Annotated in this window: 50 protein-coding genes; 22 read left to right on the plus strand and 28 right to left on the minus strand. The window is 41.8% G+C overall.

The features are described 5' to 3' along the window. The first annotated feature begins 105 nt into the window (after window positions 1-105). Together BMW53_RS01495 and BMW53_RS01500 are read left to right on the plus strand one after the other, a co-directional pair. On the plus strand, window positions 106-660 hold the full coding sequence (locus tag BMW53_RS01495) for a fasciclin domain-containing protein (RefSeq protein WP_051567741.1): 555 nt from the start codon (window positions 106-108) through the stop codon (window positions 658-660). A 329-nt stretch (window positions 661-989) separates the two neighbouring features. Continuing rightward, a complete protein-coding gene (locus BMW53_RS01500; protein ID WP_038557807.1) occupies window positions 990-2,465 on the plus strand; it encodes a glycoside 3-dehydrogenase in 1,476 nt (491 codons plus the stop codon). Window positions 2,466-3,097: 632 nt separating this feature from the next. On the opposite strand, the gene pyrF is transcribed toward BMW53_RS01500, so the two are convergent. The 4 genes from pyrF to BMW53_RS01520 form a co-directional block, all read right to left on the minus strand. Beyond that, window positions 3,098-3,931, minus strand: coding sequence for an orotidine-5'-phosphate decarboxylase (gene pyrF / locus BMW53_RS01505; RefSeq protein WP_038557805.1), 834 nt, complete (start codon window positions 3,929-3,931; stop codon window positions 3,098-3,100). A gap of 42 nt (window positions 3,932-3,973) precedes the next feature. After that, window positions 3,974-5,059, minus strand: a complete 1,086-nt coding sequence (gene prfA, locus BMW53_RS01510) for a peptide chain release factor 1 (protein ID WP_038557803.1) — start codon at window positions 5,057-5,059, stop codon at window positions 3,974-3,976. Window positions 5,060-5,067: 8 nt separating this feature from the next. After that, entirely contained in the window at window positions 5,068-6,237 is a 1,170-nt protein-coding gene (locus BMW53_RS01515; RefSeq protein ID WP_038557801.1) for an AIR synthase related protein, read from the minus strand. Between the two features lie 128 nt (window positions 6,238-6,365). Beyond that, window positions 6,366-8,030 carry an AMP-binding protein gene (locus tag BMW53_RS01520; protein ID WP_051567740.1) on the minus strand — a complete coding sequence of 555 codons (1,665 nt, stop codon included), beginning with the start codon at window positions 8,028-8,030 and terminating at the stop codon, window positions 6,366-6,368. Window positions 8,031-8,241: 211 nt separating this feature from the next. Between BMW53_RS01520 and BMW53_RS01525 the strand changes: the two genes are divergently transcribed. Then, complete coding sequence (locus BMW53_RS01525; protein ID WP_139177994.1) at window positions 8,242-8,898, plus strand: HD domain-containing protein; 657 nt, start codon at window positions 8,242-8,244, stop codon at window positions 8,896-8,898. A gap of 63 nt (window positions 8,899-8,961) precedes the next feature. Continuing rightward, window positions 8,962-9,351: a VOC family protein gene (locus BMW53_RS01530; protein ID WP_038557799.1), complete on the plus strand. Its 390-nt coding sequence runs from the start codon at window positions 8,962-8,964 to the stop codon at window positions 9,349-9,351. Between the two features lie 158 nt (window positions 9,352-9,509). Here BMW53_RS01530 and BMW53_RS01535 read toward each other — a convergent pair whose 3' ends face one another. The 9 genes from BMW53_RS01535 to gpmI form a co-directional block, all read right to left on the minus strand. Then, entirely contained in the window at window positions 9,510-9,845 is a 336-nt protein-coding gene (locus tag BMW53_RS01535; protein ID WP_038557797.1) for a hypothetical protein, read from the minus strand. Window positions 9,846-9,910: 65 nt separating this feature from the next. Then, window positions 9,911-10,435, minus strand: a complete 525-nt coding sequence (locus tag BMW53_RS01540) for a hypothetical protein (protein WP_038557795.1) — start codon at window positions 10,433-10,435, stop codon at window positions 9,911-9,913. Between the two features lie 2 nt (window positions 10,436-10,437). Then, complete coding sequence (locus BMW53_RS01545) at window positions 10,438-10,995, minus strand: hypothetical protein (RefSeq protein ID WP_139177995.1); 558 nt, start codon at window positions 10,993-10,995, stop codon at window positions 10,438-10,440. Between the two features lie 45 nt (window positions 10,996-11,040). Further along, window positions 11,041-14,016, minus strand: a complete 2,976-nt coding sequence (locus BMW53_RS01550) for a SpaA isopeptide-forming pilin-related protein (protein WP_038557791.1) — start codon at window positions 14,014-14,016, stop codon at window positions 11,041-11,043. 107 nt (window positions 14,017-14,123) lie between these two features. Beyond that, the gene (locus BMW53_RS01555) at window positions 14,124-14,927 is read right to left on the minus strand and encodes a hypothetical protein (protein WP_038557789.1); all 804 of its coding nucleotides are present in this window, start codon (window positions 14,925-14,927) and stop codon (window positions 14,124-14,126) included. Window positions 14,928-15,002: 75 nt separating this feature from the next. Then, window positions 15,003-15,566 carry a hypothetical protein gene (locus BMW53_RS01560; protein WP_051567739.1) on the minus strand — a complete coding sequence of 188 codons (564 nt, stop codon included), beginning with the start codon at window positions 15,564-15,566 and terminating at the stop codon, window positions 15,003-15,005. Window positions 15,567-15,855: 289 nt separating this feature from the next. After that, window positions 15,856-16,437 carry a hypothetical protein gene (locus BMW53_RS01565; protein WP_038557787.1) on the minus strand — a complete coding sequence of 194 codons (582 nt, stop codon included), beginning with the start codon at window positions 16,435-16,437 and terminating at the stop codon, window positions 15,856-15,858. A 251-nt stretch (window positions 16,438-16,688) separates the two neighbouring features. Then, on the minus strand, window positions 16,689-17,264 hold the full coding sequence (locus tag BMW53_RS01570) for a DUF3109 family protein (protein WP_038557785.1): 576 nt from the start codon (window positions 17,262-17,264) through the stop codon (window positions 16,689-16,691). Window positions 17,265-17,360: 96 nt separating this feature from the next. After that, window positions 17,361-18,893 (minus strand): 2,3-bisphosphoglycerate-independent phosphoglycerate mutase, encoded by a 1,533-nt coding sequence (gpmI, locus tag BMW53_RS01575; RefSeq protein WP_038557783.1) that lies wholly within the window; start codon window positions 18,891-18,893, stop codon window positions 17,361-17,363. Window positions 18,894-19,125: 232 nt separating this feature from the next. Between gpmI and BMW53_RS01580 the strand changes: the two genes are divergently transcribed. From BMW53_RS01580 to BMW53_RS01600, 5 genes are all read left to right on the plus strand, one after another. Continuing rightward, window positions 19,126-21,528, plus strand: a complete 2,403-nt coding sequence (locus BMW53_RS01580) for an ATP-binding protein (RefSeq protein ID WP_038557782.1) — start codon at window positions 19,126-19,128, stop codon at window positions 21,526-21,528. A 75-nt stretch (window positions 21,529-21,603) separates the two neighbouring features. Continuing rightward, window positions 21,604-22,881, plus strand: a complete 1,278-nt coding sequence (locus BMW53_RS01585) for an MFS transporter (protein ID WP_038557780.1) — start codon at window positions 21,604-21,606, stop codon at window positions 22,879-22,881. Between the two features lie 60 nt (window positions 22,882-22,941). Beyond that, on the plus strand, window positions 22,942-24,288 hold the full coding sequence (locus tag BMW53_RS01590; RefSeq protein WP_038557778.1) for a sigma-54-dependent transcriptional regulator: 1,347 nt from the start codon (window positions 22,942-22,944) through the stop codon (window positions 24,286-24,288). Window positions 24,289-24,470: 182 nt separating this feature from the next. After that, entirely contained in the window at window positions 24,471-25,379 is a 909-nt protein-coding gene (locus tag BMW53_RS01595; RefSeq protein ID WP_139177996.1) for a Cbp1 family collagen-binding glycoprotein adhesin, read from the plus strand. A gap of 135 nt (window positions 25,380-25,514) precedes the next feature. Beyond that, a complete protein-coding gene (locus BMW53_RS01600) occupies window positions 25,515-26,378 on the plus strand; it encodes a DUF4382 domain-containing protein (protein ID WP_051567738.1) in 864 nt (287 codons plus the stop codon). Between the two features lie 299 nt (window positions 26,379-26,677). On the opposite strand, the gene BMW53_RS01605 is transcribed toward BMW53_RS01600, so the two are convergent. The 4 genes from BMW53_RS01605 to BMW53_RS01620 all read right to left on the minus strand — a co-directional run bounded on the left by BMW53_RS01605 (window position 26,678) and on the right by BMW53_RS01620 (window position 31,507). Further along, window positions 26,678-27,457 (minus strand): radical SAM protein, encoded by a 780-nt coding sequence (locus BMW53_RS01605; RefSeq protein ID WP_038557774.1) that lies wholly within the window; start codon window positions 27,455-27,457, stop codon window positions 26,678-26,680. 98 nt (window positions 27,458-27,555) lie between these two features. Further along, a complete protein-coding gene (locus BMW53_RS01610) occupies window positions 27,556-28,458 on the minus strand; it encodes a DUF8429 coiled-coil domain-containing protein (protein WP_038557772.1) in 903 nt (300 codons plus the stop codon). A gap of 163 nt (window positions 28,459-28,621) precedes the next feature. Then, window positions 28,622-30,988, minus strand: coding sequence for a TonB-dependent receptor (locus tag BMW53_RS01615; protein ID WP_038557769.1), 2,367 nt, complete (start codon window positions 30,986-30,988; stop codon window positions 28,622-28,624). 165 nt (window positions 30,989-31,153) lie between these two features. After that, a complete protein-coding gene (locus tag BMW53_RS01620; protein WP_038557767.1) occupies window positions 31,154-31,507 on the minus strand; it encodes a DUF8478 family putative metalloprotein in 354 nt (117 codons plus the stop codon). 81 nt (window positions 31,508-31,588) lie between these two features. On the opposite strand from BMW53_RS01620, the gene BMW53_RS01625 reads away from it, so the two are divergent. After that, a complete protein-coding gene (locus tag BMW53_RS01625; RefSeq protein ID WP_038557765.1) occupies window positions 31,589-31,972 on the plus strand; it encodes a DUF3859 domain-containing protein in 384 nt (127 codons plus the stop codon). Here BMW53_RS01625 and BMW53_RS01630 read toward each other — a convergent pair whose 3' ends face one another. Together BMW53_RS01630 and BMW53_RS01635 are read right to left on the minus strand one after the other, a co-directional pair. Further along, the gene (locus BMW53_RS01630) at window positions 31,973-32,269 is read right to left on the minus strand and encodes a hypothetical protein (RefSeq protein ID WP_038557763.1); all 297 of its coding nucleotides are present in this window, start codon (window positions 32,267-32,269) and stop codon (window positions 31,973-31,975) included. Window positions 32,270-32,329: 60 nt separating this feature from the next. Next, entirely contained in the window at window positions 32,330-34,279 is a 1,950-nt protein-coding gene (locus BMW53_RS01635; protein ID WP_038557761.1) for an Ig-like domain-containing domain, read from the minus strand. A 215-nt stretch (window positions 34,280-34,494) separates the two neighbouring features. Here BMW53_RS01635 and rnr point away from each other — a divergent pair, with 215 nt between their 5' ends. From rnr to BMW53_RS01650, 3 genes are all read left to right on the plus strand, one after another. Beyond that, on the plus strand, window positions 34,495-36,657 hold the full coding sequence (gene rnr, locus BMW53_RS01640; RefSeq protein WP_038557759.1) for a ribonuclease R: 2,163 nt from the start codon (window positions 34,495-34,497) through the stop codon (window positions 36,655-36,657). Window positions 36,658-36,817: 160 nt separating this feature from the next. Next, the gene (locus tag BMW53_RS01645; protein WP_038557757.1) at window positions 36,818-37,420 is read left to right on the plus strand and encodes a TetR/AcrR family transcriptional regulator; all 603 of its coding nucleotides are present in this window, start codon (window positions 36,818-36,820) and stop codon (window positions 37,418-37,420) included. Window positions 37,421-38,405: 985 nt separating this feature from the next. After that, window positions 38,406-39,908 carry a glycoside hydrolase family 10-like protein gene (locus tag BMW53_RS01650; RefSeq protein ID WP_038557754.1) on the plus strand — a complete coding sequence of 501 codons (1,503 nt, stop codon included), beginning with the start codon at window positions 38,406-38,408 and terminating at the stop codon, window positions 39,906-39,908. On the opposite strand, the gene BMW53_RS01655 is transcribed toward BMW53_RS01650, so the two are convergent. The 4 genes from BMW53_RS01655 to dnaG all read right to left on the minus strand — a co-directional run bounded on the left by BMW53_RS01655 (window position 39,898) and on the right by dnaG (window position 44,787). Then, window positions 39,898-40,653 (minus strand): SOS response-associated peptidase, encoded by a 756-nt coding sequence (locus BMW53_RS01655; RefSeq protein ID WP_038557751.1) that lies wholly within the window; start codon window positions 40,651-40,653, stop codon window positions 39,898-39,900. The genes BMW53_RS01650 and BMW53_RS01655 overlap by 11 nt on opposite strands. Window positions 40,654-41,234: 581 nt before the next feature. Then, entirely contained in the window at window positions 41,235-42,257 is a 1,023-nt protein-coding gene (locus BMW53_RS01660; RefSeq protein ID WP_038557748.1) for an NAD-dependent epimerase/dehydratase family protein, read from the minus strand. Window positions 42,258-42,266: 9 nt separating this feature from the next. Next, a complete protein-coding gene (locus BMW53_RS01665) occupies window positions 42,267-42,749 on the minus strand; it encodes a pyridoxamine 5'-phosphate oxidase family protein (RefSeq protein WP_038557743.1) in 483 nt (160 codons plus the stop codon). A gap of 4 nt (window positions 42,750-42,753) precedes the next feature. Continuing rightward, a complete protein-coding gene (gene dnaG / locus BMW53_RS01670) occupies window positions 42,754-44,787 on the minus strand; it encodes a DNA primase (protein ID WP_245749005.1) in 2,034 nt (677 codons plus the stop codon). Between the two features lie 79 nt (window positions 44,788-44,866). On the opposite strand from dnaG, the gene BMW53_RS01675 reads away from it, so the two are divergent. Further along, window positions 44,867-45,553 carry an SIR2 family NAD-dependent protein deacylase gene (locus tag BMW53_RS01675; protein ID WP_038557739.1) on the plus strand — a complete coding sequence of 229 codons (687 nt, stop codon included), beginning with the start codon at window positions 44,867-44,869 and terminating at the stop codon, window positions 45,551-45,553. Next, window positions 45,554-46,162, plus strand: a complete 609-nt coding sequence (locus tag BMW53_RS01680) for a porin family protein (protein WP_038557736.1) — start codon at window positions 45,554-45,556, stop codon at window positions 46,160-46,162. It begins immediately after the preceding gene. A 786-nt stretch (window positions 46,163-46,948) separates the two neighbouring features. Here the strand turns inward: BMW53_RS01680 and BMW53_RS01685 are convergent. Further along, the gene (locus BMW53_RS01685) at window positions 46,949-47,377 is read right to left on the minus strand and encodes a globin domain-containing protein (RefSeq protein ID WP_038564371.1); all 429 of its coding nucleotides are present in this window, start codon (window positions 47,375-47,377) and stop codon (window positions 46,949-46,951) included. A gap of 186 nt (window positions 47,378-47,563) precedes the next feature. Here BMW53_RS01685 and BMW53_RS01690 point away from each other — a divergent pair, with 186 nt between their 5' ends. Genes BMW53_RS01690 through BMW53_RS01705 form a run of 4 tightly spaced genes read left to right on the plus strand, consistent with a single transcriptional unit; the run spans window position 47,564 to window position 49,782 of the window. After that, complete coding sequence (locus tag BMW53_RS01690; RefSeq protein ID WP_038557732.1) at window positions 47,564-48,073, plus strand: YeeE/YedE thiosulfate transporter family protein; 510 nt, start codon at window positions 47,564-47,566, stop codon at window positions 48,071-48,073. Window positions 48,074-48,109: 36 nt separating this feature from the next. Continuing rightward, window positions 48,110-48,712 carry a YeeE/YedE thiosulfate transporter family protein gene (locus BMW53_RS01695; protein WP_038557727.1) on the plus strand — a complete coding sequence of 201 codons (603 nt, stop codon included), beginning with the start codon at window positions 48,110-48,112 and terminating at the stop codon, window positions 48,710-48,712. Window positions 48,713-48,717: 5 nt separating this feature from the next. After that, the gene (locus tag BMW53_RS01700) at window positions 48,718-49,329 is read left to right on the plus strand and encodes a rhodanese-like domain-containing protein (protein ID WP_038557723.1); all 612 of its coding nucleotides are present in this window, start codon (window positions 48,718-48,720) and stop codon (window positions 49,327-49,329) included. A 12-nt stretch (window positions 49,330-49,341) separates the two neighbouring features. Then, window positions 49,342-49,782, plus strand: coding sequence for a hypothetical protein (locus BMW53_RS01705; protein ID WP_038557720.1), 441 nt, complete (start codon window positions 49,342-49,344; stop codon window positions 49,780-49,782). 26 nt (window positions 49,783-49,808) lie between these two features. Here the strand turns inward: BMW53_RS01705 and BMW53_RS01710 are convergent, their stop codons facing one another. The 3 genes from BMW53_RS01710 to BMW53_RS01720 form a co-directional block, all read right to left on the minus strand. Continuing rightward, window positions 49,809-50,852, minus strand: a complete 1,044-nt coding sequence (locus tag BMW53_RS01710) for a rhodanese-like domain-containing protein (protein ID WP_038557718.1) — start codon at window positions 50,850-50,852, stop codon at window positions 49,809-49,811. Window positions 50,853-50,871: 19 nt separating this feature from the next. After that, entirely contained in the window at window positions 50,872-51,918 is a 1,047-nt protein-coding gene (locus BMW53_RS01715; protein ID WP_038557716.1) for a hypothetical protein, read from the minus strand. Between the two features lie 125 nt (window positions 51,919-52,043). Then, window positions 52,044-52,745 (minus strand): ComF family protein, encoded by a 702-nt coding sequence (locus BMW53_RS01720; RefSeq protein ID WP_038557713.1) that lies wholly within the window; start codon window positions 52,743-52,745, stop codon window positions 52,044-52,046. A 366-nt stretch (window positions 52,746-53,111) separates the two neighbouring features. Between BMW53_RS01720 and BMW53_RS01725 the strand changes: the two genes are divergently transcribed. From BMW53_RS01725 to BMW53_RS01735, 3 genes are all read left to right on the plus strand, one after another. After that, a complete protein-coding gene (locus tag BMW53_RS01725; protein WP_038557711.1) occupies window positions 53,112-54,647 on the plus strand; it encodes an SUMF1/EgtB/PvdO family nonheme iron enzyme in 1,536 nt (511 codons plus the stop codon). 43 nt (window positions 54,648-54,690) lie between these two features. Next, window positions 54,691-56,046 (plus strand): Gfo/Idh/MocA family protein, encoded by a 1,356-nt coding sequence (locus tag BMW53_RS01730; protein WP_038557705.1) that lies wholly within the window; start codon window positions 54,691-54,693, stop codon window positions 56,044-56,046. Window positions 56,047-56,175: 129 nt separating this feature from the next. Continuing rightward, complete coding sequence (locus BMW53_RS01735) at window positions 56,176-56,790, plus strand: hypothetical protein (RefSeq protein WP_051567737.1); 615 nt, start codon at window positions 56,176-56,178, stop codon at window positions 56,788-56,790. An 83-nt stretch (window positions 56,791-56,873) separates the two neighbouring features. On the opposite strand, the gene BMW53_RS01740 is transcribed toward BMW53_RS01735, so the two are convergent. Beyond that, window positions 56,874-57,566, minus strand: a complete 693-nt coding sequence (locus BMW53_RS01740) for a Crp/Fnr family transcriptional regulator (protein ID WP_038557701.1) — start codon at window positions 57,564-57,566, stop codon at window positions 56,874-56,876. Window positions 57,567-57,671: the final 105 nt, after the last annotated feature.

The raw sequence follows: 57,671 nt of genomic DNA on the forward strand, positions 1-57,671 counted from the left end.
AATGTGCTGTGAAAGTAAATAGGTTCATCTATATCGTTTTAACTACCTTAAAGATAATGAAATAAATCAAATTATGAGTATTTACGGATATTCAATATTGTAAGTATGGCATTTGTAAGCTGTGAAAAAGAAAACGATGATTACATCCCTCAAAGTGAATTTAGTGATGACACAATGCTCAAAGCAGGAAAATCACTTCCTCCGGGTGATGCTTCCATTGCCGCTATTGCCATCGATGCCGGTTTCTCAGAATTAGTGGGAGCTCTTTTTTATGTTGATGAAGAGTTAGAAACAGGTTTGGTGGACATGTTCCTGAACGGTACTGATCAGTACACGGTTTTTGCACCTACCAACGACGCATTTATGGCTCTTTACGACGCCCTGGGTGTGGAAAGCATTAGTGACCTTCCGGCCGATTTAGTTTTGAATGTGTTATTGTATCATGTTACTGACGGAAGAAGAGCGGCCAACAGTGTGGTTCCCAAAAAGAATCCTAAAACGATTGAGACCTTACTCGAAGGAGCAACCTTCAACGTTGACAAAGATCTGAAAATTTGGGCAATTGGAAATACTGCAAATCTGGTTCCCGGTTTTGTTAACATCTCGGCATCAAATGGAATCATCCATGTTATCGATGCAGTTATTCTGCCAATTGAGTAATCTAAATAATTTCAACGCCATGAAACTTTAAAGAAGCGGCTTTAACAGTCGCTTCTTTTTTTTTGTTGACAGCAAATTAGTGTTAATCTTTCTTCAAAAACCTTAAACATACCAATTTTAATTCCAAATGAGCCTGGAAAATTTTTAGTGATTTTGGATTTAGACAAGGCAAAAAATGGAGTCATAGCCTAAGTTCTGGCGAGATTTTTTAACGCAGTAAAAATTCAAAAGAATAGAAATTTTAGGCTTATTTGGTGTTAATTTTGGTATAAGTAGGTTAAGCCTCAGATTTTTTCTATTTTTCCGGGTATTTTTTCGAAAACAAGAAAATGAGCAATTTATCACGCAGAAAATTTATAGGCACAACAGCAACAGGTATTGCTGCTGCCACCATTCTTCCATCAAATGTAATTGCAGGCTTGGGGCATAAACCTCCCAGCGACAAACTCAACATTGCCGGAATTGGCGTTGGCGGAAAAGGTTTCACCAACCTGAAATTTATGGAAACCGAAAACATTGTTGCGTTATGCGATGTGGATTGGGAATACGCCGGCAGGAATGCTTTTGAGCGTTGGTACCGGGCCAAACAATACAAAGATTTCAGGGTGATGCTGGAAGAGCAAAAAGATATTGATGCCGTGATGATTGCCACACCTGATCATACCCACGCCCTGCCGGCATTAATGGCCATGCGCGAAGGCAAACACGTGTTTCTGCAAAAGCCATTAACGCATTCGGTTTACGAATCGCGGATTATGACTGAAACAGCAGCGCGCTACGGTGTTGCCACACAAATGGGTAACCAGGGAAATTCGGCTGACGGTATCCGGCAGATTTGCGAATGGATCTGGGCCGGCAAAATTGGCGAAGTTACCCATGTTGATACCTGGACGAACCGCCCAATCTGGCCGCAAGGATTAACCCGCCCCGACAAAGGGAAACGCGTACCCAAAACGCTCGACTGGGATTTGTTTATAGGACCGGCAAAATTTACCGAATACAATCCGATTTACCACCCATGGAACTGGCGTGGCTGGTGGGATTTTGGCACCGGAGCACTCGGCGATATGGGATGCCACATTCTCGACCCTGTTTTTAAAGCACTGAACTTACAATATCCGAAAACGGTTGAAGGCAGCTCAACGCCATTTAACAACGACTCGGCACCAAACGCAGAGTTTGTTCGTTACGAGTTTGATCGGCGCGACAACCTGCCAAAAGTAGCCATGCCCGAAGTTACCGTGCATTGGTACGATGGCGGCTTTATGCCTCCCCGCCCCGATGAACTAAAAGATGGCGAACAAATGGGCGACGATGGCGGCGGCTGTATCTTTTACGGTACCCGCGGAAAAATTATGTGTGGCACTTACGCGGCCAATCCGACTTTATTACCAACTTCGGAGATGGCGCATTTCGAGGAACCGGAGAAGTCGATCCGACGTATTTCGAATGCCATGGAAGGCGGCCACGAACAAGACTGGATACGCGCCTGTAAAGAAAGTAAAGATGCCCGGGTTGAAGCTTCGTCGAACTTTTCTTATGCCGGACCATTGAACGAAATGGTTGTTATGGGCGTACTGGCTGTTCGACTGCAAAGCCTTCAGCGCAAACTGGAATGGGACGGGCCAAACATGCGCTTTACAAACATCAGCCCGTCGGATACCATTCGCGTATTGAAAAAAGACAATTTTGAAGTGATCAATGGCGATCCTACATTTGATAAACAATACGAAACTTTACCGGCTCAAAAAATGGCCGAAGAATGGATCAGACACACCTACCGAAAAGGCTGGGAACAGATTTAATAACAGTTTTATTCGACAGTTATCCGAGCGTACACCCAATTACCTGGGCATAATGAGGAAGATGATAAAGATGCTGAAACGAGTTCAGCATGACGTACCTTGTTATTTTTGCGATACGCGCTAAGAACGTCACCCTGAACTTGTTTCAGGGTCTTGCTCAAAACTTTGTCATTGGCAGCTCATTTCAGGATCTACTTGAAGAAGATTCTGAAACACCTGCCTGACGGCAGTCAGGAGTTCAGAATGACGTAAAAGAAAAAGGGATGCCGAATAAACGACATCCCTTTTTTATGCTTTTGATTCTAAGCGCTTAGCGGGTTTCAACCGCTTAGCGCTTAGGCAAACTGCCTCAGGTTTGGAACTCAGATATTTTTCTTTACCCCTCACCCGTCAGCTGACGGAAGCTCCTAAAAAGGGGAGCGATTGTTGATTGTTCTTTCTGCGCTATATCAATATCTCTGACTTCGATATGTAGATGTTTCCCCTCGCGAGGGGAAATGGCTACAGCCAAAGGGGTAAAGGCAACAATAGCATTCTCTTAATGCCCAAAAGTTTTAAAGCCCCTGTTCTCAAAAAAAAACGGGTAGTAAATTATCACTTACTACCCGTTTTTTATTTCGTTAACTTACAATCTAAATCAATCCGGCCTCTTTCAACAGCACTTCCATTTCTTGCTGAACTTCTTCGGCTGCAGCGCCGGCTTTCGTTGCAAAATCGGTTTCCGACGAAGCGTAGATAATTCCACGCGATGAATTCACCAACAAACCACACTTGCTGTTCATGCCGTTTTTGGCCACTTCCTGCAAACTTCCTCCCTGCGCTCCCACACCAGGTACCAACAAAAAGTGATCGGGAACGATCTCACGAATCTCTTTCAATTTTTCGGCTTTCGTAGCACCAACTACATACATCAGGTTTTCTGTAGTTCCCCAGTTTTGCGAAGTTTTTAAAACAGTCTCAAACAGCTTGTCGCCACTTTCTTTGTCTTCGATAAACTGAAAGTCGTAAGCTCCTTTATTTGATGTCAGCGCCAAAAGAATTACCCATTTTCCAAGGTAAGTCATAAAAGGTTTTACCGAATCCTCGCCCATATAGGGAGCAACTGTTACCGCATCAAAATCCTGATGATCGAAAAACGCCCGCGCATATAAATTCGATGTGTTACCAATGTCGCCACGTTTGGCATCTGCAATCACAAAAATTTCAGGATATTTCGATTTTACATACATCACCGTTTTTTCCAGGCTTTCCATTCCTTTCGATCCCAGACTTTCGTAAAACGCCAGGTTGGGTTTGTACGCCACCGAAAACTCGGCAGTGGCATCAATAATTTCTTTATTGAATGAGAATATCGGATCGGATGTATCTTTCAGGTGTTGCGGAATTTTTTGAATATCGGTATCCAAACCAACACACAGGAAACTGCGCTTTTTTTGGATCTGCTCAAATAGTTGCTGTTGATTCATGATAAAAAAGTCGGAAGCCGGAAGACCTCCATTTTATTGTTCTTAAATTTCTGCTTCTTTCAATTTTGCGGCGTTTTCTTCAATCATTAGCTTGTCGATAATCTCATCGATTTCGCCGCCAATAATTGCCTGCAGGTTGTAAAGCGTAAGGTTAATGCGGTGATCGGTCACCCTTCCTTGTGGCCAGTTATAGGTACGGATTTTTGCCGAACGGTCGCCGGTTGATACCATCGTTTTACGTTTCGATGAAATCTCGTCGATGTATTTCTGGTACTCCATGTTGTACAAACGTGTGCGCAATTCTGCCATCGCTTTGTCGAGGTTTTTCAGTTTCGATTTCTGATCCTGACAAGTTACCACAATTCCGGTTGGAATGTGTGTTAACCGAATGGCTGAGTAAGTCGTGTTCACCGACTGTCCACCCGGACCCGACGAACAGTATTCATCACGACGGATATCTTCGGTTCGCAATTCCACATCAAACTCATCGGCTTCAGGCAAAACAGCCACAGTTGCTGCCGAAGTATGCACTCGTCCCTGTGTTTCGGTTTGAGGTACACGTTGCACACGGTGCACACCCGATTCGTATTTCATAACGCCGTAAACACCTTCGCCGGTAATGTTGGCAACAATTTCTTTAAAACCGCCAGCAGTACCTTCGTTGGCGTTAGTAACTTCCAGGCGCCAACCTTTTTGCTCGCAAAACTTGCTGTACATGCGGAAAAGGTCGCCGGCAAAAATACTTGCCTCATCGCCACCGGTTCCGGCACGAATTTCAAGAATTGCATTTTTGGCATCTTCCGGATCAGCCGGAACAAGCAGTAGCTTAACCTCTTTCTCAATTTCAGGGATGCGTTTTTCCGACTCCTCGATTTCCTCACGCGCCATTTCGCGCATTTCTTCATCGCTTTCTTCGGCCAGCATTTCTTTTCCGGTCAATATATTATCGACCATGTTCTTGTACTCCTGAAATTTTGCCACTAACTTTTGCAGGTGTTTATATTCCTGGTTCAGTTTTACGTAGCGCTGCATATCAGCAATCACCTCAGGGTCGGTAATCTGCTTTTCCACTTCCGAGAAGCGGTGCTTTATCGATTCAAATTTTTCTAATAATGCGTATTCTGCCATGGTTTTCTTTAATAAATGAACTCGCCTTTCTCCGATTTAATTGTCAATTTCTTGCCATCGAAAGGTTCAACTTTTCCAATAATTTGTGCATCGATGTTAAACGATTTTGAGATTTTAATAATCTCGTCGGCCACATCGGCACTGCAGTATATCTCGTAACGGTGCCCCATGTTGAACACCTTGTACATTTCTTTCCAGTCGGTTCCCGATTGCTCCTGAATCAATTTGAAAAGCGGTGGCACCGGGAACATATTGTCTTTAATCACATGAACATTGTCGACAAAGTGCAGCACTTTTGTTTGAGCACCACCCGAACAATGAATCATTCCTGAAATTTGCGAGCGGTACTTGTCGAGCACTTTTTTTATAACCGGCGCATAAGTACGCGTTGGCGAAAGCACCAGTTTCCCGGCATCGATATCCAAGCCTTCAACAGCCTCGGTTAATTTCTTTCCACCCGAGTAAACCAAATCTGCAGGCACAGCCGGATCAAAACTCTCCGGATATTTTTCGGCCAGGTAATTGGCAAAAACATCGTGGCGGGCCGAAGTTAGTCCGTTGCTTCCCATTCCGCCGTTGTATTCTGTTTCGTATGTTGCCGTTCCTGATGATGACAAACCAACAATCACATCGCCGGCAGCAATTTTATCGGCCGAAACCACATCCGCCTTTTTCATGCGACAGGTAACCGTTGAATCAACAATGATGGTACGAACCAGGTCGCCAACATCGGCAGTTTCGCCACCGGTTGAATAAATGCTAACTCCCATGTCGCGAAGGTTGGCCAACAACTCTTCTGTACCGTTAATAATGGCGGCGATAACTTCGCCCGGAATATTGTTTTTGTTGCGGCCAATTGTCGATGATACCAAAATATTATCGGTAGCACCCACACAAAGCAGGTCGTCAACATTCATGATTAGTGCGTCCTGTGCAATTCCTTTCCACACCGAAACGTCGCCGGTTTCTTTCCAGTACATGTAGGCCAATGCCGATTTTGTTCCTGCCCCGTCGGCGTGCATTATGTTACACCATTCGTCGTCGCCCCCTAAAATATCGGGAACGATTTTACAGAATGCCTTTGGAAAAAGACCTTTATCCACATTCTTAATCGCCTCGTGCACATCTTCTTTCGAGGCTGAAACACCCCTGGCACTATATCTTGATTCCGTTACCATTTACTACGTGATTTTTGTTGTTACAAAAGTAACAAATTCTGATAGATTGTCAGTTATTATCCCAAAGTAGGCCAACAAAAAAGGAAAGACTTTACAAGACTTTCCCTTTTAATTAAATATCGTGATAGTTAAGCGTACAAAAAGCGCTTAATCTTTCGGGTTGGCGTACGTTCAAACGGAATTGGCTGCAGCACTACCTGATTGATTCGTGAAAATTTATTCACTTCCTGGTTTACTTTTTTCATGATCTCCTGGAGTATTTCATCCGATCGTTCTGAAATAAATTGCTGCGCTTCCTCTTTTAGATTTTTAAAGTGCTCATCAATTTCTTCGGCATTCAAGTGAATCATAGCCACTAATTTACCTTTTTTCTCAACCACCAGCGATTCCATAACAAAACGCATTTTGTTAATCACCGATTCAATTTCTTCAGGGTAAATATTTTCGCCACTGGCACCAACAATCATTGTTTTTATGCGGCCTTTTATGTGCAGGAGATTTTTCTTGTCGAACATTCCGCGGTCGCCGGTACGAAACCAGCCATCATCGGTAAACACATCTTTCGTAATATCGGGAGCTTTATAATAGCCTTTCATTACATTCTCTCCTTTAGCCTGAATTTCGCCTTCGCCGGTTGCCGGATCGGGATTGGCAATACGTAACGAAACGCCTTTCATGGCAATTCCAGCCGAACCAACTCGCCGGAACTTGCCAACCGCTCCCGACAACAAAGGCGCTGTTTCGGTAAGACCGTAGCCAATAGCATAGGGAAATCCGCCTTCAAACAGAAACTGCTCAACCGAGCGATCGAGTTTTGCTCCTCCGATTCCGAAAAAGTGTAAATGGCCACCCAAGGTTTTGTGTAATTTTTTAGCTGCCACTTTGTGCAGTAATTTACGGGTTGGAGCCCAACCAATAAGAAAGCGTGTCAGCCAGCTTTTCTGAAATTCGGGGAGTATTTTGCCACGGTAAATTTTTTCGATAATTAACGGAACGGTTAACATTATGGTTGGACGTACCATTTTTAAGGCCGGCATTAATACCGATGGCACAGGCGGTTTACGCAAATAATGAACCGATGCGCCATACATAAACGGCAATAAAAAACCAACGGTATTTTCCAATGTATGCGACAGTGGCAATATGGAAAGAAAGCGGTCATTCGGCGTTACTTTCTTCAGGGTGCGACTTTGTTGTGCCGTCCACGCCAGGTTTTTGTGTGTTAACATCACACCTTTCGAGTTACCTGTTGTTCCTGATGTGTAAATAATCGATGCCAGTTCTTCTTCCTCCACATTAACCGGCAAGAATTTCCGGGTTGTTTGTGGCACCGATGATTTTAACTTTTTTAAATGACCGGCCGGTGTTTCTTTTGGGATAACGGCAAAATTATCCACCAAGACCATGTGCTCAACCATAGCTATAACTCCCGGGCTCACCGACTTATATAAACCTTCGGAAACAAAAAGTAATTTAGTTTCCGAATGCTCTATAATCGTTTCAATTTCGTTCGAATGAAAATCGGGTAAAATCGGAACGGCAACCGCTCCAATTACCGAAAGCGCAAAAAAGGCTTTCCCCCAATTGGGCATGTTGGCGCTTAAAATGGCCACTTTATCGCCTTTTCCAATGCCTAGCTCTACTAGGAGCTCGGCCAAAAGCTCCACATCTTCCCCCATTTGTCGGTAGGTGAAATCATCGTCGCCAACAAATTTTACAGCCGTATTATCAGCAAATTTCTCCACCGAATTGTAAAACAATGCGGGCAAAGTCAATCTTGTTTTGTCAATCATATTTTTTCTGTCCCTTCTAAAGCAAGTCTGTCTGCTCAAATAAACGCGGCAAAAATAGCAAAAAAACAATTCTTCAATGTGACTTCTATAACTAAGCCCCCAAACATCAACAGCATAACCCACTGAAATACTGCCTTTTAAAAAATCAAAATTAAAATATTAACGTTTTTTATGGTTTAAAACATTAGATTTAACAGCTAAAATTTGAATTATGGGGTCTAATATTCAACAAAAAGAGCTGGTTTTAGCCACGGAAAGCTTTATAAGGCAACACTTTGCAGCCGATAGCTCGGGACATGACTGGTGGCACATTCACCGGGTACGAAATATGGCTGTTCATCTGGGCAAAAAGGAAGGAGGCGATCTTTTTCTGATTGAAATGGCAGCTTTGCTTCACGACCTCGACGACTGGAAACTGGGCAACGGAGAAAACACTTCGAAAACAAAAAGCTGGCTAAAGCAGATTTCCATCGACAAAAAAGATGCTGACAAAATTGAACAGATAATTGAGCAAGTATCGTTTAAGGGAGCCGGCGTTGAAACAAAAGCCGACAGCCTTGAAGCACAAATCGTTCAAGATGCCGACCGGCTAGATGCCATTGGTGCTATCGGCATTGCACGTACATTCGCATACGGAGGCAACAAAGGGCGCTTGCTCCATCATCCCGATATCGAACCACAACTTCACAACAGTTTTGAAGAATACAAGAAAACCACGGCTCCGACCATCAATCATTTCTACGAAAAATTGCTGCTGCTGAAAGACCGCATGAATACAAAAGCCGCTCAGGAAATTGCGGAAGAACGCCACCGTTTTATGGAAGATTTTCTGGCGCAGTTTTTTTTAGAGTGGGATTGCAAAAAATAAACGCAGCTATTGTTTTTTAAGCGTTTGCTTTTGTAAATTTAGGAAGCTTAAAAACAATTATGTATGAAAGTAGAACATCTGGCCATTTGGACATACAATCTTGAGGGAATGCGCAGTTTTTACATGCATTATTTCGACGCCTCTTCAAGCGATGTGTACCACAATCACAGCCGCGAATACCGTTCGTATTTTTTATCTTTTAACGGCGATTGCCGCATTGAACTGATGGAGATGCCGGGCATTCCGAAATCAAAAGACAATCCGTTAAAGCAGTTCACCGGTCTTATTCATTTTGCCATAAAAGTGGGCTCGAGAAATAAAGTAAATGAGTTGACTGCCATCCTGCGAAAGGATGGATTTAAGGTTATTGGTGAGCCGCGCACAACCGGCGACGGGTGTTATGAGAGTATTATTTCAGACCCGGACGGCAATCGTGTGGAAATTATGGCCTGAACAAAGTTACACCAGTTGTTTTTCAGTGTGAGCCTTAAGCGAAACGCTGAAATTACAATGGTTAATGCCGATTGAAGAGCAGATTTATCTTCAATAAGGCTCATTCCGACTTCACATCGGTATTGCCCGCAGATTACGCAGATTTGCGCAAATTATTATTAATCCAGCTCATCGCCACACTCCCAAACGATAGTGGGCCGGTATTTGTTTGCTTCAAAGTCAACAGGATCGATGGTTTCACCCCATTCAACCAACGTTCCGTTACTTTTATAAACCTCGCAATTGGAACACGACCAGTAATCGCAATACAGGTGATAAAAATACTCCTCGTTGTATGTCCAGCGTTGCACTCTGCAACCGTAACATTCTCCCGAGCTCTCCAATTCGGTCAGGCGTGGTTTTAGCCATTCGGGCACAATTATTGGCTCCGGCTCACGATCTTCGCAAGCCAATAAGGCAACAATAAAAAGTGATATGTAGAAAAGTTTTCGCATGTACTCAGTACTTTTTTAAAAATATTACACCCGGATTCTGTCTGGAATATTTTCAGCTATTAAAGTTAGTTATCATAGACAGTAAAAACTACATCTGTTTCAAAATCTTTAGCGCCTAACACTACAGAAGCCCCTTTAATCCGGAAATTAAACTGAATATCCTGAATACCATGCCGTCCATAAATTTCGCTATTAATTCCTGCTGTAAGTGTTTCGTAATTTTCGAAACCTGCAATATACTTGGGCCTGGCAAACCACCCATAAATTAGTGAGCCCGATGATACGTTTCTTTTCATCTCCAATTGTAGTACATCCGAATCCCAGTCTGAAGACCCAGTCATTCCCACCGTTAGTTTCCACGGACGGTCCGGATTGAATAAATAAGCAAGAACTGAACCTGAACTATAAGCAACTGTCAGGCCAAGATCTGACTGCGATTCCAGCACAGTGGAAAAATCACTACCTGCCTCGCCAACCAAAGTTAATCCATCTCCAAAATCGACATAACCCGACACTGTGACATTAAAATTCTGCCCATAAACAAATGGTGCAGCTATCAGACCTATTATTATTAACAGTAACTTACTCATAACTAGTTATCGCTTAAAGTGTACATAACAACAAAATAAGTATCGTCAGTAGATTCTATTTCAGAATAATCTGCAATTTTAAGTGTATAAGTCAACTCGTGACCATTGCCTTCTCCATCGCCGGTAAAACAGTTTTTTATGTTTGAAATAATCCTTTGCGGCGATTGCGACAAAACAATTTTGCCTTCTTTAGTACCAAGCATATTACCTTTTCCTATTCCCTTATATACTGAAGCTTCAACCTCCAATTCAAGTCCGTTGGGAAGCCCGCCACTGGTAATTTCAGCATAAACACTACGTGCATCTGAATTATCGAGTTGAGCCGAAGTATAATTTATCCATAAAGATTTCGAGGATATCTCGGTTACCTCGGGTGCCTCGCCCGACTCGGTTGTTGAACTTACTGAAAAATGCACAGTATTATCAACACCGGGCTCAATATCAATAAGAGCAACTTCGGGAATACTAAACCGGATATTTGCAGTTGCATTCTGCCCCTGCACTTTTCCCAAACACAAAAAACAAAATGCAACAAAAATTATGTAGCTGCTAATTCTCATCTGTTTATAATTGTATATTTTCAAGTAAACTTTCATTACATCAAATTATCTTTCTGGCAAAATAACATCCCCATCAATTGAAACGACAAAAGGATTTTTATAAATCTTCTCCAGTTCTCTTTTTAGTTGTAACGCCTCCTGCTTATTGGCAAAAACGCCAATAAAATATTTGTGAAAGTTATCAGTTTGTCTTTCAAAATCAAATACTCGCTCTTCGAAATATGCCGATGTTCTCTTCTTTTTTTGCTTAAAAGCACCTATCTGCACCGAATAAAATTTAGTTTCAGGAAGCTTTTTAACCACTTCAGCTTTTGCTTGCACCCTATTCTCACTCACAGGTTTAACTTCGGGCGTAAGAATAAAACCTTGCGATTTGAAAATAATATTCCTCTTTTTCTTCTCCAACTGAATTTTCAATTCAAATTCCTGTTCATTCTCCAATTCCAATGCATATTCCGTTTTACTCAACGAATAATTATTAGGCAAGGTAGCTTCGTAAACTTTTAACAGGTAGTTACCCGGCCGAAGAACCGGAAAAGAAAAACTACCATCGTTTTTTGTCGAAATCCGTAAATTATCAAACTCGCTTTTTAGTTCAATTACAATTGTTCCGGGCAACTCACTTTCGTCCGATAGAAATTTACCTGTTAAACGTGCTCCGGGCGCTATTTCAAAATTAATTGTAGTCTCCTTTTCGCCAACAATGTCAACTTCCAATGGCATCGGAATATTGGTAACTTCATTTATTGCTAATTTTGATTTATCAATAAACAAAAGATGCCGACCAACCGGAAGCGAGGCAAAATAAAACTGTCCGTTTTCGTCTGTCAGCGCAGTTTCCGACAACATATTCAATACCATTCCTTCAACCGGATTCCCTCGATTATCAGTTATATACCCTTTTAATTCTCCAACTTCCTCAGTCCTTTTTAGCGGAATTCCCATCTGGTAAGCATACCCGACTGACAACGTCAAAGTTGGATTTTCTGTTTCAGTTCGGAACAGGGTGTAGTAACTATTTGCTGTTATTTTATGCTTTTTAAGAAATCGGTATTCAAAATTGAACCGCATTAAATTTCGATTCTGGTAATACCGGTCAATATCGTAGTAATTCTGTAAATACAAACTGGCTTGCAAATTCCTTGTAATCCTGCTACGGGCCGAACCACCAAAGGTAAAAGTACGTTGATCGTCGGTAATAAAACTATTTACATTCGATAAACTTCCGAACAACTGGACGGAGTGCACCCGGTTTATCCTAAAAAATACGTTCGAAGAAAAGCGGTAAGTTTTTTGCTGGTTATTTGTCTCTCCGGCTTGCAAATTTTCAGTCTTTCCATATTCGCCATACAAATCATAACTCAAAAATTTATAACGATGATTAAATTGTGTATTTAACGAACGCGTTTTATAATGAAACTTATCTTTATCTAAACGATCTTTTCGTTCGTAATTCCGCCAGTAGAAACGCCACGAGATATCTCGCGCAACTTTAAAATTCAAGCTGGTTTGATAAGATCGGGAATACGGTGCCGTTGTAAAAAATGTATCGAGCTGAGCATTCTGAAAGTCTTCTTTTGCGTATACGCTAAAATCTATTTTTTTTGTGATTCGGGCTGATACATTTGCAGAATAAAACTTTGAGTTATTAAAATAACCGGGATAATTTTCGCCTGTATTATAATAATTCCCCACAATTCTGAAAATGGAAAACCGGCTGTTCAGGTTTGCCCGATACGCATCGTCAGACTCTCCATTATAATACCCACGCGAATACTCCAAATCGAGAGAAGTATTTGCAAAGGGTTTGATTTTTGTGTTTACACTCGCCATTTGAATCATATCAGGCAGCAGCGACATTTGTTTACCTATATAATAGAAATCAATCAGACTATATTTGTTAAATTTATAACCTACAACACCTGCATATTCATAATCTATCGATTCGTAAAAACGAGGTTTCACATAAAGAGCACCAATCCGGAAACCATTATTAAACTGTATGCGAGCCTCAGCGCCTGTTCCAAATCGCGATGATTCGGTTAATGGGGTAAACTGATAAGTTCGGTCTCCGAGTGTAAGCTTCAGATTGGGATTCTGATACGCAACATAGTACTGATCATACAAGCCCATGTAGTTAAACTTATTATTATTGGGGCCACGTGCCAAAAATTCAAGTTGGTGTTTTCCGGATGGTTCCAAAGCTCCTGCTCCTGCTACCTCAAACTGATATCCCGACATCGGCTCATCATCCTGATTGGTAAACAGATAAGCCGATGAAACAGTTACCGGAAATCTAAAGAAAGGATCTCTTTTATAATCTTTTTGGGGATAAACCACAAAGGAATGAAAAGCACTTCCGTAAACCGTATTACCAGAAACAGCTTTAACCGATAAATAATTTTTGTGTGTTGCTCCCAGTTCAGGATTAGTTGCCAAAACAGCTGAAAATTCTTTGGATTCTCCCGGCGCAACTTCAATTTCCTTACTGCCTTCTATCTCGCAGTTTGTTGATTCCAGGTAGACATTCTTAGCAACATTACCGTTATTCTGAATTCTGAATGTGGCATGCAAATTCTCGCCAGCCATCACATATTTGCCGGAAGAAACCAACATTACCGAAACGTCTTCTCGTTCTTGTACATCGATTGTTGTTTCGGAAATTGCATTGGTTTGCGACTGCGAAAGACTACTTAAACTCACATTAACAGGAAATGCTTTTTGTGGAGCCATTGCAGGCACCTGAAAAGAAAACAATAATAATTTCTTATCACCTGCTGTTAACTTCGCTGCCTGTTTCTGAAGTATTGCTTTCCACCCCTCAGGAAGATTTAAGGTAAGCTCAATAGCTTGTTCTTCGTCGCCAGTATTTTTTACAATGACCGGGAAATTCACCACCTGGGTTGGATTGACCTTCAACCCTTCTTTTAAAATTTTTATTTCTACAGGAGTGTTCTGTCCGCTTACAACAGAGTTTATGATGAATAAAAAAAACGTAAAAAGAAATATCTCCTTTCTCATCTGTTAAGAATCATCTATTTATTATGGCAACAGATGAAACTCGCATGCCCCAACGCTTCGGAAAAATCATTTGCTTATGTGTGAAATGACTTGTCATACCCGTTTCATTAAAGCAGTTCAAACGAAACATTTGTTCCATAAATACTATCATCGCCACAATCAGCAACCAAAACACCGTTATAAACTCCCGGTTTTATTCCTTCCAGCAGAATTGTAATTTTTATGGATGTGCCAGGCAATGTTTTTCTTCTATCGGCCTTAAGTGTAGCTACTGAATTTCCTTCTTCATCAAACAATTCGAGCGACATTTCCGGTTTCAACAACACTTCGCCGCTATTTTGCACAACCACACCTATCATGTTTTCATTCTCATTTTTGGACAACTCCAATCCCTGAAAAGTCAGATCGCGAATACCTTCTCCCCCCACATTAGTAATAACCTGCACCGCATAACGTATTGCTGTTCTAATCGATACGCCAACTGTATTGCTTGTATCCGGCGGCACTACTCCCTCAACCATTATCACACTCCAGTACGAGCCAGACAGATCGTTGCTTTCAGGCACTTGCACTTCTACATTTACAACTGCTTTTTCATCAGATCCAAGGTTTAATAATTCCGGCTGGTAAGTTATCCAATTCGCATTTGACCTGTCCATTGTTCCCGGGGCATCGTGTCGTGTTTCACCGATGTGAGAGTAATAGTAATCTCTGGAGTATATTCTTACACTTTTTGCTTCATCCGACATATTATGTATCTCGATTTGGGTTCGATAGGTTTCGCCCGGATTTGCATTCTTTTCGTGCGTTAGCCCATTTAATACAACAATATTCCCAAACGAATTAAAACCACAAAAAAGAAGTATAAACGAAAAGAAAACAAACTTTAAAATTCCTCGGCTATTAAACATTGTTCGTATATTAAATTATTTATGGTAAATATTGAGGTAAAAATATCAATTTCTAAAGAATAAGCGTTTCGTTTTCTAATCGGCTAATGTATATACAATATTAAAAGTAACATTTTCATTGTTCAAAGCTACCAGTTCAACTTCCGTTTCATCAATAGCTAAACTATAAACCAGATTGTGACCGTGTTGAACGCCCTGCCCTGTATAGCAACTTCCGATATCACCAATAATTTCTGTTGGTTGTTCTCCAAGAACCGTACTCCCTTTGGACTGGCCCAATTCTCCTTTTCCATTCGGAGATGCTGCCGATGCCGAAACTTTTAGCTGAATACCTTCAGGAATATCTCCCTGAACAAATGCGGTAATTCTACGAGGAGCAGACTGTGTTTTTTTTACTGACGAATAATTAATCCAGACTGAATTCACATCAGTTTCATCAGCGAACGAAACACTATTTTCAGCAACATTATTTGATTTTGTATGTATCCGGGTTACATTACTATTATCGGCAACCAAACCTAAAAGAGCAACTTCTGGAATTCGAATATCAATATTGTGCTTAGCACTATTTTGTGCGAAACTATTAAGTGTTATTAAGCCTAATATGCCAACAATTATTATTTTCGATAGAAACTTCATGTGCTGTTATTGTTTTAAGCACACTAAAGTTAGAACATAATATTTGCTTTCGCACAATTTACCGACCTGATAATTCTCCTTTAAATTGCCTAAAATAAACCTCTCTTTTTCTGAGAAGAGTCAGCCAAAGAAAACATTTCCATTTTTTTTTCGCAATCTAATCCTGTTTTGCGATACAGATCCGGAAGCAGACTTTATTCTATTAGCAACGAACAACATAAAAAAAACCGCCTCTAAACTTAATTTGAGACGGCTCCCCACTGTTCCCTTATTTTTTATCTCTTTATCTTTATAAATCTGAAATCGTATATGTTACTGTTGCCGTATATGTATCAGCCTCAATGGTGCCGAAATTATTTTCATTCAATTTCAGCGAATAAACCAGGTTTACGCCTGCATTTGTTCCATTACCCGTATAACAGCTTCCAATGCCGCTTACAATAGTGTGACCTCCTTCTGCATTCTGATCTAAAGTAATTGCGGTTTCATTTACAGTTCCTTTGTTTCCATTACCTCCACTTGTTGCCGCATCAGGAGTTAATACAATACTCATTCCTGCCGGAAGTGTTGTTCCTTCGTATGACAATTCTGCAGTAATACTACGAGTTTCATTGTCGGCATCTTTTACTGAAGTATAATTCAGCCAGTGTGCGTCATTTTTAACTCCTTCAAAACTAAACGGCTGAGCACCTGCTTCAGTTCCTACAACAGGTTCTAAAGTAAAAGCAGTTACTCCTTCAATATCAACCAATGCGGTAGGATTAATTTTTACTCCGAATGAGTGACTTGCCTCATCTGTGTCTTGCGCTTTTACAATGTTTGCTACTCCGAAAACTAATACTGCTACTAATAAAAATGTTACTTTTTTCATGATGTTGTGTTGTTTATTTGTTTGTAATTTTTTCTTCAAAAAGCTGTTGTATCCTTTAGGGTCGGATACGCTTCTTAATAAACAACACTAATGCCAAAACATGCCAAACTCTGATTTTCAACGACTTAAACTTCGTGCCAAAATCAATTCACATCCCATAACGGGACACTATTTTAATTTCTGGGACACATCTGCATTTTGGGACAATTAAAACTGGGTAAAAATAAATGGGAATTTTGCTTCAAACCAGGTTATTTCCCGGACAGAATATAGTCGGCTGCAATTTCAAGCTCTTTGTACCACTCGGCACCATATTTTGCAATAAGCGGCTCTTTCAGGAATTTATACAGCGGAAGTTTTTCGGCTGCACCACACTTACGGCCAGGCTTACAAATATCGAGCTCCTGGTAGTTTACGGCATCAAAACGTTTGTATTCGGTGATACGGATGGGAAACAAGTGACAGGAAATAGGTTTACGAAATTTAGTCTTTCCTTCAAAATACGCTTTTTCGATGGCACATTTTAAAATGCCCTGTTTATTATAGTAAGAGTACACACACTGACGGTTATCAACAAGTGGCGTTACTAAATCGCCATCGCTATCGATAACCGAGAAACCCTGTTTTTCCACCTCGCGTTTGTGTTTTTCGGGAAGCAGGTCTTCGAAAGTATGATAATCTTTTTCAATAAGAATGGCCTCTTCATCGGTAAGCGGTGCACCAGAGTCGCCTTCAATACAACAAGCTCCTTTACATTTTAATATATCACAAAGAAAATGTTTCTCAAAAACATCACGGCTTACTATGGCACGACCAATTTCTATCACTACTTTAAATTTTAAAATTAATTGTCTGCAAATATTAAAAAAACAAACCTCACTTGTAACACAAGCAAGGTTTGAAATTCTATATAAAGTATATTCTTATTTCTTAATAAGGTTTTTACCGGTCATTTCAGCAGGAACTTCAAGCCCCATATCGGTTAACAGCGTTGGAGCAACATCAGCCAAAATACCGTTATCCAACGTAATTCCTTCTTTTTCGGTAACAAAAATACAAGGAACCGGATTCAGCGAGTGTGCTGTATTTTCCGATCCGTCGGCATTAACCGCATTATCGGCATTACCGTGGTCGGCAATAATCATGATATCGTAACCACCTTTTTGAGCGGCAGTAACCACTTCTTTCGCACAAGCGTCAACCGCCTGAACTGCTTTGTAAACCGCTTCGTAAACACCGGTATGACCAACCATATCGCCGTTGGCAAAGTTCAGACAAACAAAGTCAGCCTCACCGTTTTCCAATTTTGGGACAATTGCTTTTGCCACTTCCGGAGCCGACATTTCCGGCTGATGATCGTAAGTAGGAACTTTTGGCGAAGGAATAAGAATTCGGCTTTCACCATCAAATTCCGCCTCGCGGCCACCGCTGAAGAAGAAAGTTACGTGCGCGTATTTTTCAGTCTCAGCAATACGGATTTGCTTTCTACCCGCTTTTGCAACAATCTCGCCCATGGTGTTGATAACGTTCTCTTTTTCGAAAATCACGTTAACACCCTTAAAATCGGCTTTGTAAGTTGTCATGGTATACCATTGCAGGTTCATGGTGTGCATGTCATACTCATGTTTGTCTTCCTGGGTAAATGCAATAGTTGTCTGACGCAAACGGTCGGTACGGAAGTTAAAGCAAATTACCACATCATCTTCCTCGATTTTTGCCAGTGGTTCGCCGGCTTCGTCAACCATTACTACAGGTTTCAGGAATTCGTCGGTTACACCGGCATCGTACGATGCTTTCATTGAAGCCAGAATATCAGTCGATTTTTCACCTTTACCTTGCGTATATAAATCGTAAGCTAATTTCAAACGATCGTAGTTATTGTCGCGGTCCATTCCGTAGTAACGACCAATCAACGAAGCAAATTTTCCAACTGTTCCTTCCAGCGCTTTCAGGTCGTTTTCAATAAAACCGTAACCTGAGCGCGGATCGGTATCACGCCCATCAGTTAAACCGTGGATGAAAACATCTTCCAGCCCCATGTCGGTAGCAATCTGACAAAGCGCTACCATGTGCGAACTTAAAGCATGAACTCCACCAGGGCCGATCAAGCCAATCAGATGAACTTTCTTTTTATTGTCTTTTGCGTAGTTGTACGCTTTTAAAATTTGCGGATGCTGCCACAACGACTTGTCTTTAATGGCACGTGTAATTTTCACCATGTCCTGGTACAAAACTCTTCCGGCACCAATGTTCAGGTGACCTACTTCCGAGTTTCCCATCTGCCCGTCGGGCAAACCAACATTTTCTCCACTTGCCAACAATTGCGAGTGTGGGTATTTTTCCATCAACGAATCAATAAAAGGAGTTGGAGCAGTAGCTACAATGTCGCTTTTCGATCCGTCACCGATTCCCCATCCATCGAGAATCATCAATAAAGTCTTCTGATTATCAGCCATTATATTCTGTTTTTATTAATTAACAATTTTAGAACGGACAAAAATATCCTTTTTTAAAATAGAAAGGAAATTACAACCGATATGTTCAGGTTGATTTAACAATCTTTTGGAATTAATTGCCGTTATTAAATTAATTTTGTAGAGTGTGCTTTGCGAAATAACATTCACGTATAAATTTTTACGCCACACAAGTTCTAAAGCTTGTACCCGTTTTAGTTCAGAACAGACTTAAATGAAACGAATAAAGATTGAAATACCGGTTATTCTGCTTACCATCGTAATCATCTCGTTATTGGGATTGTCGGGAAATTTTGTGTACAAAAGCTTATCCGAAATTGTCAATTCCATGCTTTCCGAATCGAAACCCGACAATACACTTATTCTTGTGAAAGATGTAGCCATGGATTTGAACGAGACTGAAAACATGGTACGGCTTTATTCACTCAGTAACGACAACGATTACCTCGAGAATTATAGAAACGTAAACGAGTCGCTTGAAACAAAATTTGAAGAGTTACGATCCATCTACAACGTCGACAGCAGTCGGCAAATGCTGGTTGATTCAGTATTGATACTGTCCCAACAAAAAATGGTTGTTTGGGAAAAAATTCTCAAACTTCACCTTTCGCGCGGAAACGAACACGAGGCGTTTAACCAATATGTTGAAACGCTCGACACCGTATTAACCGTTCAGGATACCATTCATTTTGAAGAACCGGAAAAGCAAGGTTTTTTCAAACGTGTTTTTGGAAAAAAACAGGAACCACCCGAACCGATAATTGTTGACCGCACCATAGAAAAACAACGCCTGCAACAGGAAATTGAGACGCTTGAAAAGGAACTCAAGCAACGAAACCAGCAAATGAGTACGGCCGAAGCGGTTTACATGCGCAAAAACCTTGAGATCAGTGAAAATCTTTCAGAAATTATTACCGCGCTGGAACGGCAGGAAGAAGAAAGTTTTCTGCAACAATCGCAGGAAGCGGAACTGCTGGCAAACGAAACCTACAAACGTTTATCGTACTTTGCCTTGTCGGTGTTTTTATTGCTGATATTGGTTTTAATTCTGTTTTTCCGCGATCTGCGAAAATCGCGTTCTTACCAAAAAGTGCTGAAAAAAGCCAAAACCCATGCCGAAAATCTGGCTCGTACCAAAGAACTGTTTGTAGCCACCGTGAGCCATGAAATGCGAACGCCCGTTAACGCCATTTACGGATTGAGCGAACAACTCTTACAAAAACAACACGACGAAAAAACGCAGGAAGACCTGCGGGTAATCTTCGACTCCACCAAACATTTAGCGGAACTGGTTAACGATACATTCGACTTTTCACGGCTGGAAAAACAAAACATACAGCTGGCACCCGTGCATTTTTCGCTGAACGATTTACTTCATAAAATTGAACTGTACAATAAACCGAGCGCTGAAGCTAAAAACATCAGTTTCAACATCCAGAATAATTGGGAAAACGATTTGGTACTGTTTGGCGACGAAGGCCGGCTGAAACAGATACTCAATAACCTCATCACCAATGCACTTAAATTCACCGACGAAGGCGAAGTCAGATTAGCCGTTGATTTCAAAGAACAGAACAAACAAATACAGCTCAACTTTGAAATCTCAGACACCGGAATTGGCATACCCAAAGAAAGCAAGGAGAAGATTTTTGATGATTTTGTGCAACTGGATACCGACATCAATAAAAAAGCAGGCGGCACCGGTCTGGGACTTTACATTGTAAAAAAACTGGTCGATTTGCTCGGAGGAAAAATATCGGTTGAAAGTGAAGTAAATCAAGGAACCCGCTTTTTTGTTTCTGTTCCCCTGCAAAAAGGAAACAGCGAAAAACTTCAGCAAACTTTTAAAAGCTTCGACACACCCAAAGTGTTAAAAGGGAAAGCGGTATTAATTGTTGACGACGAAGCTTTTAACCGCCACCTGCTAAAAAGCATTTTTACCAAATGGAAAGTTAATTTTGATGAAGCCGAAAACGGACAGGAAGCGGTTGCTTTGGCAGCACAAAACAACTACGCGCTAATTCTTATGGACATTCGAATGCCGGTAATGAACGGTACTGAGGCTGCACGCACAATTAAAGAAACCGGACACAAAGCGCGGATCATTTCTTTGTCGGCAAATTCCGATTCTGTCAATTCAGGTGAAAAAAGTGCCTTTGACAGTTCGCTGAAGAAACCTTTTGATGAAGCGGCTCTGTATACTATTATTTGTAATACCGTGGAAGAAAAACCGACACAAAAAAATACAAAACAGGAAACAACTTTGATCTATCGCCCCGATATGAGTGAATTAAAACGAATGGGAAACGGCGATCCCGAATTCCTGAAAGAAATGATCGACCTGTTTTTAAAAACCAGCGACGCCAGTATGCAATCGATCGATGAAAACCTGGCAAGTAAAAATTACGACGCCATTGCCGAACTGGCACACAAACTGGCATCGCCGGTAAAATACATGAATGTAACCGGAGTTTACAACACCATAAAAGAACTGGAGCAAGCGTCAAAAAGGGGGAACCATTCAACAATTATCGAAGAAAAAGTCGCTCAGCTAAACAATGAAATTGTAGCGCTGAACAAGGAACTAAATACACTTCTCAACGAAAAGTTCGAATAAGCGATAAATATTCCTTTTCGAATCCGGGCATATTCAATACATTTGTTGCTTACTAAAAATCAATTCCGAGATTATATGCATAATAAACAAGTTACAATACCAGGATGGCTGCGATGGGTAGCACTGGTAGCTGTTAGCCTTACCATGTTTGGAAGCTACTATATGTACGACAGTGTTGCTTACGTAGCCAAAGATTTTATCGAATTACTGGGTTTCAGCCAGACGAACATCGGCCAGCTTTATACGATGTACAGTATTGCCGCCGTAATCGTTCTGTTTTTCAGCGGTGTTTTTATCGACAAATACGGCACTCGCGTTTCTATGGTGCTGTTTGGTGCCATTTGCAGTTTAGCCGGTTTTATTACGGCTTTTAGCGACAACTTAACCGTAATCCTCATCGGCCGATTCATTTTAGGATTTGGAAGTGAACCATTAATTGTTGCGCTTACAGTTGCGCTGGCAAAATGGTTCAAAGGAAAAGAATTGGGTTTTGCACTGGGCATCAACCTGCTTATTGGCCGGGGCGGATCTTATTTTGTTGACCGCTCGAATACCTGGGCCAGCTCGATTTACGATATGGGATGGCAGCCGGTACTGTACCTTGCCGCAGGAATCGGACTACTATGCTTTTTAGGCGGTGTAATCTATTATTTCATCGAACGCTGGACACAAAAACGCTATGTGCTTGGCAAAGCTGATGAAACCGAAAAGCTCGACTTTAAAGGCTTATTCAAATACAGCCCATCGTTTTGGTACGTGGTAATTCTTTGTCTAACCTTCTATTCGGCCATATTCCCGTTCCGCGGATTTGCACCCACATTTTACCAGGATGCGCACGGTGTATCCGAGCAAATGGCAGGCAAGCTCAATAGCGTTTTAATTATGGCTACCATGTTTGCTACTCCGGTAATCGGGCTGCTGATCGACAAAATCGGGCGCCGGGCATTAATGATGTTCATCGGATCAATAATAATTCTTCCGGTATATTTGATGTTCGCCTACGGAAACATGTCGTTGTACATTCCCGTAACTTTAATGGGCATTTCCTTTTCGCTTATTCCGGCAGTAATGTGGCCATCCGTAGCCTATATTGTTGAAGAAAGCAAACTGGGAACCGCTTATGCATTAATGACTTTGCTGCAGCAACTTGGCGTAGCAGCTATGGCCTGGCTAATTGGCTTAACCAACGATGTTTCGGGCGCATCGGCAAGCAATCCGGAAGGTTATATTCCAGGAATGTGGATATTTAGCATTCTTGGGATCGTTGGCTTGATTTTTAGTTTTCTTTTACGCCGTGCCGAAACCGGACCAAAAGGACACGGGCTGGAAGAACCAAGCGGAAGTAAAGAATAGTTTTGAGCGAACAATACAATATTGAGTTTAGAACAAAAGGATAGCAGATAGCAGCTAAAAATGGAAGTTAAGAACATTAAAATATTTGTTGTTGAAGATGACGAATGGTACCGTCGCTTGCTGGTGCATAATCTTTCGATGAATCCGGATTATGAAATACAGGCTTTTGGTACCGGCAAAGAATCTTTGAATAATCTTCATGAACTTCCCGATGTTGTTACGCTGGATTACCGACTGCCCGACATGAAAGGGCTGGAAGTGCTTAAGCAGATAAAGGCCATTAACGACGATATTCAGGTTATTCTCATTTCGGAACAAGACGATATTGAAGTGGTTGTCGATCTGCTTAAACACGGTGCTTACGATTACATTGTAAAATCGAAAGACATTCGCGAACGACTGCTGAACACCGTGAATAATATCAGCAAGGAATTTAAGCTGAAAGACGAGATTCGATCGCTGCGCCAGGAGGTTAAAAAGAAATACAGTTACGAAAATACGATTGTGGGCAACAGTCCGGCCACACAAAAAATTTACAACCTGATCGAAAAAGCCACACGTACCAATGTTACCGTTTCAATAAGTGGCGAAACCGGAACCGGAAAAGAGTTGGTTGCCAAAGCGATTCATTACAATTCGTCGCGCGCCAGGCAGCCTTTTGTTCCGGTAAACATGGCTGCCATTCCCAACGAACTGATCGAAAGCGAACTTTTCGGACACGAGAAAGGCGCTTTTACTGGAGCTGCAGCCCGACGTATCGGGAAATTTGAAGAAGCACACTCGGGCACCTTGTTCCTGGATGAAATTGCAGAAATGGACATTTCGCTGCAAGCAAAACTTTTGCGGGCTTTACAGGAAAAAGAAATTATACGAATTGGCAGCAACAAAGCGGTAAAAATCGATTGCCGCATTATAATTGCCACCAATAAAAACCTGCTGGAAGAAGTGAAAAAAGGCAATTTCCGCCAAGACCTTTATTACCGGTTTTATGGCTTGCCCATTGATCTTCCGCCATTGCGCGACAGAGGAAATGATGTTATTGTGTTGGCAAAAAGTTTCATTCAGCAGTTTTGCAAAGAAAATAAACTGGAGCAGAAACTACTTTCGCCTTCTGCCAGTAAAAAATTGCTGGCCTATCCTTTCCCGGGCAATGTGCGCGAGTTAAAATCGGTTATTGAACTGGCAGTAACACTTGCCGATGAAAAAGAAATTACTGCAGAACATTTGCTGCTCGAAGATGCCGAAAACATTGAAGCGCTGCTAACCGAAGAACTGACACTCCGCGAATACAACCTCCGCCTGGTAAAGCGCATGCTCGACAAATACGATAACAAACCCAAAGTGGTTGCCGACAAACTGGATATTGGCATTGCTACTATTTATCGTATGCTCAAAGAGGATCAATAAGCAATTACTCGATTATCATTTTGATAATTCCACTATCATATTGATAGAATTCTAGATTTCTTCATTTTTTATACCCCCTCATTTCTAACTCATTACGGAATTAGAATTTTCATGGCACAACAATTGGCATTAATGATTTCAATAATCCAAAAAAAACGAATGAGGAGGAAATGATCATGAAAATGAATAGAAAAATACAAAATGCAATTAGCATTGGCTTAGTGGCAATAATAGTTATTGCTGCTTTGGTTGGTATTTCAACTTACACCCAAAAAAACAACGAAATTAACGATCTGCAAACACAAAATGCCGGTATAAACCAAGAGTTACAGGAACGCGATTCGATGGTGAACGAGCTGGTTGGCGCTTTTGATGAAATTGAGCAGAACCTGAAATTTATTAAAGAAAAACGTCAGGTTTTATCGGTGGAGTCGCAAAAAGAAGGCAACTACAACCGAAAGCAAGCGATTGTTGAAGACATCGCCCTGATGAATGATATGCTGGAAAAAAGCAGCGAGCATATTGCTGAACTGGAAAGTAAATTGAAAAATTCCGGCATTCAAATCAGTTCATTCAAAAAGAAAATTGCAGCGCTAAATCAAAGTATTGAGGAGCAAAATACACAAATTGTTGCGCTTCAGCAGCAAATTGAAGAGCGAGATATAATGCTGGCCGATATGTCGCAAACCATCGATACGATGCAAACCGTTCTTCAGTCGAAACAAGACACTCTAGTACAACAGCAACAACTGATAGACGAAAAGATTTACCAGCTAAACAAAGGTTTTGTGGCCTACGGAACCTATAAAGAACTGGAAGAACATAACGTTTTGACAAAAGGCGGTGGTTTCCTTGGATTAGGCAAACAAGTTAAGCTGAAAAGAAACCTGGACCAGAACTATTTTACGGAGCTGAACATTCAGGAAACCAAGAGTATTCCTTTGTTTTCAAACGAAGCAACAATCATTTCAGAACATCCGGATAGCTCCTACTCGTTTGTTGAACAAGATGGCGTAATTGCCTACCTGAATATTGAAAATCCGGACGAATTCTGGAAGATATCAAAATACGCAGTAATAGAAATTAAATAATAATAGGTTTGCTGAAAGCAGGGGCGCGGGCAACAGAGGTTGTTCCCTTCTGCTTTCGTTTTTATGCACAAAAACCTCCCAAGCCGATTACTGGCAAACAAACACCTTTCATAAGAAAACATAAACGAAAAAGAAATGAAGAAAATTGGATTAGCACTTACAACGATTGTATTGGGAATTTTATTAATGGTGGCATGCAGCGACGAGAGCGAAACCACCGGTATTACAGCAGGAAAAGGAAAAGTCAACGTATATCTTACCGATGCTCCTTTCCCTATTGGCCTGGTGTCTCAAACCATTGTAACAATCGACAAAGTTGAAATCAGAAAACAGGAAAACGACACAACAGAAGCTTCATTCATTACCCTAATGGAAGATGATTTTGAAATTGACTTGCTAAGCCTTTCGAACGGAATTACTGAACAACTGGCCTCTGTTGAACTGGAAGTCGGAACATACGACATGATGCGTTTGCATGTAGTTGATGCCGAAGTAATATTAACCGACGAAACCGTGTTTGATTTGAAAATACCAAGCGGAACCAGCAGTGGTTTAAAAATTAAAATAGAACCTGCTTTAACAATTAACAGTGGCGAAACCTCTGACGTATTGCTCGACTTTGACGTAAGCAAATCGTTTGTAGCCAAAGGAAACTGGAAAGACGGAATGATTAATGGATTTAACTTTAAACCGGTTGTTCGTTGTGTACTGCTCGACCGTGCCGGACGAATTGAGGGAACTGTTAGCGATACCTCGAATGTACTTTTGCCTAATACTGCTGTTAATCTTTGGACCGAAGTTAGCGACATGGAAGAAGACAGTTTAATAACAACTGCCTTTACCAATGAAATGGGCGGGTATAAACTTATTGGAATACCAGAAGGAACTTATTATATGATTGCGGAGCAGGATAATTTCCTGACCGACACGATTTGGAATGTGGATGTATTAAAAGGACAATCAACCCAGATTGACTTTGTATTAACCCCGGAACAATAAATGGTTGCCAGAGTTAAGACCAACCTACAATCAATCAGCTTGGTTAAGTTTAGTGGTTTTCAAGTATGGGCTGTTCGTTAATTCGGGCAGCCTTTTTTGTGTTTTAAAGCCAGCCTTCATGAAAACTGTTGTGGCTGCTAACTCATCGGCTTACGAATTGAAATTGCTAAGTTGCAGAAATGGGCTTAGCACAACTTTCCGATTAACAACGGCGCTCCATCCTTTGCCTGTTAAAAGTTCAGTGGGCTCAAAAAATTCAGTTAGTAGCAAGCTTTAAAACAATTGGGCAATCTCTTTTCTTAACCCGAAACCTGCACATCAAAACCGGCTTCGCGCACCCGTTGCGCAATACCATTCAATTCGCCCAACGGAACTTTTTCCAAAGTATCGATCGGCGTATCGCGTGCAATGGTGTAAATCATTACTTGCAGGGGCTTTATTTTTTTCAGCAATTCAACCCAGGCCGAAACCTCTTCTTCAGTAGTGTTATCAATGGTTTTGCCCTTGTAACTTCCGCGCACAAACATGGTCTGGATTATCACCTTCCCGTTAAATGCAATCAATTGTTCGATGGTATTTGATAGCTTGAAATTCCCTTTTGGGCAATCCAGCAATTTTACGGTTTCTTCAAAAGCCGAATCCAGTTTCTGAATGTTGTCTTTTATTTTCAGCAATGCCTCAAAAACCGATTTACGGTGAATCATTGTTGCGTTGGAAAGCACGGCAATTCGGGCATCAGGAGTAATCTGGTCGCGCAAGGCAATGGTGTCGTCGATAATTCCGGCAAACTCGGGATGCAAAGTTGGTTCGCCATTTCCGGCAAAGGTAATTACATCGGGAAGCTCGTTGGCAGCCACCATTTCGTGCAGTTTTACCTCCAGCCGCATTTTTACATCGGCACGCGACGGAAAAGAAACTTTTTCCTTATACTCACCCGGCGTAAAACCACATTCGCAGTAAATACAATCGAACGAACAAACTTTGGCTTCGGTAGGCAGTAAATTTATACCCAGCGAAACTCCCAAACGGCGGCTTTTTACCGGCCCGAATATTATTTTATCGAATAAAAATGTTGCCATAAAATAGATCTTTACAGTTTTTGAATTACTGAAAAGGCTTGATTTTTAAAGGAAAGCCAGGTCTCGTATCTGCACGAATAAATCCCGACGCTTACCAATTACTGGATCTCGAAAGTTGTTTCGCCAATTTCATTTCCATCGGCAAACAGGTTAACCGTATAAGTTCCCGGCATCATTTCAGGCTCGTTGGTATTGTCCCAGAAAATAGCCACCGGCAAATCCTGTCCTTCGTAAACGACCTCTCGCATTGCCGAATATTGAATTTTCAAATCTTCAAACTGAAACACATCGTTTTCCGATTTTACCATTAACAACTGATCGGGGCGCATAATTCGCACATAAATCTGTTTTGGCCCGCGTTTGGCCGTTGCATTTTGCCCCAACACAAAATAAATACGAACTTTGGCGGTACGTTTGGCAAATTTGGTCTCCTTGCTTCGGGTATTCAAAGGCTCTGCCACCAACTGACGTGTTTCGAGCATGGCGGCCCGTTTCAGGTTTTGTTGCAGGCGTTCTTTTTCCTGATTCAATTGTTGATTGGTTTGCTCAACCTCTTTGTATTGTTGTTTTACCTCGCGATTCTCGGCCATCAGCTCTTCGTTACGCCGGTTAAGCGAATCGATTTGCACCACAAAATCGCGCATAATACCGCGCAAAGTGGTTACCTGTTTCTGGTAGTCTGAAATTTTCGAGAAACTTACCTTTTTGGTCTGTTCCACTTCAATCAGCAAATCTTTTACTTTGTTTTGTGCCACAAACAGCTGTTCGCTAATCGTATCGTTTTCGGTTTTTAACGAATCATAACTGGCAGCAATTTCGGTTAACTGAAATTGAATGGAGTCTTTCTCAGCCTTGATTTCGGTCATTATCACTTTATGATCGCGTCGTTGCAAAAAGAACAACACCAATACAACTGCCAATACCACAGCAAGAACAATAACAATTATATTGTTTCTCTTGTCTTTCCAATCTTTTTGCATCGCATCAATCTGGCTACTCATGTATGTTATGTTTTTATTCTAGAAATAAACGAAACAAAAATAATAATCTTTTATGCGGTGGCAAATTCGTTTACAGAATCCGAGATACTTCTTTCAAAATAATAAAAAAGGCTGCCCAACACATTCGTCGGACAGCCTTAAAGCATATATATATATTCTAAGCCTAATACAAGCTTCCAATCTTTATTCCAAAATAAATGGTTCTTGGAGAAAGCGGCCCATACACATACGATGGATCGCGATCGATGCCTGTATCAAAATCTTCCTGATAACTGTTAAAAATATTTTTAACACCGCCGTTCAGCTCCACTTTCATGTAGTCTGACAAGCGAAAATGGTAACAGAGTTTTATTCCCGTATCAAAAAACGAATCGCTTTCGCGCAGTTCGCCGACTTCAGGATTTGTGATTTCCGGGCCAAAATAAGGTACCAGCATTTTCCCGGTGTAGTTGCCGGTGAGCGCAATATCGAAAACAGGTGTTGGACTGATATTCGCACTCAGGTAACCGTAAGTATTTGGTGTCCTGAAAAAGCGCTTTTCGCCAAATTCCTGTTCGGCTTCAAATTCACTTTTCTGAACGGTAAACCCGGACTGTAACTGGAATTTCTGCGAAGGCGACGCATTCAATTCAATGTTAATTCCCTGTACTTGCGCGCCGTCTTCGGCATTTACCCGGGTGTAAATTACGGTTCCGTTTTCGTCGGGTGTGCCGTACTCGTTCGCAAACGGATCAACTAACTGCGTGTAAAATCCTTCCACCAGCAACTGGTATTGCCAGTCGCCAAAAGCGTTGGAATAATCGAGCGAGGCCGTAAAACTGTTTGACGATTCCTGCTTCAAATTCGGATCATTCTCGTGAAGCACTTTTCTCGATCCTGACGTTTCAATGTGAAGGTCTTCATCAAAAATCTGCGGTGCACGAAAACCACGGCCAAAACTACTTCTGAACTGCAGATGTTCGGCAATATTGTACAACAAACTCACGCGCGGACTTATTACGTTGCCACTCACATCGTCGCTGTGTTCTATTTTCTCTTCAATTTTGTAATGATCAAAGCGCAACCCGGCACTAAAAACCACTTTTCCGGTTTTCCACTCCGATTGCAGAAACGCGCCGTAATTGGTCATTCCCTGGTCGGTAATCTGGGTATTTCCGTAATGTACATCTTCTGCAGCATCGTAGTAGCCCAGCTTCTCATCTTCCAATGAACTGCCGCTTGTTTCAATCCCTGAAGTAATGGTTGCCGGAGAAAACAACAGATAATCAATATTCCGGATGTACTGTAAACCCGCAGCATAAGTCAAGTCGTCGGTGTGCCCGTATGCCGACGGATCTTGCTCGGCACCGTAATACGAGCCGCGGTCAACACCCTGCATCGATACAAAAGCCGAGAACTTATCGTTATCGCGAAGCAGCAGATCGAAATTCAGCGCACCCGAATTAATCTGGTGCTGCACACTTTCCGAAATATCCGATTCGTGCAACGGTAACTCGAATTTATTTCCTCCGCGGCGGTCTTCGTTTATATTAAAATAATCGACGGTAATTTTTCCGCGGCTCGCCACACGCTGGTAAAAACGTGCACCGATTGTTGTATTGTTGATACTTGCCAACTCCGAAAATCCGTCTCCGTTGGCATCAAAAGGATCACGTTTTCGGTGAAAGCCAAAAATGCTCATCCCGGTTTTATAATCGTCGGTTACAAACGAGCCGTTAATGTTGATGTTGTAATCGCTGGCTGCATCGTAATCGCTTCCGGCGCCCACAAAACTATTGTTTACCGAGGTTTCGAAGCTGTTCGCTACCGGATCTTTTGTTATCAGGTTTATGGTTCCGGCAATGGCATTGCTTCCGTACATCGACGAGCCACCGCCACGAATTACCTCCACCCGTTCGATCATATTTGCGGGAATTAACTCCAGACCATAAACACCGGCCAACCCGCTAAATACCGGGCGCGAGTTAATCAGAATTTGCGAATACGGCCCTTCCAGCCCGTTCATGCGCACCTGCGAAAAACCGCAGTTCTGGCAATTGTTCTCCATCCGCAAACCGGGCGAGAAATTCAATCCTTCGCTTAAGGTTACACTTTGTACACGGTCGAATAATTTGGGATTGATACTGTTTACAATGGTTGGCGTTTCTTTCCGGCTTTTGGCATTTCTGTCGGCCGAAACCACAACCTGTTCAATGCCAATATTATCCGGTTCCAATTCAGCCAAAATCGTAATACTTTTTTTGGCTTCCATCTTCACTTCTTTTTCCATCGATTGATAGCCAATTGCCGATATTACAACCACTTGTTTGCCAATTGGCAAATTTGTCATTTTAAAATGTCCGGTGGCATCGGCAGCCGTTCCAATGGTAGTACCTTTAAGGGTTACCGTTGCAAACGGAATATGTTCTTCTCCCGATTTTACATCGCCAAAAAGCATGGCATCAGTTTTATTTTTGTCGTCATCAGCCTCGTCTGCCGAGGTTATCTGACACGAAAAGAATAGCAATAAAATTGCATATATGGGTTTCATAATCTTTCTGATATGATATTTTCAAACTACTAAATCTGTCTTTTCGAAAAGCGATAAACCATCGCTCCGGCCATCGTTACAACATGGATGAAATGGAAGACAATCCACTTAAAACAAATGACCAGTTGGTTGCACATGCAGCAACACTAATAAGTATTTTGAAAACTAAGCAGGCGGTGCCCGGGGAATAAGGTGTAAGGAAACAGGAATTGTAACTTCCTGATCATTGTATACAATGTAATTGACATCATCTGCGGGCACTTCAAAATTAAAAGCGGTAAGTCCCGGAGTTTCATAAAGATCAGAATGCAACGAGGCAAAAAGATTGATTTCCCGCTGCGAGTGCTTGTGATTGTTATTGGGGCCGTCCGAATCGGATGTTGGATGCGAGTGAGTAACAACAATTCCGTTGGCATAAACATGGGTATGCTTATTTTGTATTGAAGTTTGAACGATGTACAGATACACCGGAAGAACCAATACAAACAGTAGATTTGTATGTTTTCTTATTAAATTCACTCAATCGATTAGTGTGCACAAAGTTAAGAACCTTTCTAAATAATAATAGAACAATTATTATTTTTGTGTTTTATTTTAACAATGGCAAAACGGCGACCAACTTTTAAAATCTACAGTTACGGAGAATACTCGAAATGGGACCGGAAAAGCAGGGACATTCCGAAGATCCTGGATTTTACCACTGAAATTAAAGCAGAAATAGGTACTGAGTTTGGCTACGTGCTGCACATTAAAAACGGGAAGGGCGAGAAAGTTGATTTTCAAATCGACCATCCGCCGTTTACCGATGATGAAGGCAATTTGCGGCCTCCGTTTACCGGCGAACAGTTTATCCGCACCAACGATTACGAGTTTTATCTTGGCGATTGTATTTGGGAACCGCTGGAAGACAAGCGGGGAAAATGGGAGCTAACCACCTGGTATAAAGGCAAAGTGGTTGCTCACAAAATTTTCATGCTGATTTAACTATTTGGCTACTTTTTTCACCTCGGCCGACAGTCTTTCCAAGGCGGCATCGGCAGCAGCCAACATATCCTGAACGACCTTTTTGTAATACTGTTTTACCAACTTCGGATTATCTTTTCCATCAGGATGAGTGGCACGCAAACGCAATTCGCGATGACTTTTTACAATATCGCCGGCAATTTCGTACACTGCTTTTTCATCAACTTCGCTGTTATATTCCATCACGTAAAAACAATCGCTTAAAGCCATCGACATAATCAAATCAATGTCTTTTTTAAGGTCTCTTACACTTGCCATAATTTTATTAATAAATTTTATTAAAGGTAGAAAATTTAACCGAAAATGCAGCTGGTTGGCTTATCTCTGTTGGAAACCACCAAGGCCGCTATTTCCCGGTCGAATCATACTATTATTTCGTTGCTCTTCCTCTTCTTTCTTTTTCTTCTCCAGTTCTTCTTCACGCTTCCGTTCTTCTTCTTCCTTATCGCGGATGTTTTTACTGAAAAGCATATCGGGCGTTAAATCCCAACTGTGACTTTCGCTCCAGTTCGAGCGCAGTTTTATCACTTCCTGAACGTACGCTACACGTTCAGGTTGCACTTTATCCTGAAAACTTCCGGCATCCCACTTCCCGTTTCCATTGGCATCGTAAATAACTTTTACTTTGTACTTTTCGGGTGCCAGGTATTCAAACAACACCTTACCGTCTTCGGTAAAGGTTTTTTGGCGCAATACCTCTTCGTCCTCGTTATTTTTCAGCACCTGCACAACCATCGGCATTGCAACATTCGAGAAATCAAATTCCAGGCTGCCATAATAATCTTCCTCGCGTGTTTTAAAACGTTTAGAATAGGCCTTGCTGGTAACTCCAAAAATATTAACGCATGCTGCCGAATCGATCTCGAGGCTGTATTCAGTTTGTGGCTGCCAATCGAAACGAATGGAATAACTCCGGTATTTTGCCGTGTCTTCTTGTACAGTAACGGGCAGGGGACTTTTTAATGTATCAGCCGTGTAATACATTTTCACCATCGAAGTATTAAAACTTTCTACAGGCTCGGGCGACACAAAGCGGATCACCCCATTCAACTCCATGGTTGATGGGACATCGGTTTGCCAGGTGAACTGTGGTATTGTTTCCGTTTTCACTTCCTCTTCTTCCTCTTCCTTACCACGTCTCCGGCTTTTCTTTTCAGTCTCCACCTTTGGGTCGGCATAATGCATCAAAATGGTATCGTTTTGTACATACGGCATCCCGGCCGAATCGAGCTGCGTATAGCACAATTCCATATACAACGAGTCGTACCTCGAAACCATTGTGTCGGTTATCCACATCAGAACCGAGTCCTTTTCGTGGCCATATTCAAACAATTGCCAATCACTTGCTTCATGGTCGATCAGATTTACAGCGAAGGTATCGGCAATTGATTCATTAAACTCAAAGAAACACTTATTGCGGCTGGGGCGTTCGGCCGATTCAACATACTGATCAAAAATATCTTCCATTACGTAGCGCATATAAAATGGCGCGGGAGAAAAATGTGTATGCCCCAAAACCAACATTGAATCAACGCCACTAACCATTGTATCGGCTTCGGCATGAAAATGCGCTTCAGGAATTACCAATGTATCCAGAAAAGCAATTTCTTCTGCTCCTTCATTGTACAACAGGTCGTTGTTCATGTCGTTAATGGCAAACAAATTATAGGTGCCTTCAGCAATATTATCGATCATAAACAAACCTTCCTCGTCGGTTTTGGCGATGTAATCGGGGCGCACCCTGAATACTGCGGAGTCGTGCAGATTTGAATGCAATACCAACAACGAACCGTCTTTGTTTGGCTCCAGATTAAAGGCATTTATTACACGCCCCGCCACCCTTAACGAGTCGTATTCGGGCCCGGTGCTAAACGAAAAACGCAGGTTTTCAAGCGGATTTTGCTCATTGTTGTCAACAATCGAATTTTTAAAATCAAGCGAATAAGTTACGCTGTCTTTTAAATCCTCGTTGAATTCGATAATCAGCGATTTCGATTTGGTTTTTATTGACGGGCGTTTCTCCAGGGGTGGTGAAATTACGAGCTGCTCCGATATTTTATCCGTTTGTAAATATTCGTTGAATGTAAACCGGATATTGTCTTTATTAAAGTTCAATGCGCGGTACTCCGGGCTGGTTTCCAGCAACACCGGCGGCACCGAATCGCGTGGTCCTCCGGCTGGCATACCCATATTGGCACACGATGAAATAATAACAACCCAGGCCAACATTGCAACAATAAAAAACGGTAGTTTCCCCTTTAACTTCATAGGCTAAAAATGTCTGTTTTCAAGGCCTTCACAGGCAAAATACCGAAGCCTTAAAATGGTTTACAAACATACAAATTCCTGTAAATATAGGAGGTGCCCAGTTGTTAAATATTCCGAAATAAACGTAGCAGTTTTCATATTGTTCGCAACTTCCGCATTTATTATTAAAACATGAATAATAATTATTATAACTTGCTTGGGATAATTAAAACAAAATGGGAAGAAAGAAAAAGAATAAGCTGCACAAAAAGAAACGCGGCGGTACATACAACAAAAAAAAGCTAAAAAACGCTATACTTTCAACACTTTACGAAAACCCCGGAAAGACAGTTAACTACCGCCAGATTTCAGGCGCGCTGAGCATAAAAGATCCGGAAACACGCAAATTGATTAACGTTGCCCTTCAGGAATTGGCCGACGATGGATACGTTGACCAACTATCGCGGGGTAAATTCAAACTGAAAGCACGCACCGGAAAAGTTACAGGTATTATAGAAATGCAGCCACAGGGTTTTGCCTACGTCATTAGCGACGAGCTGGAACAACCGGCTGTAATTTCATCGCGCAACCTGAATCATGCCATGGAAGGCGACAAAGTACGAATCCATGTGTATGCACGGCGCAAAAAACATGATCTGGAAGGCGAAGTAACTGAAATTCTGGAGCGCGCAAAAACGATATTTGTAGGAAAAGTACAAACCACCAAAAACTTTGCTTTTTTGGTTCCGGCCGGAAAAGTTGGTTTCGATATTTTTATTCCGAAAGAAAAACTTAACGGCGCAAAAGACGGGCAAAAAGCCATTGCCGAAATTAAAGACTGGCCACAAAATGCTCGCAGCCCCTTTGGCGAAATTATTGAAGTACTGGGCGACACCGGCGATAACGATGCTGAAATGCACGCCATTCTGGCCGAGTTTGAACTGCCGCACAAATTCCCTCAAAACGTGGATAAGGCTGCCGAAAAAATTCCGCTTGAAATTCAGAAAGAAGAGATTAAAAAGCGGCGCGATATGCGCAAAACCACCACTTTTACCATCGACCCGGCTGATGCAAAAGATTTTGACGATGCACTGTCGTTAAAGAAACTCGACAACGGAAACTGGGAAGTTGGTGTGCACATTGCCGATGTTACGCATTACGTGCGCCCGAATACTATTATTGAGAACGAAGCACAAGACCGCGCAACTTCTGTTTACCTGGTTGACCGCGTAGTTCCAATGCTTCCCGAGCGCTTATCGAACGGTGTTTGCTCGTTGCGGCCCAACGAAGATAAATTGTGTTTTTCGGCCGTTTTTGAAATTACCGAAGATGCAAAAGTGAAAAAACAGTGGTTTGGAAAAACAGTCATTCACTCCGACCGAAGATTTACCTACGAAGAAGCACAGGAAATTATTGAAACCGGACAGGGCGATTTTTCTGAAGAAGTACTAAAACTAAACGAACTGGCGATAAAATTACGCGATGAACGTTTCGATAGCGGATCGATTGCTTTTGAGCGCGTGGAAATGAAATTTGAAATTGACGAGAAAGGAAAACCAATTTCAGTGTCGTTTAAGGAATCAAAAGAATCGAACCACCTGATTGAAGAATTTATGTTGCTGGCCAACAAAAAAGTGGCCGAGTTTATTGGCAAAGTACCGGAAAAGAAAACGCCGAAAACCTTTGTTTACCGTATTCACGACAAACCCGACCCCGACAAACTTTCGTCGTTCAACACTTTTATAAAGCGCTTTGGCCACGGTATTCAACTGTCAACGCCGCGTGCTATTTCAACTTCGCTAAATAAATTACTTACCGAGGTTAAAGGCAAAAACGAACAAAATGTAGTTGAAACACTGGCCATCCGAACCATGGCAAAAGCAGCATACTCAACCCGAAACATTGGGCACTACGGACTTTCATTCGATTATTATACGCACTTTACCTCGCCAATCAGGCGCTACCCCGATATGATGGTGCACCGCCTGCTGGAAAAATATTTAGACGGAGCACGTTCGGCTAACGAACAAAAATACGAGGGGCTGTGTAAACACTCGTCGGATATGGAAGCCAAAGCAGCCAACGCCGAGCGGGCGTCGATAAAGTACAAACAAGTGGAATTTATGCAAGACCATATTGGTAAAACTTACCCGGGAACGATTTCGGGCGTAACCGATTGGGGAATTTACGTGGAGCTTGAAAACAAAATTGAAGGTATGATTCCGATTGCACAAATGGATGATGATTTTTATATTTTCGATGAAAAAAATTATGCGCTGGTGGGCCGCCATTCGCGTAAAAGTTTTCAGTTGGGCGAGAAAATAAATGTACGCGTTTGGCGCACCAATCTTGAAAGAAAGCAGCTCGACTTCAGACTGGCTGAGCAGGATAACGGATAGCCATTCGAATATTATTCGAATAAATTTCAAACAGTTACAGGGCATTCAACCAGTAAAAGTAAATGTCGTCTGCCAGAGTAAAATGTTCTAAAAAATAATAACGGCTAAAATAAATGGTTATATTTGGCCAAGTTTTAACACAGACAAAACATTTGAATTCATGCAAAATTCAACGGATACTGCGAATAAAAAGGATGTGAACAGGGAAAATATCCTAAAGATTGCCCGTGAAATTTTCAGCAAATACGGCTACAAAAAAACCACACTCGACGACATCGCTAATGCAGTTCGCAAAGGGAAAAGCTCGCTTTATTACTATTTCAAAAGTAAAGAAGATCTTTTTCAGGCTGTTATTATGAAAGAGGTTGATATTTTGGCGTACGAACTTGAAATTGTGATCAACCGAAACACCGATCCGGTAGATAAGTTGCGCGATTACATTTTAACCAAAATGGCGACTTTCCGTAACCTGGCCAATTTCTATCATGCCATTGAAAACGATGTTACCGCCGTTGGATTTATCGATGAGGTAAAACTGAAATACGAGCAGGACGAGATACGAATGATTAAACGGATATTGATTGAAGGCGTTCGTAAGAATGAATTCGAGATTTACGATTTCAACCTGGCAGCCATTGGTATTACCACCGCTATAAAAGGCCTGGAAATGCCACTTGCCGCAGGAAATTACAGCAATGCAAATCTGGAACGAAGCGTTGATATTATTCTGAAAATTATGTGTTACGGCATAATGAAAAGGTAGTTCTCAATCAAAAAAAAACAACCATACAAAGGCTGTTGGAGTAATCCGGCAGCCTTTTTTTATGGATCACATGAAATTTCTGGTGGAGCATAAATTATTTTCATTTTTACTTTTTAACGATAAATGAACTCATAAGGAAGTCAATATATGGAATTAATAGGGCTTCATAACTCTTTCTACCCTTTTGTCTGTCGACATTTTCCCTTATGAAGGGAAAACAGTTTTTTAGTAACAGGAAGAGGATTTGGTGCTGCCATTACGGTTTCCTAACAACAGGCTCCCCTCGTGAGGGGAGCTCCCTACAGGGTGAGGGGTAATGTATATCTTATACTGTTGTCCGGATTACAATGGATAATGCCGATACTACAACACCGGATCGTTCTGAATGAAATGAAAGAATGCGACACTTTGTTGTTAAATCGGTATAACTTTCCTGAATTTCATGTAGCTCGTACAAATAGTAATTCACCGTATTTTTAAACTTATCCCTTTTTTTATGTTGAAGACTGGAACGCTGATAACACAGAATGATTTGATTTACACTGAATAAGTTAAGCGGATTTGAAAACTTTTTGGAACAGAGTGACAGGTTTAGGATTCGGAAAGGAAGAGTATTGGGTAAAATCTGAAGCAACAACTTTTTTAAGATTTATAAAAAGAAAAGGCTGCCCTTCTGACAGCCTTTTTAACCTAAACCAACTAAACCTAATAAACCACAAACTTGTCAGAACGACAAGCCCGTTGTTTGTCTTAAATATCGTTTACTTTTTTACTTCGTATATCTGGCACAAAGATATCAATTTTTTTTAGTTGAAAGTCTTACACCTTAAATTCTACCTTTTTCGTTTCCCACAAGATAACATTCTCTTATTTTTGTGTCCAACAATATAAACATTTATGACACGAGCATCTAAATCCAACACGCCCAATTTCAACATTCAGTTTCGGAAAACACGATGCCTTAAAAACAATAAATTTTAATCGTATGAAAAAGCTGAACTTCCTTCTTACTGCGTGCCTGTTCCTTTCGTTCATTGCCCATGCGCAACCGAAATACGAATTCAGAGCCGTTTGGGTAGCCACCGTTGTAAACATCGACTGGCCTTCGGAACCGGGCTTAAGTACAGATGCTCAAAAGCGTGAAATCATCGATATTTTAAATTTACATAAAAGTTTAGGCATGAATGCCATTATTTTGCAGGTTCGACCCGCTGCCGATGCTTTTTATCAATCGGATCTGGAGCCTTGGTCGCGCTACCTCACCGGTGTTCAGGGGCAGGCACCGCTGCCTTTTTACGATCCGCTGAAATTTTGGATTGAAGAATGCCATAAACGCGGGATGGAACTGCATGCATGGTTAAACCCCTACCGGGTAGCTCAAAACCTTGAAGATCCACTTTCCATCGATCACATTGCTTTTCGTCACCCCGATTGGATTTTAAAATATGGCAACCGCTTGTATTTCGACCCGGGATTACCTCAGGCCCGCGAGTTTGTAACCGATGTGGTGCAGGATATTGTAAAACGTTATGATGTGGATGCCATTCATTTCGACGACTATTTCTATCCTTACCCCTTAAAAGAAGAATTTCCGGATACAACATCGTTCAAATTCTACAACCGTGGATTTACTGCAGAAAACAAAGCCGACTGGCGCCGCGAGAATGTTGACATAACCATTAAAATGCTGAACGACTCGATAAAAGCCACCAAACCCTGGGTGAAATTTGGCATCAGCCCGTTTGGTGTGTGGCGCAATAAAACCGACGACCCGATGGGATCTGACACAAAAGCCGGAACAACAAATTACGACCAACTGTATGCCAACATTATAAAATGGCAAAAAGAAGGCTGGATCGATTATACTCTACCACAACTATATTGGCAAATCGGTCACCCTACTGTTGATTTTCAGCTACTGGCCAATTGGTGGAAAGATCATGCTTACGGCCGCGCCATGTACATTGGGCAAGCGCCTTATAAAGTTAGCAGCACTTCGCAAACTAAAGAATGGACTGAACCTGACCAGCTTACAAAACAAATTCGGATACTGCGCGCAATACCAGAAATTCAGGGCTCATCGTTTTACAGCAGCAAATGGTTTAATGGCGATTTGCTGGGATTACAGGACAGTTTAAAACTGGATTATTACAAATCTCCGGCGATTGTTCCGCCAATGCCCTGGCTTGATAATCAGGCACCTCAGCCACTGGTTAAAATTAATAAGCGGGGCCGAAAGATTAAATGGACACCTGCCGAAACCCAAAATGAAATGGACAAGGCATGGAGTTATGTCCTTTATCTGAGTGAGGAAGGCGAAAAATTCGATGCAGATAGCTGCCAATATATTTTTGGCATCACAAAAGAACAGGAATTTAAATTTGACCGAATAAACCGCAAAAAGAAAAAATACGAAGTTCGGATTTCTGTGCTCGACCGTTTAAGCAACGAAAGCAGATTAAGTGAACCGATAAAGGTTAAGCTCTGAATTTAAGCTCCGGATAAATAAACTCTTCAATTGCCTGGGGCGAATTGCCAACGGCTTCTTTGCCCCGCAATCTTCTAACGGTATGTGCTTTCAGCAGGCCATCAGTGGCAGGTCTAATCATCGCCTTTGCCTCGGTTGCTGTGCCATTCAGCCATTTATCGGCCTCCTCTTCATTGAGAATCAGTGGCATTCGGGCTTCGTTAAGTTTCGGATTATTGTGGATCTTTTTCATCAGAAAATTGGCTTTAGTTGTAACAATGGTAAACGAGTTCACCACTTCACCCGTAGCTTTGTTGGTCCATTCGTCCCACAATCCACCCAAAACAATTGGCTCTCCATCAACCCGCTGAATATAGAACGGATATATTTTGCCCCCAAAATGGTGATGCTCGAAAAAGCCGTCGATATAAACCAGGCAGCGTTTTGAGTTGGCAGAAGTTCGAAATGAAGGTTTTTCGAAAATACTTTCGCCGCGGGCATTAATTGTTTTATTCCAGATATCGAGTTGTTGCTGTTCGTTTTTCACCCAAAACGGAATGAGCCCCCAACTGGCAATGGCCGGTAATTCAAAATTCTCGTTGGTATAAATCAGCAACTTTGGGTGCTGAAACCCCGAAACGTGAAAAAACTCCTCTTCCAGGAAAGGACGAAACTGCTCAATCAGCATTTGTATCGCCTCTTCGTTGCCATAATGCCGTGCCCGTTTTAACGCGGCCTCTACCTTGGTTTTTATATCGTAACACATAATTTTAAAAACATTATTGAGCTCAGAATAGTTCTTTTAAAATTATAAAAAACTGCCCAAAACAGCCTCATTTACAATCATCAAAGGAGTAAAAAAATCGCTTCTAAGAATCACACATTACGTTAATTAGGATAACCCGCTACTAACCATTTGTTAATTTTATTCTCGCCCTTTCTCCACCTGCCAGCCGATATGAACATTTCCAGGCTTTTTACTTTTTATGATAAGTATAGCCTAGATTCATTCTCATTAACCTAATTTCTTCCACTTTTTTCTAGAAATATTTGGAAATTAATTCGCAACACTATACTTTGGCAGCTACAAACCCTTATTTTTTATCTTTTTGTTTTTATTATGGGCAGCTTTTTGTGGACGAAGAGTTGCCCATTTGTGCCCTTTTGCGAGACTAATGGGCTGAAATTGAGTTAAAATACTACTTACTGAAGAGTAGATAACTATACCATTTTATCGCAATAAAAGTTTGGGAAGACTTTTATTGTTACAGGGCATTCATTAGGAATGATAAAAAATTAGAGTTTTTAAAAGGCGGGGTTCACCTGCCTTTTTTCTTTTTTTGGGAATTAATTCATGTCAGCATTTAGAAAACCGGCCGTTTTTTTGATCGAGTCAGCGATAGAGAGATACTGGTAAGCGGTCATTCGCGTAATTTTTGAGCCATCAAAATTATTAACGGCATTACGCCCTGTGGCTGCTTCGCGCGTTATTAAAGAAGGCTGGCGTGTAAACCAGCTGGCAAAAGTAGCTGCCCGCCAAACAAAACCCATCAAAAAATCGTTGGCCCAAATCGTAGGTTTTGGTTTTTGTAAAGCTTCAGCAATTTGCGTAAACACTTGCTGGTAGCTTAAATTCTCGGCACTTAGAATATAACGCTGATTTTTGCAGTTTTCAAAGTTTTCGGCTTCCATCAATTTTATCATGGGGCGTACAACATCAAAAACATCAACAAAACCGGTAACTCCTTTGGTATAAAATTTCATGCCATCCCAAATGGTTTTAAAGATCTTTGCACTTCCGCTCTCCCAATTTGCAGGTCCAAAAATTATCGACGGATTAACGATAATAGCATCCAAACCTTCTTCTATTCCGCGCCATATTTCGGTTTCAGAATAAAATTTGCTCTCGGAATAAGCCGAATTCTTTTTCGATGGCACCCAGTTCGTTTCTTCTGTAACCGGAGCTCCATTTTGTAATTTTCCCAGTGCAGCAATGGAACTAACGTGGCAAATCTTTTTCACACCATTTTCAATGGCGGCATTAACAAGGTTTGCCGTTCCTTCCACATTATTTGAGATCATTCGCTGCCGCTCTTTGCTATCAAACGAAACAATAGCTGCACAATGGTAAATTTCGGTTACACCATTCAATAATTTTTCTAGTTCGAAATAATCCAGGATATCGCCATCTACCCATTCTATGGTATCGAACAGCTGTTGAGCATCATTGGTGTAATAGGCAAAAGTTTTTTCAACCTGCTTTAAATTGCTTGTTTGGCGTTTTAAAGCTCTAACTTTTTTGCCCGTTTTACAAAGCTCATACAATAAATGAGCTCCAACCAACCCGGTTCCTCCTGTTACAAAAATCATTGATTTATTTTATGAATTCCAGGGTGTTACTGCTTTTGCACCAAACTCTTTCCCTGTAATGTTTTCAATATGCACTTTAAAAATCCCTACATTTTTTACCGCCGGTGTTCCGAATTTAAATTCGCGGTCGCTGTATTGCTTCATAATCAATCCGAGACAGCGGTACTTTTCATCAAAATCGTCGATAAACTCTACTTTGCCTTCCACATTTACCGTTTTCGATTTAACCCGGTAACTACAGCCAACGCGCACATCCTGCCAAGCCAGTTCTTCGCCCAAAGTCCAGTTTATACACACCTGCGGATTTTTCTGTATGGTTTCCCACATGCGTCCCTCCGGTGCCGAATGCAAAATAATCGTATCGCCTTCCAACGCAAAATTCAGCGGTAAAACATAAGGTTTGTCATCCACCGACATGGCAAAATAACAGGTTTTGCAGGCGCGGATTACTTCGTCGATTTCGTTGCGGTCTTCGATAAAATTTGTTCGCATATCGTTAATTTATGGTTCGGCTGCCAAGGCTTTTAGCCAACTCTTTTTCAGCCCGTTTCAGGTTCATATATATCGATTGTTCTTCAATCACTCTATCAAAATCGTTGTCGGCTGCTGCTTTATCAATGGCCTTTTCAATCTCGGCCATCATCATTTTAATTTTCCGCAGTTTATATTCGTTAACGATCCGGGGAATAAGAACATCCAGAATATCTTCTTCTTTTTCGGTAAAAGCACCGGCTTTGGTCCAGCGTTTACTTTCGGTATATTTTTCTGAAAGCAGATCGGTTGCAAACTTGCTCATGGAAGCATCGGGGTGATAAACAAAGTGTTTCCACGGATCGAAATTCTCTTTGTACAAATTCTCCCTGACTTCGTAAAACACCTTTTTAAACAGCGCATTTTCCGACACCAACTCATCGGCCTCCAGCTCGTCGATCATAAACTCACCCACCGATAAGGTGCGGGTTTCGTGCGTTTCCTCATCTTCCTCCTCATACAAATCGCTTGTACAATATTTAAGCAGAAAACGCAAAAACTCCAGTTCTTCCACCAAAAGTCGTACAGGCCGAGCAACCGGCTCTTCCTGCACAGGTTGCGGAGGTGCCGCCTGCCGACGGCTTTGCTCGCGAAATTCCCTTTTCCGGAACTCCTCGGTTTGTTGATGTTTTTGTTTTCGTACCTCGGTGTACAACACTTCTTCGTCAACACCAAGCAAACGGCTACATTCTTTTATATAAACCGAACGGGTAATTGAATCGGGGATTACGGAAACCGACCGGATAACATCAGAGATCAGGCGCGCTTTGGCAACCGGATCATTCTCGGTACTCTTTAAAAGTAGTCGGGTTTTAAACTGTATGAAGTCGGTTTCGTTTTGCTCCATATATTCCTGGAAACCGGAAGCCCCCATTTTCTTGGCAAACGAGTCAGGATCTTCGCCATCGGGCAGCGGCAACACTTTTACATTCATGCCCTCTTCCAGCACCATGTCAATTCCGCGCAAAGATGCTTTTATTCCCGCCGCATCTCCATCGTAAATAATCGTGATATTAGGCGTAAAACGGCGCACCATTCGGATTTGATCGGGTGTTAGCGAAGTTCCCGACGAAGCAACAACATTCTCAATGCCCACCTGGTGCAACGACATTACATCGGTATAACCTTCAACCAGGTAACATTTATCGGTACGCGTCATTTCGCGCTTGGCCTGATAAATTCCGTACAACACCCGGCTTTTGTGGTAAATATCCGACTCAGGCGAATTCAGGTATTTGGCCGTTTTTTTATCGTTTGTTAAAATGCGGCCGCCAAAAGCAATTACACGCCCTGCCAGGTTATGAATGGGGAACATTACACGGCCGGCAAAACGGTCGCGCAACCAGTCGTCGCGTTTTATCGTCAATCCCGTTTTCTCCAGGAAATCGAGTTTATAGCCCTGTCTTTGTGCTGCTTCGGTAAAAGGAGTTTTCCCATCGGGAGCAAAACCCACTTCGAATTTTTTCAAAATATCGTCGCGAAAACTACGCTCGCGAAAATAGCCCAGTCCAATAGTTCTGCCCTCGTTTTCTTCCCACAAATAGCGGGTAAAATATTTCTGGGCAAAGCCGGAAACAATCATCAAACTTTCGCGCGAATCTTTTAGCTGTTTTTGCTCTTCAGTTTCCTCTTCCTCCTGAACCTCGATATTGTATTTTTTTGCCAGCCATTTCAGCGCCTCGGGATAGGTAAGATTCTCGTGCTCCATAATGAAATTCACCGAGTTTCCTCCCTTCCCACATCCAAAACATTTAAAAATTCCTTTGGCCGGCGACACGGTAAACGATGGTGTTTTTTCGTTGTGAAACGGGCACAAACCAAGCATGTTTACACCCCGTTTTCGCAGTGTAACAAAATCACCTACTACGTCTGAAATTTCCGCAGCGTCAATAATCCGGTCTATCGTGGCATGATCAATCATCGGTACAAAAATATCAGAAATAGCCTGAAACGAACACCTTTTAAGCCGAATAATATCCACAATTAAAAGCCGCTTCAAATAAGCAACAGATTATGAGCCCCGATTTGAATGCGATTATTATTAATCGTACATTTAACATTGAACGAATATTTTAATAATGAAGAAATTGGTAGTTCTTTCGGGAGCCGGCATGAGCCAGGAAAGCGGCTTAAAGACATTTCGCGACATGGGTGGAATCTGGGAGCAATATGATGTTACCGAAGTTGCCACTCCTGAAGCGTGGGCGCGCAATCCGGAACTGGTTTTGCGGTTTTACAACGAACGGCGCCAGCAACTTTTCGAGGCACAACCCAACGGCGGGCACTGCGGAATTGCAGAACTGGAGAAATGGTTTGATGTGCAGGTAGTAACCCAAAATGTTGACAACCTGCACGAGCGGGCCGGAAGCACAAAAGTTACGCATTTGCATGGCGAGTTGATGAAAGCCCGAAGCACCATCGATGCAGATTTGATTTACGAACTCGACAATTGGGAACTTAAATTGGGCGATTGCTGCGAAAAAGGAAGCCAGTTACGCCCTCATATTGTTTGGTTTGGCGAAGCTGTACCCGAAATTCCAACTGCCATTGACATTGTACAGCAAGCTGATATTCTGGTGGTAATTGGAACTTCGCTGGCGGTTTATCCTGCGGCGAGCCTTGTAAACTATGTGCAAAAAGGAACACCGATTTATGTTATCGATCCTAACCGGCCCGAAGTTTACCACGAAAATGTTACTTATATCGAAAAAAAAGCGGAAATTGGGGTGGAGCTATTAAAAAAGGAACTGGAAAAACTAAAATAAATGAAGCGAATAGTTGTTGCCTTTGGATTTCTTTTGATTGCAAATTTTGTTATTGCCCAGCGTTTCGATGCCGGAATAATTGCAGGATTTAACGGCACACAGGTTGAAGGCGATAACCTGAAAGGCTATCACAAAGCGGGTATTTTAGCCGGTCTTTTTGTTCAGACAGATATCGCACCTGCAATTGTTGCCGGAATGGAAATAAAATATTCGCAAAAAGGCTCGCGAAGATCATTCGACCCGAAACAACCCGATATTGACAAATACATTATGCGCCTGGGGTATATCGACATTCCGCTTTTCATGGCCTTCCGCACCAACGACCGAAGTATGATCATCGGTGGTATTGCGCCGGGAGTTTTAATCCACTCGAAAGAATTGAACAGCGATGGCGAAATACCGGAACCCGACCGGCAGGATTTTAACACTTTCGACTTGCAGCCTTTTGTAGGTTTTCAGTTTGATTTCCTGGAACATGCATCGGTTGATCTGCGTTTCGCTTTATCCGTTCTTCCGAGCAGCGACAAATCCGAAACCAATTACTATTTCCACAACGGCTTATTTAACAATGTAATTTCGCTGGCGTTGTATTACCGGCTGGGGCGGTGAGATTGAAAAGATTGATGCAGATTGAACGAGATTGATGCAGATTGAAAAAGATCGATGCAGATTGAGAAATTGCTAAATTGTCCTATTGTAAAATTGTAAAACTATCAAACTGCTAAATATTTAACCCTCATACACATAGACACTAAGACACGATGTTTTTTGAACCACATAGACACATAGAAATCATTAGATTTTGTTTGCTATTGCTAAATTGTTCAACTGTCAAATTGTTAACTGAAAACTTTCTTCCTCTACAATCGAAATTCATTTAGTTAACGAGTTCCGAGCTTTTCGTCTTTGTGCAACTTTGTGCCATCATTGTGAACTTTTGTGGTAGAAAATTTTTAAACACGAAGACTCAAAGACACGATGTTTGTTGAACCACATAGATACATAGAAATCATTAGATTTTGTTTGCTATTGCTAAATTGTTCATCTGTCAAATTGTTAACTGAAAACTTTCTTCCTCTACAATCGAAATTCATTTAGTTAACGAGTTCCGAGCTTTTCGTCTTTGTGAAACTTTGTGCCTTCTTTGTGAACCTTTGTGGTAGAAAATTTTTAAACACGAAGACGCTAGACACGATGTTTTTTTTGAACCACATAGATACATAGAACACAATAGTTTAGATTTACGCGATAACTGTTAACTGCGACTGAAAACTGAAAACTTTCCTCCCATTTTTGAAATCTAAAATCGTTAGTCTTCATTCGAAATTCAACATTCCTTATTTGCACCTCATTCACCAAATCCCGGCACCACTTAATCATTAATACTTAATCCTTTCAATAGCTATTTACCATCCACTTCGAAAAATCATCGAGGTAGGTCCAGAACGATTTCAGCACCTCATCGGGCAAATCCAGTTTACTCAAAACCTGCTTGTAACAATTTAACCACTCAATGCGCGCCTCGGCGGTAATTTTAAACGGCAGGTGCCTTCTGTTTAGCTGAGGTTTTCCGCGGTTTTGGTTAAAATAATCGGGGCCTCCGCAAATCTGAATAAAAAAATCGGCCGAGTGCTCTTTTGCCTTTTCCAATGCTATCGGATTTTTCGGGAAAAGATCTTTTATCGGGCTTTGCACAATCAAATCGTAATGGTCGCTCACCATTTTTCGCATTCCCTCCTCTTTCAAAATTTCCATCATTAAGGACGAAGGAAGTGTGATACCCGGACGAACTCCCTTGAAATATTTGCTGATCTCTAATTCCATCTTTGCTTTTTTGTGTTGAAACAACCAAAACCAAAAGTTGTTGAAATAACTGTCCAAAAAACCAAACGAATTAAGATACTATTTTTAAAACATAACCCGAGAATTATTCTCATACGATAGAACAATCATCTCCCTTAATTTGTCTTTAGAAGTACCGGTTAATTTTAACCAAAACCTAAGACTACAATGAGAAAAAAATACATGAACCCTTACCTGGCGGGCGTACTACTTGGACTGGTACTTTTAAGCGCCATGTTTTTTTCGGGGCGCGGACTGGGAGCCAGTGGCGGATTAAAATACGCCGTAGTAGCGGCCGTTGAAACAGTTGATCATCAACACGCAATGGAATCGCCGTACTACAGTAAATATTTCGAAGACGGTAAAAATCCCTTAAAAAGCTGGCTGGCACTTGAGGTGCTCGGCATGTTGTTAGGAGGGTTTATATCGGGAGCCATTTCGGGCCGCTTAAAATTCAAAATTGAAAAATCGCCAAAAATATCGAACGGGAAACGCTTGTTGTTTGCCTTTCTGGGAGGTGTGTTTTTTGTTTACGGTGCACAACTGGCTCGCGGATGTACCAGCGGAGCGGCACTCTCGGGGATGGCAGTACTTTCGGTAGCAGGATTTATGACCATGCTCGGCATTTTTGGCTCGGCCTTCCTTTTTGCATGGTTTTTCAGAAAACTCTGGATTTAAAACTCAGTCCATCAATCCTTCAATAAATCAATAATTATGGGACCGATTACACTACTTAACGACCTTCCGGAATGGCTCAACCTCGGCATCGGATTTTTTATCGGCATAGGTTTTGGCTTTGCATTGGAGCAAGCCGGTTTTTCATCGAGCCGCAAACTGGCAGGCATGTTCTACGGCTACGATACCACTGTTTTAAAAGTGTTTTTCACAGCCGCAATCGTAGCGCTGGCAGGCTCACAATTGCTCAGCTATTTTGGCTTGCTCGATTTAAACCTGGTGTATGTAAATCCCTATTATGTAACTGCAACACTCGTTGGCGGAGTTATTATGGGAGCCGGATTTATAATGGGCGGCTTTTGTCCGGGAACGGGAATCAGTGCGCTATCGATCGGGAAAATCGATGCCTTATTTTTTCTTGTGGGCGGATTAAGCGGTGCTTTTCTTTTTGCCGAATCGTATCCAATAATCCAGACACTGGCCGGAGCAAATTACAAAGGCCCGGTGCGTGTGGATGAGTGGCTGGGAGTTTCTCCCGGAGTTTTTACTTTTCTGCTGATAGCCGCTGCCATTGCGATGTTCTGGCTGGCCGAACTGGCCGAGAAGAAATACGCACGAAACGATATCACATCTGAAATTTAAACGGCATGAATGCACGAATAAAAATATCATTACTATTGGCAGGCGTTGGATTGATTTTGGCTTTTCTGCCTTTTAATGCGGCTAAATCTTTTCAACTAAAACCCACCGATTTGCTGGAAATTTCGTCGAATCCCGACATGTACTATACCGTTGACGAAGTGGCCCGTTTTGTAAATAACGAAGACACTACCATTAAATTGATCGATTTACGAAGCGCCTCAGAGTTTATGGAAAGTAACATTCCGGGGTCGATAAATATTCCGTTCAGCGATTTGCTCAATCCCAACTGGGAAGGTTCCCTGAATCAGGATAAAGTGAGAAATGTGTATTACGCAAACGGCGACGAAACGGCCAACATGGCCTGGACTATTGTGAGCGGACTGGGCTATCCGAATTCGTTTGTAATGAAAGGTGGAATGAATGAATGGTACCTTACGGTAATGTTGAGCAAGTTTGAAGGCGATCGGATTACACCACGCGAAAACACGCTGTTTGAAAACCGCTACAAAGCGCGCAGAACATTTACGCAAATAAATAGCTTGCCCGACAGTTTAAAATTGCAATACCTCGAAGCAAAACGATTGGAAGAATCGCAGCTGGACGGAGGTTGCGAATAAAAACAGATCAAAATGAAGAAAAATATAACATGGATTTTGGGTGTTTTGCTCTTACTTCTTGTACTGGTTTTGGTACGAACGTTTAATCCGAACCTGTTTAAAAGAAATGTGAGCGAAGCATTGGCAACGCCATCAGAAGTTACCGTTTCGGTACAGGAATTAAACGGTTTGCAAGACAGCTGCTTAATTGTTGAACTGGACGCAGAAAACCAACGTTTCCCCAATTCCCTTGCGATACCTTTTAACCAGCTGCTTCAGAAAGAGAATAAGGAAAAACTGAGTTCGCTTGATGGAAAAATCCTGCTTTATTCAGCAGATATTTCCACCAGTTCAAAGGCCTGGGTAATTCTGAATCAACTGGAATTTGAAGGCCTTTATATTCTCTCCGACGAAGAAAATCCGGAGGAGTTAAAATATAAATTCCAGCCCGATACAACGATCAGGCTGGAATAATATTTTATTTTTGAAAGATCCTCAATTTAGTTTTGAACGTACGGATAGTCGTGAATTTCGGCTTCGGTAAACGGCAGCCACGAAAGCGAACTTTCCTCTTCTTTCATTTTATCGTACATAAAGGCGTTGTTTCCAAAAGTGAGTGTTTTGGCATCGTAACCAAACAAACGCAGGTAAGCTGTTGCAAAACCCGAATTGTGGCCGGTATTGCAATACAACACCACTTCCTTGTCAACCGGAATCGTTTGCATCTCGGTAACAATACCAAGCGTTCCGCCGGGTTTGTACCGAACAGCACCCGGAATATGCCCAGAGTCGTACTTATCTTTCCGGTCGTAGTTAATTGTATAATACTTTTCGGGATTCTCAAACACAGCACCGGCTTTTACCAAAGCAACGCGATACCCGGCTGCAAAAAGCGCTTCGATCCGTTGTTGCAGAATCTCGTCACCATTGGTACTTCCGGTATTCAGTTTTGGAAAATCTGCAAGTGGCGCTTTATCATGCTCTTCCGTTTCCAACTCATCCTGAAAATCAGAAGAAACGTTGGCAAGCCACGCCCCCTCAGCAAAATGTTTGTTCCATCCACTCATCCCCCAGCGCATGGCGTAAACATTACCATAACCTGCCAGTCGTAATAAGGAAGTGGCGTAACTTGAAATCTGGCCTGAATAACATACCACAACAATTTTATCGTACTCAAACGGCTTGATATCGTTGGTAAGATACGTCGGCAAATCACTAAAATCAACACGAACAGCACCGTTTATATGCCCGTCGCTAAACGCATCTTCGTTACGTACATCAATAATATGAATGTTTCCATCCAGCTCGTCGTAAACTACCGATGGTTTTATCAGCGACGGGAAATTACGGCTATTGGCGTAATCGCCCATTTCATTCAGCGTTTTTAGCAGTAGTTTTGCCTCGGCATTTACCTCTACTTTGGGGCTTGTTTCTTGCAAACTGCTTTCTGCCTGATCCGTCTTTTTCTGCCCACCCGAGCAGGAAATTAAAACAACAAAAGCGGCCAGCGTAAGAAAACTTAAAATCGGTTTTATCTTGATCATAAATTAATCGGTATTAGCTCTAACCTTCAACAGAATTCATCTCTTTGTCGTAACGCAGGGTTTCTACTCTGCGGCCCTGCTCGTCGTATTTGTATTCGACAATGGCCACACCGTTATTCGGGTTATTCACCACGTTTCCGTTGGCATCTTTCGAAATACTTTTTACCAGCTCGCCAAATTCGTTGTATTCATTTTCGGTTACCGGAATTCCTTTTCCGCCAAGTAATTCATCGTCCTGATCGTAAACAACTGTTTTAATGGCGTTACCATATTCATCCACGGTATTTTGCCGTTTGGCCCAGCCCCAGTACAAATTGGAAAGCTGCCCGGTAGTGCTGTGCACCGAAAAGCTCAACAAATCGCCTTTGTCGTTGTTTTCGAATAAGAAATACGACACGCCAACATCGCCACAATTTTCGGCTGTGCAGTTATACATGGTATCTTCAATGTAGTTGGCCATTCGGGTTACATAACCGTTTGCATCATACGAAAAACGCAACTCGTAAAACGGACAAAACGGGTTCATTATGGTTTCTTCCCCGGCCAGATTGTAACGCAATTCGCGAATCATTCCATCATCCAGTTTCGACCACACATAATTATATATGTTATTGCGGTTCTCTGCCGGATTTCCCTCTTTATCGAGGAAACGCATTGCTACGCGCATTCCCGAATCATCGAGCGTATATTCCTGCGCAAAAGCACCTCCGTCTTCAACGGGCTCACCTTTTTCGTTAAAGGAATGTTTAATCTGTTTGTTCCCATCGTAAGTATAGGTAATTTTTGCTGCCCGCAGGTTTGAATAGCCCAACAACACACCATTACGGTTGTATTCTACCGATGCCAGTGTGCCATCATCGTTCCAGGTAAATTTGTAGTTATTCACTTTTTCAGCTTCTTTGGCCGAAATTTCATGCGAGCCACGCTCCAAATCCCATGGTGTTTCGCTAAATAACAGCTGTCGGTAATACTTAACGTTAGCATCTTCGGTGGTTGCAGGCTTCTGGTTACACGCCATAAAGCCCATTACCACAAGGGCAAGCAAAAACAATTTTGTAATTTTCATAGTAATCTATTTAATTTAATGATAATAAAATGCAGACATTCTGTTGCTTTAACAGATTGCAGGGAAACATTGTTTAAAAGGCTTTTCGCGTATTGATTACATCTTAAAAGGAATAAAACCGACCATTAAATATCGGCATAAGCCAGCGTGGCGATACTTACTTTTGTTCCGGGCTGATTTAACAAATGAATCGCACAGGCTTCCAGCGTGGCGCCGGTGGTTACCACATCGTCAATAAGTAAAACATGTTTGTTTTCAACCGCCTTCGGATCATTCAATCCAAAAACAGTTTCAACGTTTTGCCAGCGTTCGTAACGGTTTCGTTTTGTTTGGGTAGCGGTGTATTCCTTCCGGTGCAGCGTTTGGGTGTCAACCGGCTTTTTTAAAACTTCGGCAATTCCACGAGCTATCCAATCGCTTTGGTTAAAACCGCGCTTCTTTTCCTTTTTCGGATGCAGCGGTACCGGCATTAAAACATCAATTTCAGCAAAAAGTGGTGATTCCAACAATTGCAATCCGAATTTTTTCCCGGTTTCCTTACCCAGCTCTTTTAATCCTTTGTATTTTACATAGTGAATAAGTTGCTGGTATTTGCTCCCTTTTCTAAAACCAAAAAAAGCTGTGGCTGCTGAAATATCAACCCGCCCCCAAAATAACTGAGCCACTTTATTGTCGTGTTTTAAATGAAAATTGGTTACCGGCAGATCGTGCCAGCAATTAAAACAAACGAATTTTTCCTGCGTTACCAGACGTTTCCCGCAGGTTACACACAACTCGGGGAAAAACAGGCCCAATACATCGGAAATACTTTGCTCGAGAAGCTTCATAGCTGAAAGTTACAAAATTCTCTGTTCACCCCTCTTAATGTTAAGTTAAAAATTTCTACCTCATCAAGGAGGAACAAAACACCCCTATCTTGCAACTGACAAAAAGTATTTCCCTATCTCGCTTGTATTCCTCTCAGGAAATCATCTCTAAAGGTTGTCGCGTTCGAGGCAACCTTTTTGTTTTATAAAAAATAGGTATTTATAATAAAGCCTGCGTCTTAACTACAAACAAATGGCTGAATCAGCTGCGACTTGTTGAAAAATAAAGCACAATTGATATTTTTTAAACATACAAAAGTCAGGATTTTCGCCATATAAATTAGTATTTTTACCTGCATTGTTAAATCAAGAAACCTAAAATAATTAATGGCCATATTTCAACGTCTTGGTAACTACCTTAGAAAAAAGCTGTTACTAATCATTTTTATCGGATTTATAATTGGTATCGCAGTTACCATTTCTTCTCTTAAAGTTATTGAAGCAACCTCAACCAACGAATCGTGCGAAGTGTGCCACGTGCATCCTCATGTTTTTGATTCGTGGAAACTCTCTGTTCATCACGAAAACAGAACAGGAATGCATATCGGCTGTGTTGAATGTCACCTTCCGCCAAAAGGACAAGGCTATCTAAAAGAAAAAATTAAAGCAGGCGCCCGCGATGCTTACGGTTATTTATTTAAAGACAGTGCCGATTTTAACTGGGAAGCCAAATCTTCGCTAGAACAGGCGCAACATTTTGTTTTTGAAGAATCGTGCATTGCATGTCACAACAACTTATTTCCGCTAACACTTACTTCCGAAGGGCAGCAAGCGCACCTTTATTATTCGCAAAACGAAGAGGAACTGCGTTGTATCAACTGCCACCTGAATGTTGGCCATTACGATCCGAACGCGCTGCACGCAAAGAACGTTGAGTTTGGAAGTGCCGGTGCCGAGGCAAAAGAAAACTATACAGCTGCCGCCGAAGTTACTGCTCATGAAAATTTTACCGAAACGATACCGGGAACAACCATTGCGTTTAATATGAAAGCCATTCCGGGCGGAAGTTTCAAAATTGGAAGTCCGGAAACCGAACAATTGCGCGAAAGCGATGAAGGCCCGCAGAAAACGGTAAATGTAAGCCCGTTCTTTATGGCCGAAATAGAAGTAAGCTGGGATGAATACCTGGCATTTTACAGTGCCACAGCTGCCGAAGGCCGAACCACCGACACCGAAGGTACACGTACCGAGGCCGATGTTGATGCAATCTCAGGGCCAACGCCACCTTACGGACAACCCGACCAAAACTGGGGAATGGGAAGTCGCCCGGCCATTACAATGAGTTACCACTCGGCCGAAACCTACTGCAAATGGTTATCGCAGGTTACCGGAAAAACTTACCGCCTGCCAACAGAAGCCGAATGGGAATATGCAGCCCGCGGAGGTACAGAAACGCCGTTTTTCTTTGAAGGGCAGCCAAAAGATTTTAAAGAGAAGAATTTTATTGGAAAACTATTCGGAAAAGGAAGCGACCTTATTAATAACTACGTAGTTTACGAGAAAAACAGCAGCCTGAAAACGGCCAAGCCCGATGTTGTTGAAGCCAATCCGTTTGGGCTGAAAAATATGCTTGGTAATGCAGCAGAATATTGTACCGACTGGTACGCCGAAGATGCCTATTCGAACTTGAGCGATGGAGCAAATGATCCGAAAGGACCGGCTACGGGCGAGGAACACGTTATTCGTGGCGGAACCTTTAAAAGCCCGGTTGGCGAAGTCAGAAGTGCAGCACGCGATTACACCCGTACCGAAGCATGGATGAAAACCGATCCGCAAATGCCAAAAAGTATCTGGTGGTTATCCGACTGTAACTATATTGGTTTCAGGGTGATATGCGAATATGATGAAAATACCGGAAAATAACTTATAAAGATTGAATCCTAAATTCAACTAAAACATTAATATCATGAGTGACTACAATTTTTCAAGAAGAAGATTTTTAGCCGGAGCTGCAACAGTAGGCGCAGCAGGGGCTATGGGAATCGGAACTTTGTCATCGTGCTCTGGCGGAGGCTCTTCTGCAAGCGCCGAATACGATTGGATGCCAAGAGAGTACAAATATCCACCTTTGCTGGATGAAGTGCCTGCCGGAACAGTTTTAAAAGCCGGAATTGTTGGTTGCGGCGGACGAGGAACCGGTGCAGCTCTTAACTTTTTAGAAGCCGGTGGTTCAACCGTTCAGGTAACTGCATTGGCCGATGTTTTTAAAGACAGACTGGATAGCTGTGCAGAAAGAATTAAAAATGAAACCGGACAGGAAGTACCTGCTGAAAACTGTTTTATTGGTTTTGATGCTTACGAAAAAGTGCTCGATTCGGGTGTTGATGTTGTAATTCTGGCCACACCGCCAAAATTCCGTCCGCAGCAATTCGAGGCAGCTGTAAAAGCGCGCAAGCACGTATTTATGGAAAAACCAATTGCTGTTGACCCTGTAGGAATTCGCCAGGTTTTGGCTGCAGCAAAAATGGCCGATGCTGCCGGATTAAAAGTGGTTACAGGTACACAACGCCGCCACCAGCATAAATATCTAAATGTTTATAAACAACTCAGCAATAATACAATTGGTAAACTCACCACAGCCGAAGTATATTGGAACGGTGGCCAATTGTGGTACAGAAACAGCAAGCCCGAATGGAGCGAAATGGAATGGATGATTCGCGACTGGGTAAACTGGTGCTGGCTATCGGGCGACCATATTGTTGAACAACACGTGCACAATATCGACGTTGCCAACTGGTTTTTTGGCAAACACCCGATAAAAGCGCTCGGTTTTGGTTCTCGTCAGCGTCGCCCAACCGGTGATCAGTATGATAACTTTGCTGTTCGTTACGAACTGGAAGACGGACGCCAGATTTTAAGTACATGCCGCCAGATTAATGGCTGTACAAATGCTGTAAACGAAGTTATGCACGGTACCAAAGGAAAAGCATTTACAGCTCAGGGTGGCACAGCAAAAATTACTGATTTGGATGGTAATGATTTATTCTCGTACGAAGATCATGCAACGAGCCCGTACGTTCAGGAACACAAAGACCTGATTACCTGCATTCGCCAGGATATTCCGTTTAACGAAGCTGAAGAAACTGCCAATTCGGTAATGACGGCAATTATGGGTCGCGTTTCGGCATACACCGGAAAAGAAGTTACCTGGGAAGAAATGATGAACTCGGATATGAAACTGGGTCCTGACACTTTCATTATGGGCGATATTGGCTTTATGGAATCAGCAAGCGTACCTGTACCGGGAACACTTGAAGGTTAGTAAATAGCAGCCTTTCTTAAGATTATTTAATCAATTCAATATAAACCTTCGGCAATTGCCGAAGGTTTTTTTGGCACTATACTTGTTTTAACACTAAAAAATGAAGTTTAATTATAAAAGTCTGTTGCTATGAAAACAATTGAAAACAAACAAAGATTTACCTTCAGAAAAATTTCAGCATTTCTTTTAATAACTGTTGCTGCCGTACTGGCCTCGTGCGAAGGCCCGATGGGACCTCCGGGAATACCGGGAGAAGATGGTTACAATTTTGTTGGAACCACATTTGAATTTACGGGAGACTTTACACCCGCAAACGATTACCAACTGGTTTTTAATTTTAATGATAATGGATTCATTCCCTATTATTCAGACGTAATCCTAGCCTATGTTTTGTGGACTAACGAAGAAGGATTGGAATTCTGGCGCCCACTGCCACAAACCGAATATTTCCTATCGGGTGCTATTTTACAGTATAATTTCGATTATACAACAGATTATGAAAACGATGAGATTGTAGACATGTCGGTATTTTTAGGAGGGGATGTAGATTTAGCAAGCTTATCGACAGATTACACTTTGGATCAAACTTTCAGGATAGTCGTTGTTCCGTCTGATTTTATGAGTTTGGCCAATGTTGATGCCAGTGATGTGAATTCCATTCTGAATTCAGCCAGCATTCAGTTTCACTCCTTAGGAACAATTGAACCGGGAACTGTTATCGATACCAACATTGAGATTAAATAATTAGAAACAACGCTATAAAAAAACCGCTAATCCGTTTTGGTTAGTGGTTTTTTATGCTTTTATGGAGAATTACTAAACGGAAACTAGCCTTTGTGTTTTATCTCCTCAAGCCGTTTTTCATTAAGAATAGTAAGCACATTTTTCTTTAGATCGATTATCTCCATGGCCTGGAACTCCTTCAATATCCTTGAAACACTTTCGCGCGAGGTACCAATAAGCGCAGCAATTTCGGTTTGTGTGAGATTTAATGAAAAGGGATTTTCGCCATACACTTCATTCGCTAAATAACTGATGGTGTTGGCCAGGCGGCCGGGTAACTGCTGTTGTACATTTTTTACCAAACGATCGAAATAATTCATTTCATCTTCAAAAACCGTAGATAAAACTTTAAGGGCAAAATCGCCGTTACTTTTAAGCAAGGTTCTAAAATGATTGCGGTTAATATAACAAACTTCTGATTTGGTAAGCGCAACAGCCGAGTAGTAATTCGTTTTTGTCTCTTGGTCGAGATTTTGAAGCCCCAGATAAGATCCCCGTTTTGAAATGCTTAGAATAAAATCCTTTCCTCCGGCTGCCTTCTTTACTAATTTTACAAATCCTTCGCGCAAATAAATGATATGCTGAACCGGTCCTCCCTCTTTAAAAATGAGTTCGCCTTTTTCATACTGAATCATCGAACACGTTTCTCCAATCGTACTCAACTCACTGTCTTCTAAAACCGAAAAGGGTTTGGATTTTATGGTACAATTAACGCAACTATTGGTTGTAAGGTTCATTAAATAGGTCTTTGGTGTAATTTATATCACAATTATACGAGATTTTCCCACAAAGTTAAATGAACTAATGATCTTTATTGACCGTATAATTGTAAAAACTTTATA

This window comes from Draconibacterium orientale (assembly GCF_900111425.1).
Taxonomy (GTDB): domain Bacteria; phylum Bacteroidota; class Bacteroidia; order Bacteroidales; family Prolixibacteraceae; genus Draconibacterium; species Draconibacterium orientale.

Coding starts and splice junctions, on each gene's coding strand:
- BMW53_RS01495 (WP_051567741.1), top strand. CDS start 106: ATGGCATTTGTAAGCTGTGAAAAAGAAAACGATGATTACATCCCTCAA.
- BMW53_RS01500 (WP_038557807.1), top strand. CDS start 990: ATGAGCAATTTATCACGCAGAAAATTTATAGGCACAACAGCAACAGGT.
- pyrF (WP_038557805.1), bottom strand. CDS start 3,931: ATGAATCAACAGCAACTATTTGAGCAGATCCAAAAAAAGCGCAGTTTC.
- prfA (WP_038557803.1), bottom strand. CDS start 5,059: ATGGCAGAATACGCATTATTAGAAAAATTTGAATCGATAAAGCACCGC.
- BMW53_RS01515 (WP_038557801.1), bottom strand. CDS start 6,237: ATGGTAACGGAATCAAGATATAGTGCCAGGGGTGTTTCAGCCTCGAAA.
- BMW53_RS01520 (WP_051567740.1), bottom strand. CDS start 8,030: ATGATTGACAAAACAAGATTGACTTTGCCCGCATTGTTTTACAATTCG.
- BMW53_RS01525 (WP_139177994.1), top strand. CDS start 8,242: ATGGGGTCTAATATTCAACAAAAAGAGCTGGTTTTAGCCACGGAAAGC.
- BMW53_RS01530 (WP_038557799.1), top strand. CDS start 8,962: ATGAAAGTAGAACATCTGGCCATTTGGACATACAATCTTGAGGGAATG.
- BMW53_RS01535 (WP_038557797.1), bottom strand. CDS start 9,845: ATGCGAAAACTTTTCTACATATCACTTTTTATTGTTGCCTTATTGGCT.
- BMW53_RS01540 (WP_038557795.1), bottom strand. CDS start 10,435: ATGAGTAAGTTACTGTTAATAATAATAGGTCTGATAGCTGCACCATTT.
- BMW53_RS01545 (WP_139177995.1), bottom strand. CDS start 10,995: ATGAGAATTAGCAGCTACATAATTTTTGTTGCATTTTGTTTTTTGTGT.
- BMW53_RS01550 (WP_038557791.1), bottom strand. CDS start 14,016: ATGAGAAAGGAGATATTTCTTTTTACGTTTTTTTTATTCATCATAAAC.
- BMW53_RS01555 (WP_038557789.1), bottom strand. CDS start 14,927: ATGTTTAATAGCCGAGGAATTTTAAAGTTTGTTTTCTTTTCGTTTATA.
- BMW53_RS01560 (WP_051567739.1), bottom strand. CDS start 15,566: ATGAAGTTTCTATCGAAAATAATAATTGTTGGCATATTAGGCTTAATA.
- BMW53_RS01565 (WP_038557787.1), bottom strand. CDS start 16,437: ATGAAAAAAGTAACATTTTTATTAGTAGCAGTATTAGTTTTCGGAGTA.
- gpmI (WP_038557783.1), bottom strand. CDS start 18,893: ATGGCTGATAATCAGAAGACTTTATTGATGATTCTCGATGGATGGGGA.
- BMW53_RS01580 (WP_038557782.1), top strand. CDS start 19,126: ATGAAACGAATAAAGATTGAAATACCGGTTATTCTGCTTACCATCGTA.
- BMW53_RS01585 (WP_038557780.1), top strand. CDS start 21,604: ATGCATAATAAACAAGTTACAATACCAGGATGGCTGCGATGGGTAGCA.
- BMW53_RS01590 (WP_038557778.1), top strand. CDS start 22,942: ATGGAAGTTAAGAACATTAAAATATTTGTTGTTGAAGATGACGAATGG.
- BMW53_RS01595 (WP_139177996.1), top strand. CDS start 24,471: ATGAATAGAAAAATACAAAATGCAATTAGCATTGGCTTAGTGGCAATA.
- BMW53_RS01600 (WP_051567738.1), top strand. CDS start 25,515: ATGAAGAAAATTGGATTAGCACTTACAACGATTGTATTGGGAATTTTA.
- BMW53_RS01605 (WP_038557774.1), bottom strand. CDS start 27,457: ATGGCAACATTTTTATTCGATAAAATAATATTCGGGCCGGTAAAAAGC.
- BMW53_RS01610 (WP_038557772.1), bottom strand. CDS start 28,458: ATGAGTAGCCAGATTGATGCGATGCAAAAAGATTGGAAAGACAAGAGA.
- BMW53_RS01615 (WP_038557769.1), bottom strand. CDS start 30,988: ATGAAACCCATATATGCAATTTTATTGCTATTCTTTTCGTGTCAGATA.
- BMW53_RS01625 (WP_038557765.1), top strand. CDS start 31,589: ATGGCAAAACGGCGACCAACTTTTAAAATCTACAGTTACGGAGAATAC.
- BMW53_RS01630 (WP_038557763.1), bottom strand. CDS start 32,269: ATGGCAAGTGTAAGAGACCTTAAAAAAGACATTGATTTGATTATGTCG.
- BMW53_RS01635 (WP_038557761.1), bottom strand. CDS start 34,279: ATGAAGTTAAAGGGGAAACTACCGTTTTTTATTGTTGCAATGTTGGCC.
- rnr (WP_038557759.1), top strand. CDS start 34,495: ATGGGAAGAAAGAAAAAGAATAAGCTGCACAAAAAGAAACGCGGCGGT.
- BMW53_RS01645 (WP_038557757.1), top strand. CDS start 36,818: ATGCAAAATTCAACGGATACTGCGAATAAAAAGGATGTGAACAGGGAA.
- BMW53_RS01650 (WP_038557754.1), top strand. CDS start 38,406: ATGAAAAAGCTGAACTTCCTTCTTACTGCGTGCCTGTTCCTTTCGTTC.
- BMW53_RS01655 (WP_038557751.1), bottom strand. CDS start 40,653: ATGTGTTACGATATAAAAACCAAGGTAGAGGCCGCGTTAAAACGGGCA.
- BMW53_RS01660 (WP_038557748.1), bottom strand. CDS start 42,257: ATGATTTTTGTAACAGGAGGAACCGGGTTGGTTGGAGCTCATTTATTG.
- BMW53_RS01665 (WP_038557743.1), bottom strand. CDS start 42,749: ATGCGAACAAATTTTATCGAAGACCGCAACGAAATCGACGAAGTAATC.
- BMW53_RS01675 (WP_038557739.1), top strand. CDS start 44,867: ATGAAGAAATTGGTAGTTCTTTCGGGAGCCGGCATGAGCCAGGAAAGC.
- BMW53_RS01680 (WP_038557736.1), top strand. CDS start 45,554: ATGAAGCGAATAGTTGTTGCCTTTGGATTTCTTTTGATTGCAAATTTT.
- BMW53_RS01685 (WP_038564371.1), bottom strand. CDS start 47,377: ATGGAATTAGAGATCAGCAAATATTTCAAGGGAGTTCGTCCGGGTATC.
- BMW53_RS01690 (WP_038557732.1), top strand. CDS start 47,564: ATGAGAAAAAAATACATGAACCCTTACCTGGCGGGCGTACTACTTGGA.
- BMW53_RS01695 (WP_038557727.1), top strand. CDS start 48,110: ATGGGACCGATTACACTACTTAACGACCTTCCGGAATGGCTCAACCTC.
- BMW53_RS01700 (WP_038557723.1), top strand. CDS start 48,718: ATGAATGCACGAATAAAAATATCATTACTATTGGCAGGCGTTGGATTG.
- BMW53_RS01705 (WP_038557720.1), top strand. CDS start 49,342: ATGAAGAAAAATATAACATGGATTTTGGGTGTTTTGCTCTTACTTCTT.
- BMW53_RS01710 (WP_038557718.1), bottom strand. CDS start 50,852: ATGATCAAGATAAAACCGATTTTAAGTTTTCTTACGCTGGCCGCTTTT.
- BMW53_RS01715 (WP_038557716.1), bottom strand. CDS start 51,918: ATGAAAATTACAAAATTGTTTTTGCTTGCCCTTGTGGTAATGGGCTTT.
- BMW53_RS01720 (WP_038557713.1), bottom strand. CDS start 52,745: ATGAAGCTTCTCGAGCAAAGTATTTCCGATGTATTGGGCCTGTTTTTC.
- BMW53_RS01725 (WP_038557711.1), top strand. CDS start 53,112: ATGGCCATATTTCAACGTCTTGGTAACTACCTTAGAAAAAAGCTGTTA.
- BMW53_RS01730 (WP_038557705.1), top strand. CDS start 54,691: ATGAGTGACTACAATTTTTCAAGAAGAAGATTTTTAGCCGGAGCTGCA.
- BMW53_RS01735 (WP_051567737.1), top strand. CDS start 56,176: ATGAAAACAATTGAAAACAAACAAAGATTTACCTTCAGAAAAATTTCA.
- BMW53_RS01740 (WP_038557701.1), bottom strand. CDS start 57,566: ATGAACCTTACAACCAATAGTTGCGTTAATTGTACCATAAAATCCAAA.